Genomic DNA, 48,065 nt, shown 5'->3' with positions numbered 1-48,065 from the left:
ATCTTCAACGCAGCCTGGCCCGCCAGCCACGCGAGGCTGGTATAGTCGTCTCGTTCGCCATAGGGGCGCGTCGACACGTTGGTGCCGGGGGCATAGGCATCGTCCACCTGCCGCGCGATGTCATAGGCGGTCTGCCACTGATTGTCCGCCGCCGCGCCACGCGCGTTGACCAGCAACGCTTCGTAGAATTTCTCGACATTGCCGGGGAGTGCCATGCCGTTGCGGCTTCGCGCCAGCCAGCCGCGCGCGCTGGGGGAGGCGCCGCTGGCGCGCAGCCACAACGCCTTGTCGGCGATATAGCCGGGATCGCGCGCGCCGATCGCGTCCATCGCCGCCGCCCGCGCCGACGCATCGGGCGCGTTGCTGCGAAACGCCAGTCGCGCGGCGAACAACTGCTGCGCCGCCGGGCTGGTTATCGGCAGCAATCGTGCCGCCGCGGCGGTTGCCCCCTGCCACAGCAGCGCATCCATCCGGCGGTCATGATCGGCCGACGACAGCGCGCCCGCAAACTGGCCGAGGATCGTCGCCTCATCCTGTGGCGCCAGCGTGCCCAGCCGCCACGCGGCGCGCGCGGCATTGTCCGCCTCGGCGCGTGCGCCCGTCGCGGCGAAGGCGCGCGCGCAGGCGACCCGCCCGGCGCTCGTCAATGGCGTCCAGCGACGGCAGAAGGCGGCGACGCTGGCGGGCGCGATCGTGGGATCGGTCGCCGCCTTCCGTTCCGCGGTGCGGCGGATCGCCGCCTCTCCGGGCCAGCCGGGATGCGTGGTGATGAACGAGGCATAGCTGTCGAACGGCAGCGCGTCGGTCTGTTGCAGCACTTTCCATTGCGCGATCGGCTGCGCCAGATCGGTCAGCGGGGCGGTATAGGCCGGCGCGGAGCTGGGCGCTGGCACCGGGTTCGAAGGCGGGGCGACCGGGGCGCCATATTGCGATGCGACGAGGGCGATCGCGCCGGATGCTGCAACGAAAAGGATCAACGCACCTGCCTTCACTGACATACCTGTGGTGGACAGACTAGCGATGCTAGCCGTATCTGCGCTGAACGACAGCCCGCGCATACGGGTCCAGGGAGCGACACGCCTATCATGTTTTCCGGTTCCATTCCCGCGCTGGTGACTCCGTTCGACCCCGATGGTCGGTTCGTCGAGGCGGCCTATCGCGATCTGATCGAATGGCAGATCGCGGAGGGATCGTCCGCACTGGTACCGTGCGGCACGACGGGCGAGGCGGCGACGCTGACGAAGGATGAGCAATTCGCGATCGTGCGGGTGTGCGTCGATCAGGCGCGCGGTCGCGTGCCGGTGATCGCCGGCGCTGGATCGAACGATACGCGGGTCGCCGCCGCCAACCTGATCGCCGCGAAAGAGGCCGGGGCGGATGCCGCGCTGATGGTTCCGCCATACTATAACCGCCCGTCGCAGGAGGGGATTTTCCGCCATTTCGCGGCGCTCGCTCCTGATGCGCCGCTGCCGATCGTCCTGTACAACGTTCCCGCGCGCACCGTTACCGACATCCAGCCCGATACGCTGGTACGGATCGTCAAGGCGTTCCCGGAGGTATTCGTCGCGGTGAAGGATGCGTCGGGGGTATTGCAGCGCGTGTCGCAGCATCGCGCCGCACTGGGCGCGGAATTCTGTCAATTGTCGGGCAACGACGATCTGGCGCTGGGTTATAATGCGATGGGCGGGGTGGGGTGCATTTCGGTGTCCGCCAACGTCGCCCCACGGCTGTGCGCCGATTTCCAGGCGGCCTGCGCGGCTGGGGATCAGGCGACCGCGCTGGCACTGCACGACCGGCTCTTCGCGCTGCATGTCGCGCTTTTCACCGATGCGTCACCCGGCCCGGTAAAATATGCGATGACGAAGGTACGGCCCGGCTTCCCCGATGGCCTGCGCCTGCCGATGACCTGGCCGTCCGAGGCGAGCCGGGCGGCGGTGGACGCGGGGCTGGCGGCGGCAGGACTGATCTGAGGCGCCACGTCTCCGCGCGTCGTGAAAGGCATTCGCCACGACGCGCCGTCCTCGACCGTGTGTCGAAAGCCCCTTTGCCCCGCGCTCATCCTGCGCCTACATCGCATCGGTATGCCGCGTCCCAAACCCGCCACCTTCGACAAGAAAAAGATCGTCGCCGAAAATCGCCGTGCGCGGTTCGATTATGCGATCGATACCACCTATGAAGCCGGCATCGTGCTCACCGGCACCGAGGTGAAGAGCCTCCGCTTCGGCGAGGGGTCGATCGCGGAAAGCTATGCCGAAGTGTCCGGCGACGAGGTGTGGCTGGTCAATTCGAACATTCCGGAATTCAGCCACGGCAATCGCTTCAACCACGAACCGAAGCGTCCGCGTAAACTGCTGCTTCACGAGCGCGAGATAAACAAGCTGCACGGGGCGGTGGCGCGCGAGGGCATGACGCTGGTCCCGCTGACGGTCTATTTCAACGGGCAGGGGCGCGCGAAGGTTGAGCTGGCATTGGCCAAGGGGCGCAAGGCGCACGACAAACGCGAGCATATCAAGGAGCGCGACTGGAAACGCGAGGCTGGTCGCGTCCTGCGCGACCACGGGTGACATGGCGTCGCGACCGATGACCGGCTGGGAACGGATCGCGGCGTGGAGCCGCCGCAATCTGCCGACCCGCGAGTCGATGGAGAACAGCCGGCTGTTGCGCCCGGTGGCGCATCGCGTGCTCGCCCCCGAATTATGGCGTTTCACGCGCCGCTCGGTGCCGCGCGGCGTCGCGCTGGGGATGGTCGCGGGGATCCTGTTTCCGGTCGCGCAGATCGCGATCGCTGCGCTGATCGCGCTGCCGTTTCGCGCCAACGTGCCGGTCGCCGCACTGGTGACGTTCATCACCAATCCGTTCACGACGCCGTTCATTCTCTTCGCCGCCTATCAGATCGGGGCATGGCTGCTTCGCTCGAACGCGCCCGCGGTGGCGCAGCCGGTGACGGAGGCGGCGACCGGGTGGTTGCAGTGGATCTGGGACGCGGGACCGCCGCTGGTGCTGGGCCTGCTGATCCTGACCGCGGTGGCCTCCGCGCTGGGCTATGCCGCGGCGGCGCTGGGTTGGCGGCTGTGGATTGGCCGCAAGTGGCGGCATCGTCACCAGCGGTGACGACCACGATGCGCGTTCCGTTGGACGGGTTCCCTCCCCCGTCGCCGCGTTCTAGGATGCTCGCTTTCGGGCGAGGGGCTTATGGAAGTGATGGGTTTTATGCGTCCCCACCGTCCTGCCCCACGGCCGATCGGCTGACATGCCGTTCAGCGTGATCCGCGGCAGCGAAGGGCTGCGCAACGGCCGGCGGCTCGCCTGGGCGGCGGCGATCGTCGCGGGGGCCGCGACCGGCGGCCTGATCCTGTGGTTGCTGGCCGACGTCGCGATCGCGGCGGGGTTTGCCGGAGCCACCGTCATATTGCTGGCGGTGCTAATCATCGCTTTGTCGATCCGTCGGCCCGTGGCGATCGATACGACAGGCGATCATGACTGGGAGTTGATCCGCGCCACCGCGGAGGCGAGCGGCGACGGTGTCGCGGTGACCGACCGTACCGGGCGGCTGGTGTGCGCGAACGACCGCTATGAACAATTGTTCGCCGGCTTTCCGACGCCGCCGTCGTTGCCGCTGGCGGGGGACGGCGCGGGGCAGTTGGCGGTGGCCGGGCGGTCGGCGTGGCGCGACGGCAAGGCGCGTGCGACATTGCGCGGCGCGGCGGGGCCGATCGAGGCGATCATCAGCCGCGCCGGGCAGCAACAGGATATCCTGATCTGGCGCTTCGCCAGCGGTGCGGTGCCCGGCGGGCAGCCGACCCGGCTGGCGGACGCGATCGACGGCACGCTCGGTGTTCAGCTTGGCGCGGCGGGGGTGATGGCCGCGCTGGTGACCAATGACGGGCATGTGCTGGCGGCGAACGCGGTGTTGCGCACACGCGCCACCGGGATGACCGACGGGATGCTGGCGGGCGAGGATCTGGCGCGTTTCCTGGTCGAGGATCAGGGCGGCACGGTCCGTTTCGTCGCGGAAGGCAATGGCGCCAATCCGATGCGGCTGTTGCAGATCCCGCTGGGCGACGAACTCGATTCGCCGATCCTGATCGCGATGGTCGATACCGATCCGGGAATGAGCGGCGGCAACGAGATCGACGGCTTGCTGATGCTGATGCCGTTTGGGGTCGCGCTGGTCGATCGGGAAGGGCGATTCGTGCAGATGAATCAGGCCTTCGCGCGCGCCGCCGGGGTGGAGCTGGGTTCGCCGCCGGTCTATCCCGGTGACCTGGTCGTGCGGGAAGACAAAGCGGCGGTGGCGGATGCGGTGCGGCGGTTCGCCGGGGGTGCCGCGCGCTCGACCGACCTCGCGGTGCGGCTGAAGGATCACCCGGACGAGCCTGTCGCGCTGACCATAGCCGGCGCGCGCGGGCTGGGCGATGCGGCGGTATTGCTCAGCCTGAAGGACAATAACGAGGAGAACCGGCTGAAGCGCGAGGTGGCACAGGCGACCAAGATGCAGGCGGTCGGCCAGTTGGCGGGCGGCGTCGCGCATGATTTCAACAATATCCTGACGGCGATCATCGGCCATTGCGACCTGATGCTGATGCGCCACTCGCCGGGCGACAGCGACTATGACGATATTCAGCAGATCCGCGCCAATTCGAACCGTGCCGCCAGCCTGACCCGGCAGTTGCTCGCCTTCTCGCGGCAGCAGACGTTGCGCCCGCAGGTGCTGCAACTGCCCGATATCGTCTCGGAGGTGTCGAACCTGCTGCGCCGACTGATGGGTGAGACGGTGACGCTGGAGGTGAAGCATGGCCGCGATCTGGGGCCGGTACGCGCCGATCCGGGCCAGTTGGAGCAGGTCGTCGTCAATCTCGCGGTGAATGCGCGCGATGCGATGCTGGCGAAGGGCAATGGCACCAGCGCGGGCGGCGGCAAGCTGATCATCCAGACCCGCAGCGTCCCGATCGCGGAACTGCGCCGGCGCGGCAGCGACATCATGCCGCCGGGCGATTACACCGCGCTGGAGATCACCGACACGGGCACCGGCATCCCGCCCGACGTGCTGCCCAAGATCTTCGAGCCGTTCTTTACCACCAAGGAAGTCGGCAAGGGCACCGGGCTGGGCCTGTCGACCGTCTATGGCATCGTCAAACAGTCGGGCGGCTATATCTTTGCCGACTCCAAGCCGGGGCAGGGCGCCACGTTCACCATCTATCTGCCGGTCCATACAGCGGGCGCCGCCGATGTGATGCCGGCCGCCGCCCGCCCGGCACCGCGCCAGCGCGGCAGCGACCTGTGGGGCACCGGGACGATCCTGCTGGTGGAGGACGAGGATATGGTCCGGGCGGTGGCGGAGCGCGCCCTGACGCGACAGGGCTATACCGTCCTTGCGGCGGAGAATGGCGAGGTCGCGCTCGACCTGCTGGCCGGGGTGGAGCGCCCGACGCTGGTGATCTCCGACGTGATGATGCCGGTGATGGACGGCCCGTCGCTCGCGCGGCAGGTGCGTCGCGTGCATCCGGATATCCCGATCCTGTTCATGTCGGGCTATGCCGAGGAGCAACTGCGCAAGTCGATCGATCTCGACAATGTTGCCTTCCTGCCCAAACCCTTCTCGGTCCAGCAACTGGCGGAGGCGACGCGGGACGTGCTGGCGGCACAAGCGCATGAGGCCGCTTCGGTACGATCCTGATCATTTGCGCGCACCGTATTGCACGCTATGGCGGACGGATGACGATGCGTGTGCTTCTCGTCGAGGACGAGCCCCTGATCGCGATGATGCTGGAGGATTTCCTCGACGCGCTCGACAAACGGCACGCCGGCACGGCCGACAGCGTCGCCGCCGCGCTGCCGATGATCGCGGCGGGCGGGATCGACGCGGCGATCCTCGACGTCAACCTTCGCGCCGGTGAGAAGAGTTTCGCCGTCGCCGACGCGCTGGCGGCGAAGGGAATCCCGTTCGTCTTCGCCACCGGCGGAGGGGGGGACGAGATCGCCGCCGAGTATCGCGATCGTCCGCGCCTGAGCAAGCCGTTCACGATGGACGGAGTGGAAAAGGCGCTGGCCGACCTGACGTGAAGTGGGTGCCATCCGCTCGGCCGTCCCTACGCGGCGGCGGAGCGAAGTGGCGTTTGTTCGTCCACTGATCGCTAATATCCTTGCGCCACCCCGCCTCTTCGCGACATAGGCGTGCGCGTTATGACCCAGACCTTCGACAAGAACCGCCTGCCGAGCCGTCACGTGTCGGTGGGCCCCGAGCGCGCCCCGCATCGCAGCTATTATTATGCGATGGGGCTGACCGAGGAAGAGATTGCGCGGCCCTTCGTCGCGCTCGCCTCGGCGGGCAATGACAGCGCACCGTGCAACACGACGCTCGACGCACAGGCCGATGCCGCGCGGCGGGGGGTGGAGCAGGGCGGCGGCATGCCGCGGCGCTTCAACACGATCACCGTCACCGACGGGATCGCGATGGGGCATCAGGGCATGAAGGCCAGCCTCGTCAGCCGCGAGGTGATCGCGGATTCGGTCGAGCTGAGCGTGCGGGGGCATTGCTACGACGCGCTGGTCGGCTTCGCCGGCTGCGACAAGTCGCTGCCCGGCATGATGATGGCGATGCTGCGCCTGAACATCCCGTCGATCTTCGTCTATGGCGGGTCGATCCTGCCGGGGCGGTTCGAGGGGCGGGACGTGACCGTCAAGGATGTGTTCGAGGTGGTCGGGCGCTACGCCGCCGGCACCTGTCCGATCGATGAGGTGCATGCGCTGGAGCGTGTCGCCTGCCCCGGTCATGGTGCGTGCGGCGGGCAATATACCGCCAATACCATGGCCTGCGTCGGGGAGGCGATCGGCCTCAGCCTGCCGAACAGCAATATGGTGCCGGCGCCCTATACGACGCGCGAGCAGATCGCGGTCGCGGCCGGTGCGCAGGTGATGGAATTGCTGGCGAAGAACATCCGCCCGCGCGATATCTGCACGCGCGAGGCGTTCGAGAATGCTGCCCGAATCGTCGCGGCGACGGGCGGCTCGACCAATGGCGCGCTGCACCTGCCGGCCATGGCGAACGAGGCGGGGATCGCGTTTGATCTCTTCGATGTCGCCGACATCTTCAAGTCGACGCCGTATTGCGCCGATCTTCAGCCGGGCGGTCGATATGTCGCGAAGGACATGTACGAGGCGGGGGGCACGTACATGCTGATGAAGACGCTGCTGACCGAGGGCTTCCTGCACGGCAATTGCCTGACGGTGACCGGCAAGACGCTCGGCGAGAACATCGAGCAGGTCACCTGGAACCCCGATCAGAAGGTGATCTACGACGCGAAGACGCCGATCACGTCGACGGGCGGGGTGGTCGGCCTGCGCGGGTCGCTGGCGCCCGATGGGGCGATCGTCAAGGTCGCCGGCATGCATCGCCTGCAATTCGAAGGGCCGGCGCGATGCTTTGATTGCGAGGAGGATACGTTCGCGGCGGTGGAGGCACGCCAGATCCGCGAAGGCGAGGTGATCGTGATCCGCTATGAAGGGCCGAAGGGTGGCCCCGGCATGCGCGAGATGCTGTCCACCACCGCCGCGCTCTATGGCCTTGGCATGGGCGAAAAGGTCGCGCTGCTGACCGACGGGCGCTTCTCGGGCGCGACGCGCGGTTTCTGCATCGGCCATGTCGGCCCGGAGGCGGCCGATGGCGGGCCGATCGCGCTGGTCGAGGACGGCGATACGATCCGCATCGACGCGGAGGCCGGCACGATCGATCTGTTGGTTGACGAGGCGGTGCTGGCCGCGCGTCGCGCGCGCTGGCAGGCGCGACAAAACAATTATGGATCAGGCGCCTTGTGGCGCTATGCGCAGAATGTCGGACCGGCCTATCAGGGGGCGGTCACCCATCCTGGCGCATCAGCGGAGCGGCATGTCTACGCGGATATCTAACCTTCTGCTGCTGCTCGCGCTCGGCGCGTGTCAGGAACCGCGTACCGATACCAAGGTGCTGGCGAAGGTGGAGGCGGCGCAGGACGATGCCGCCGTCGAGGATGGGCGCGTCAAGTGCGCGCTCGCCGGGGCGGCGGCGTTCCGTCGGGTCTGCACCGTCGATCGCGAACAGGGGCCTGAGGGGCTGATCCTGACGATCCACCATCCCGACGGCGGCTTCCGCCGCTTGCTGGTCACCCGCGATGGCCGCGGGGTGGTCGCTGCCGATGGTGCGCAGTCGGCGACGGTGGCGATCGTCGACGCCAACGAAATCGAGGTGGCGGTGGGTAGCGACATCTATCGCCTGCCCGCCACGATACGCGGGGCGACCGGGGCATGATCGCGCTCGACGGCACGCCTGTGTTGACCGTCGCGCAGATGCGCGCGGCGGAGGAAACCGCCTTTGCTGCTGGCACGCGCCCGATGGCGCTGATGCGGCAGGCCGGCGCGGCGGTCGCGGTCGCGGTGGGGCGGCTCGCGGGTGCGAATGAGATCCTGGTGTTGTGCGGGCCGGGCAACAACGGTGGTGTTGGCTATGTCGCGGCCGCTCGGCTGGCGGCGATGGGCAAGAAGGTGCGCGTCGCGGCTTTGGCGGATCCCGACAGCGAGCAGGCGTTGGAAGCGCGAGCGGGCTGGGCCGGGCCGATCGAACCGCTGGCGGACGCACGGCCCGCGCCGGTGGTGGTCGACGCGCTGTTCGGCATCGGCCTGTCGCGTCCGCTGGCAGATGAGCATCTTGCCGCGCTGCGTCGCCTCGTGGCGGCGGCGATGCTGTCGATCGCGGTCGACGTGCCGAGTGGTGTCGGAACGGACGACGGCACGGTGCCGGGCGATCTGCCCCGCTTCGACGTGACGCTGGCGCTGGGCGCGGCCAAGCCCGCGCACGTCCTGCAACCCGCCGCTGCTTATGCCGGGGAGGTGCGATTGTTGCCGCTGGCGATCGATGTCGGGTCGGATGTCTCGATCCTGTCGGCCCCGCAGCTGTCGCCGCCCGCCGTCGATGCGCACAAATTCTCGCGCGGGATGGTGGCGGTGGTGCGCGGACGGATGACGGGTGCCGCGCAGCTGGCGGCGGAAGCCGCGATGCATGCAGGGGCGGGCTATGTCGCGCTGCTCGGCGCGACGATTCCTGAAGCGCCGCATGCGCTGGTCCGGCGGCGCTTCGATCCGGCGGCGCTGTCGGATTCGAGGATCGGCGCGCTGGTGGTCGGGCCGGGCCTTGGGCGTGATGATGCGATACGCGAGGTGCTGGCCGCCACGCTGGCGACCGATTGGCCGCTGGTGGTGGATGGCGATGCATTGCATCTGGTCAGCGCGGAGACGATCGCGGCGCGGCGCGCGATGACGATCCTAACCCCGCACGCCGGGGAGTTCGCCGCGATGTTCGGCGCGGTCGAAGGATCGAAGCTGGCCGCCACCCGGGCGGCGGCGCGGCGCAGCGGCGCCGTCGTCGTCCACAAGGGGCCCGATACGGTGATAGCCGCGCCTGACGGTCGGATCATCTGCGCGATGGCGGCGAGCAGCTGGTTGTCGACCGCTGGTTCCGGTGATGTGCTGGCTGGCGCGATCGCCGCGATGCTGGCGGGCGGCCGTGATGCGATCGACGCGGCCGCGGCGGGCGTATGGTTGCACGCGGCGGCGGCGCAATATCTGCGCGGGCCGTTCATCGCGGACGATCTCGCGCGGGCGCTGGCGGCGGTGCGGGCATGAGCGAGGTGATCCGCCTTGCCGCGCGAGGTGACGGCGTCACCGCGGATGAACGCCATATCGCGCTGTCCGCGCCGGGGGATCGCGTCGCGGACGATGGCACGATCACGCCGGGCCCGCATCACCGCACCCCGCCGTGCCGCCACTTCCCGGCCTGTGGCGGCTGCCAGTTGCAGCATCTCGACGATCCGAGCTGGGCGGATTTCATCGTCGAGCGCATCCGTTCCGGGCTGGAGGCGCAGGGTCTGGCGAGCACGATCCGCCCCCCGGCGCTGTCACCACCACGCACGCGGCGCCGCGCGACGCTGCATTTCGATCCCTCCGGGCGGCTCGGCTTCGCGGTGGAGAAAAGCCATCAGCTGATCGATGTGCAGGAATGCCATGTTCTCGCCCCCGAATTGTTTGCGCTGATACGGCCGCTGAAGCGCCTGTTGCTGGGGCTGCGTGCCAAGCGGCGGCTGGACGTGGCGATGACGCTGGCGGACCAGGGGGTCGATCTGCTGATCACCGGGGCCGCGCCGGAGGGGCTGGCCGCGCATGAGGCGCTGACCGCTTTCGCTCAGGAGCACCGCCTCGCGCGGATCGCATTCGATGCCGGCATGGGCGCGGAGACGCAATGGGAGCCCGACGCACTGACCATCACGCTGGGCGGTGTCGCGGTGCCGTTGCCGCCTGCCTCGTTCCTGCAAGCCACCCGCGAGGGGGAGGCCGCACTAGTGGCGGCGGTGCGTGAAGCGGTCGGCGAGGCGCCGACCGTGGCCGATCTGTTCGCCGGGCTGGGCACGTTCGCCCTGTCGCTGTCGTCGCGAGTCTATGCCGCCGAGGGCGCACGCGACGCGATTTTCGCGCTGAAGGCGGCGGCGGGGCGGGCGCAACGCCTCGTCTTCACCGAGCATCGCGATCTGTACCGGCGCCCGCTGACCACCGCCGAACTGGATCGGTTCGCGGCGATCGTCCTCGATCCACCACGCGCGGGCGCGCGGGAGCAAGCGGCGCAGCTGGCCGCGTCACGCACGCCGGTGATCGCTTATGTATCCTGCAATCCCAGCAGCTTCGCACGGGATGCGAAGATGTTGTGCGAGGGTGGCTATCGGCTCGATTGGGTTCAGCCGGTCGGGCAATTCCGCTGGTCGACGCATGTCGAGCTGGCCGGGCGGTTCGTGCGATAGGCCGGCGCGCGGGCACACGGACCGCGAATGTCCTCCCGTCCAGGGGAGAAGTGTCGCGGGCCGCTGAACGGCGCGCCGCCGTCAATATCGAGCGTCGGTGAAGTAGAGCCCGTCGGGCGGCGCGTTGAGCGCCAGCCGCTGGCGATCCGCCGCGTGCAAGGCGTCCGCCAGATCGTCGCTTGTCCAGCGACCGAGCCCGACCATCGCGAGGCATCCCACCATCGACCGCACCTGATGATGCAGGAACGAGCGCGCCGCGGTGGAGACGATCACCCGGTCCCCGTCGCGCTGCACATCGAGACGATCCAGCGTCTTCACCGGGCTGGCCGATTGGCAGTGGACCGAGCGGAAGGTGGTGAAATCATGCCGTCCGACGAGCAACTGCGCCGCTGCGTGCATCGCGTCCGCATCCAGCGGCTGCGGCACCTGCCACGCCAGCCCCCTCGCCAGGGTGAGCGGTGCCCGGCGGTTGACGATGCGATATTCATACGCCCGGCCAAGGCACGAAAAGCGCGCATGCCAGTCATCCGCCACCACCTCGCACGCCAGGATCGCCACCGGGGCGGGGCGCAGACGGGCGTTGAGCGCCTCCATCAGGCGGAAGGGCGCGATCGGGCGCGCGATGTCGAGATGCGCGCGCATCGCCAGCGCATGCACCCCCGCGTCGGTTCGCCCCGCGGCTTGGCACGAAACCTCCTCCTGCACGATCGATGCGGCGGCTTCTTCGATTGCCTGCTGTACGCTGGGGCCATGCGACTGCCGCTGCCAGCCCATGAAGGGGCGGCCGTCGAATTCCACCGTCAGCGCGAAGCGCGTCACAGGCGCGTGCCCGGCGCCACCGGCATGCCGCGCAGCAATTCGTCGGTGGTCACCACCCCCCGACCGGCGCGTTGTACCAGCGTCGGGCGGATCGCCGCGGCGTCGCCGCAGGCGATCGTCAGGTGGGTGTCGATCACCGTGCCGGGGGCACCGCCACCCTCCACCACCTCGGCGGCGAGGATGCGGCAGCGCTCGCCGCCGATCTCGATCCATGCTCCGGGTGCCGGATTGAAGGCACGGATCGCGCGTTCCAGCTGAGCGGCATCGTGCCGGAAATCGAGCCGCGCCTCCGCCTTGTCGATCTTCGCGGCATAGGTGACGCCGTCCTCCGGCTGCGGCACCGCCGGATGTGCGCTCAGATCGGCCAGCACCCGCACCATCGCTTGCGCCCCCAACTCGGCCAGTTCGCTCGTCAGTTCGCCCGCCGTCTTGTGGGCGATCGGAATACGCTCCTCGCGGCGTACCGGCCCGGTATCGAGCCCGCGTTCCATCTGCATGATGCCCACCCCGGTGTCGGCATCGCCGGCGAGGATGGCGCGCTGGATCGGTGCCGCCCCGCGCCAGCGCGGCAGCAGCGAGCCGTGGACGTTCAGGCAGCCGTGCCGCGGCGCATCCAGAATCGTCTGCGGCAGGATCAGGCCATAGGCCGCGACCACCGCCACGTCCGCCTCCAGCGCGGCGAAATCGCTTCGTGCCTCGTCCGCGCGAAACGACACCGGGGTATGGACGGGGATGCCGAACGCCTCGGCACGGCGATGGACGGGCGTGGCCACCAGATCGCGGCCACGCCGTCCGCCCGGCCGCGCCGGTTGGGTAAAGGCCGCCACCACCTCGTGCCCGGCCGCGACCAGCGCCTCGAGCGTGGGAACAGCGAAATCGGGCGTGCCCATGAAAATGATCCGCATGCCTGCGCTTCAACGCGCTGGCGGGCGGCGGCGCAACCCCCTATCTGTTCCTGATGGCATCCCCCGAAATCGAGGCGCTGACCAGCGCGCTGGCGCGGCTTCCCGGCTTCGGTCCGCGATCCGCACGCCGCGCGGTGCTGCACCTCGTCAAGAAGCGCGAGGCGGCGCTCGCCCCGTTGCGTTCGGCGCTGATGGCGGTGGAGGAGCGGCTGTCGACCTGCTCGATCTGCGGCAATGTCGACACCAGCGATCCCTGCGCGATCTGCGCCGACCCCCGGCGCGATGCGCGCGCATTGTGCGTGGTGGAGGATGTCAGCGATCTGTGGGCGCTCGAACGGTCGCGGCTGTTTCCGGGCCGTTTCCACGTCCTCGGCGGCCGCTTGTCGGCGCTGGAGGGCGTGCGACCGGACGATCTGGCGATCGATTCGCTGATCCGGCGGATCGACCAGGGCGGCATCGATGAGGTCGTTCTGGCGATGAACGCGACGCTGGAGGGGCAAACCACCGCGCATTATCTGGCGGAACGGCTGGAGCGCTTCCCGATCCGGCTGACGCAACTGGCGCATGGCCTGCCGGTCGGGGGCGAGCTGGATTATCTTGACGAGGGCACGCTGGCGCAGGCGCTGCGCGCGCGCCGTCCGGTGGGGTGAGGCGCGGTCCGCTTGCTTGACGGGCAGCGTCACGACACTTAGCTCGCGCCGATGGCCATTCTTCCAATCGTCGAAGTTCCCGACGCGCGATTGCGCGAAACCTGTGCGCCCGTTGATGCGATCACCGACGAGGTGCGCGGCATCGTCGCCGACATGTTCGAGACGATGTACGATGCGCGCGGGATCGGGCTTGCGGCGATCCAGGTCGGCATCATGCAACGGATCGTCGTCATCGACCTGCAGGATCGTGAGACCGAGGAGGAGGATCCCGCCCCGGAGGCGGTGCGTGCGCCGCACGCCTATATCAATCCGGCGATCACCTGGGTCAGCGACGAGCTGTCGACCTATAGCGAAGGCTGCCTCTCGATCCCCGAGCAATATGCCGAGGTGACACGCCCCGCACGGTGCCGCGTGACATGGCTCGATCTGGCGGGGGAGCGTCATGAAGCCGAATATGACGGCTTGATGGCGACGTGCATGCAGCATGAGATCGACCATCTCAACGGGGTGCTGTTCATCGACCATATCTCGCGGTTGAAGCGCGGCATGCTGATGAAGAAACTCGACAAGCTGCGCCGCGGGGGGTGAGCGCGACGCGCGGACCATCGGCCTGACGCATATTGCATGCGATGCCCCGTTCGATCTATGTTCCGGTGATGGCCGACATTTTCCTCTTTGCGTTGCTGGCGCTTGCCGCCGGACTGATCCTGGGCTGGTTGTTCGGTCGTCGGGAAGCGACGGGGTTCCGCGCGGAGCGTGATGCCCATGCCGAGCAGTTCAAGCGCGCGATCACCGACCTTGCCGCCGCCGAGGAGCGGGTGCGTCACGGCGACGCGCTTCGGCAGGAAGTGGCGGAGTTGCGGCAAGAGCGGGATGCGGCGCGGCTGGATGTCTCGCGGCTGATGGCCGAGGGGCGCGCCGCGGAACAGCGTATCGCCGATCTCAAAGCCGCCTCAGACGAGATGACGCTACGCTTTCGCGAGGTCGCGCATCAGACGCTGTCGGATGCGCAAAAGGCGTTTCTGGAGCGCGCCGATGCACGGCTGCGCCAGTCCGAGGAAAAGGCGGGGCAGGGCCTGAAGGCGCTGTTGCAGCCCGTCAATGATCGTCTGCAACGCTATGAGGAAGGCGTGGCGAAGATCGAGGCGGAGCGGCGCGACGCCTTCGGTCAGCTGCACGGCCAGATCGAAGCGATGCGCGTCGGGCAGGAGCGCGTCTCGGGGGAGGCCGCCAAACTGGTCAATGCGTTGCGCAATGCGCCCAAGGCGCGCGGGCGCTGGGGTGAACAGCAACTGCGCAACGTGCTCGAAAGCTGCGGTCTTGCCGAGCATACCGATTTTCGCATGGAAGTGTCGGTCGCGGCGGAGGATGGGGGGCGGTTGCGCCCCGATGCGATCGTCCATGTACCGGGTGGCAAGTCGCTGATCATCGATGCGAAGGTATCGCTCAACGCCTATCAGGACGCGTTCGGGGCGGTGGACGAAGGAGAGCGGCAGATCGGCCTGGCGGCGCATGCCCAATCGATGCGTAGCCATGTCAATGCGCTGGGCAATAAAGCCTATTGGACGCAATTTGACGATGCGCCTGAATATGTGGTGATGTTCGTGCCCGGCGAGCATTTCCTGTCCGCCGCGCTGGAGCATGATCCGTCGCTATGGGATTATGCCTTCGATCGCCGTGTCCTGCTGGCGACGCCGACCAATCTGATCGCGATCGCGCGCACCGTTTCGGCGGTGTGGCGGCAGGAGAAGCTGGCCCGTGAGGCGCAGGAGATCGGCGCGCTGGGCAAGGAATTGTATCAGCGACTGGCGGTGATGGGTGGGCATGTCGCCAGGCTGGGCAAGAATCTCGATACCGCGATGGGGGCCTATAACGCCTTCGTCGGCAGCCTCGAAAGCCAGGTGCTGACCAGCGCGCGCCGGTTCGAGACGCTCAATATCGATACGGGCAACAAGTCGATCGACACGCTGCCGGTCGGCGAACAGGCGGTGCGGCCGTTGACCAAGCTGTCAGTCGTGGAGGATGCGGCGGAATAGCGCGATGGTGGGTCGCCTGTAACCGACAGCGGCGAGCGGATCGATACACACACGCGCCCACACATATTCTGGCGACAACCGCTGAAGGCCGGGGGCGTTGGTGGTACTCCAGCGATGGCCTTTCGGGCGGTCGGTCCCCAGCCGCCACTGGGGTTCGATGGGATTACCCCTTGTGGCGTGCCAGCACCTCATAGGCCATCACCGCGGTCGCGACGGCGGCGTTAAGGCTGTCGGCCTTGCCGCGCATCGGCAATTTCACCAGCAGGTCGCACGCCGCCTCATAATGTTCGGGCAGGCCCTGCGCCTCGTTGCCGGTCAACAGGAAGGTCGGCGCGGTGTAAGGCGCGTCGCGATAGCCCTCCTCGGTCTGCAGGCTCAACCCGACCAATTGCCCCGGCCCCGAGCGCAGCCACGTGATGAACGGGTCCCATGGCGTGCGCACGATCGGCACCGTGAACAGCGCGCCCATGCTGGCGCGCACCGCCTCGGTGGAAAAGGGATCGACGCACTCATCGACCAGGATCAGCGCGCCGGCACCGACCGCGTCGCCGGTGCGCAGGATCGTGCCGAGATTGCCCGGATCGCGCAGCCGCTCGGCTACCAGCCACAAGGACGCACGGCGGCGATCGAGGTCGGCCAATTGCGCCTCGAAGGTGGCGAACACACCGACGACCGCCTGCGAATTGTCCTTCCCCGATAGTTTGGAGAGGATGTCGGGGGTGGTCTCGATCGCCTCGCCGCCATGATCCTCCACCGCGGTGACGAGCGCGCGTACCAGGGGATGCGCGGCGCTGGCGGCGGCGAAGAACAGAAAGCGCGGGATGCGGCCAGTCTCCCGCGCCTCGGTGAGGATCCGCAACCCCTCGGCAAGGAACAGCCCTTCCTCGCGACGATGGCGCTTGTCGCGCAGCGCCTGCACCCGTTTGACGAGCGGATTCGAATAAGCGGTGATCGTGCGGGGCATAGTCGAGCGTCGGGCGGATCACTCCTCCCCGAACTTGCCCTCCACCAGCGCACACATTGTCGCCACCACATCCTCGGCGGCGTCGCCCCGCGCGCTGATCGTGATCAAGTCGCCCTTGGCGGCGCCCAGCATCATCAGGCCCATGATCGACGTGCCCGTCACCTCCGACGCGCCCTTCGCCACCTGTACCGGGATCGGCTGGCTGGCGGCCAGCGTCACGAACTTGGCGCTCGCGCGCGCGTGCAATCCGCGACGGTTGGTTACCTCGACGGTCCGCGAGACGGTCAAGCCGCGGCCTCGCCGAGCACCTCGGACGCGACCGAGATATATTTGCGTCCCGCCTCGCGGGCGGCGGCCACCGCGGCGACGACGGTCATCGCCTTGCGTGCCGATTCAAGCCGGATCAGCATCGGCAGGTTGATCCCCGCAATCACCTCGACACGGCCACGTTCCATCAGCGAGATCGCGAGATTGGAGGGCGTCCCCCCGAACAGATCGGTCAGCACGATCACGCCGCGCCCGTCGTCCACCTCGGCGATCGCGCCGGCGATATCGGCGCGCCGCGCCTCCATATCGTCGTCAGGGCCGATCGCGACCGTCCGCACCTGCTTCTGCGGGCCGACGACATGCTCCATCGCGGTCACGAACTCGTCCGCAAGACGGCCGTGGGTGACAAGCACCAGACCGATCATGGGTCCGATCATAGCGTTAGAATTTCCGTTCATTGACCCTGCGGCCGTTCCTCGATCGCATCCTGCGCATGGCCCGGCAGGTCGCGGTGCGTAATGGTGGGGGAAAATCCGGCGTTACGCAACCGAAGACCGACACGTTCGGCGACATGAACCGAGTGGTGTTTCCCTCCGGTACAGCCGAAGGCGATCGTCACATAGGGTTTGCCCTCAGCATGATAGCGCGGCAGCAGCAACAGAAGCAGATCCTCGATCCGCGTCAGCGCCTCGTCATAGGCGGGGTCCGACGCGATATAGTCCGCCACCACGGCTTCCTTGCCGGTGCGCGCGCGCAAACCGGGTTCCCAATGCGGATTGCGCAGGAACCGCATGTCGAACACGAGGTCGACCGCGGTCGGCACCCCGCGCGAGAAGCCGAACGATTCGACGATCAGCGTCGTCGTGCCGCCGCTGTCGCGCTCGAAAGCGCGGCGAATGTCCTGCGCCAGCGCATTCGCCTTCAGCCGCGTGGTGTCGATCAGCCGGTCGGACCAGGAGCGCAGCGGCGCCAGCAAGGTGCGCTCCTGCGCGATTCCTTCACTCGCAGGCCGGTCCTCCGCCAGCGGGTGACGGCGCCGCGTTTCGGCATAACGCCGCGCCAGTTCGCGCCCCGAACAATCGAGAAACAGCACCTCGACGCTGACGCCGTCGATCGTGCGCAACTGCTCCACGCGGCGGATCAGCGCCTCCGGGTCGAAATCGCGCGTGCGCGCACCGACCCCAAAGGCGATCGGCCGCATCGCGTGCTGCGACGGCTGTGCGTCGGGCCCGAGAACCACCCGCGACAGCAGGGACAATGGGATATTGTCGACGGTTTCCCACCCCAGGTCCTCGAGCGTCTTGAGCACGGTGGTCTTCCCCGCACCCGCCATCCCGGTCACGAGCAGCACTTCGGTCATGCGTGCGGTTCCTTCAGGTGGGTCAGCGCCCATTCCACCTTGATCGGGGCGCTGGGCCAGCGTGGGTCGATGGTGATCTCGGGCACATCGATCCCCACCAGCGTCAGTATGCGCGCATCGGGCATGCGTTCGTTCTCGACGCCGAGCACCACCGACAGCGCGACGGGGGCGATCACGCGATAGGGCCAGTCGACGATGCCGACGCCGCGCACCTCCATCCGGCCGGCGATCGTCGCCGGTGCCCCGGCGGCGAGTTGTGCGCCGTCGCGGGTGATGATCGTATAATCGTCAGCCACCAGTTCCGCGCCGCGATCGATCAGCCGCAACGCGAGATCGGATTTGCCCGCCCCCGATTCGCCACGCAGCAGCACCGCGCATCCACGGATCGCCACCGTCGTCGCATGGATCGTCACCGCGTCGTTCATACCGCATCCTGCACCGCCAGCGGTAAACGGACCACGAAGCGCGCGCCGCTCAAACGATCCTCGCGCGCCTCGACCACGATCTCGCCCTGATGCGCCTCGACGATCGTCCGCGCGATCGCAAGGCCGAGCCCGGAATGCTGCCCGAACTGCTCCTCCGTGGGACGAACCGAATGAAACCGGCGAAAGATCGCTTCATGCGCCTCAAGCGGTACGCCGGGCCCTTCATCCTCCACCCGCACCTCCAGAGAGCCAGATACGCGGCGCGCGGCGATCGTCACCAGCCCCCCGTCGGGCGAGAAGGAGATCGCATTATCGAGCAGATTGGCGAACACGCGCTCCAGCCGAGAACCTTCGCCGAGCGCCCATAAACGGTGGGGATCGCTGGCATCGAAATGCAGGCGAACCCCGTTCGGCAGGCCGCGCTCATGGCGTTCGTCGACCATCGCCCCGATCATCGCCTCGACATCGACCGGCTCGAACGTCGCGCGGCTAAGTTGCGCGTCGAGCCGCGATGCATCGGAAATGTCGCTGATCAGCCGGTCAAGGCGGTGGACGTCATCCTTGACGATCGCGAACAGCCGCTGCCGCAGGTCGGGGTCCGCCACCCGTTCCAGCCCGTCCACCGCGGAGCGAAGCGAGGCGAGGGGGTTCTTCAGTTCGTGGGTCACGTCGGCGGCGAATGCCTCGGTCGCGTCGATGCGCGCGCGCAATGCGAGACTCATGTCGGACAGCGCGCGGGCGAGCATGCCGATCTCGTCGCGGCGCGCTGGCAGGCGCGGCACCACCACCTCGCGCGCGCGGCCGAGGCGCACCCGCACGGCGGCACGCGCCAGTCGCCGTAGTGGCCCCACGATCGTCCGGGCGAGGAACAGCGACAAGGCGATCGAAATCACCGCCGCCACCAGCACGACGACGCTCAGGCGGAACCGCTCCTGCCGCACCCGCTCCGTGACGTCGCGCGCGTTGACCGTCGACATCAGCGCCAGGCCGGGGGCGAGTGGCGCGGCGGCGGTGATCACCGGGGTCCGATCGGGCGCGCGCCAGACCGTCACCGACGTGGCGCCGCGCCGCTGGGCCTGCGCGACATCGGGCCAGTCGCGGCCATCGCGTCGCTCGCGATAACCGGGGGCAAGCGGGGCGCGCACGATCGTGTCGATCGCGGCGTCCAGCCAACGCGCACTTCGTCGGCTCAGCCCGTCGTTATCGGGATAGCGCAGCCGGAAATTGGCGACGCCCAGCGATCGGCTGTCCGCCAGCAGCGCGCCCGCGCGATCGTAAAGGCGCAGCCGCGTGCCGGTATCGCGCGCCATTCGCGCGATCAGCGCCGCGCGCTGGCTGGCATCCGCCGCCGCCAGCGCCTCCGCCATCAGCCGCGCCTCGCGTTGGGCCTGGTCGGCGCGCGTGTCGAGGATACGGGTACGAAACGAATCGAGGTAGAAGAATCCTCCCGCCAGCAGCAACAGCGCCATAATATTGACGGCCAGGATCCGCGGCGTGAGCGAGACCCGGCCCGACCATCGGATCGCCGGCTCGACCGCGTCACTCCTCGGAGAAGCGATAACCGGCGCCATACAGGGTCTCGATCGAGTCGAAGGACGGGTCGACCTCTCGGAATTTGCGTCGCACGCGCTTGATATGAGAGTCGATGGTGCGATCGTCGACGTAGATGTCGTCCTGATAGGCCGCGTCCATCAACTGATTGCGCGTCTTGACGATGCCGGGGCGCTGCGCGAGCGTTTCGAGGATCAGGAATTCGGTGACGGTCAGCGTCACCGCTTCGCCGCCCCAGGTGACGCGATGGCGCGCCGGATCCATCACCAGCCGCCCGCGTTCGATCGGCCCCTGGGTTTCGATCTCCCCGGCGTCGCTGGCGCTCGCGATGTCCGTCCGGCGCAGGATCGCGCGGATCCGGGCGATCAGCAGCCGTGGGCTGAACGGCTTGGCGATATAATCGTCCGCGCCCATCGCCAGCCCGAGCGCCTCGTCCAGCTCGTCGTCCTTGCTGGTCAGGAAGATGACCGGCATCTGGCTTTTCTCGCGGACGCGGCGCAGCAGTTCCAGCCCGTCCATCTTGGGCATCTTGATATCGAAGATCGCCAGATCCGGCGGATTGTCGGTCAGCGCCTTCAGCGCGGTTTCGCCATCCGAATAGACGCGCGTCAGGAACCCTTCGGCCTGTAACTGGATCGATACCGAGGTGAGGATGTTGCGATCGTCGTCGACCAGCGCGATCGTGGCAGTCATCGTTGCTTCCGTCGGATCATGGCGACCCTTGCGGTAGTCCAAAGCTGGCACATGCTCAATGGCGCGCCTGCGTCACGCCGTGTTTAACATGTTTGACGGCAGGTTTACCGCCCTGTAATCCCGAAAAACGGATGCCGCCCGGCAGGGCGAAGGACAGAGGAAGAGGACGGACCATTGAGCGATCGAATTCCGCACGCCGGTCTCGCGGCGATGGGCATCGAAACCCGCGCTACGCTGCACTGGAATCTGGTGACCGCCCGGCTGGTCGAAGCCGCCGTCGCGCGTGGCGAGGGGAAGCTGTCGGCGGATGGCCCGCTGGTCGTCGAGACCGGCGACCACACCGGCCGGTCGGCGCAGGACAAGTTTACCGTCCGTGATGCCGAAACCGAATCGACGGTATGGTGGGGCAAGTCCAACAAGCCGATGGACCCGGCACATTTCGCCACGTTGAAGGCGGATTTCATGACCGCGCTGCACGACAAGGCGGACCTTTATGTGCAGGATCTCTTCGGCGGCTCGCAGCCGGAGCATCGCGTCCGCGTCCGCGTAATCAACGAACTGGCGTGGCACAATCTGTTCATCCGCACGATGCTGGTGCGGCCGGAAGAGCATGAGCTGAAGGGCTTTGCTCCCGATTATACGATCATCGACCTGCCCAGCTTCCGCGCCGATCCCGCGCGCCACGGCTGCCGCAGCCAGACCGTGATCGCGGTGAATTTGACCGAGAAGCTGATCCTGATCGGCGGCACCCGTTATGCCGGCGAGATGAAGAAGTCGGTGTTCGGTATCCTCAACTATCTGCTGCCGACCACGGGCGTGATGCCGATGCACTGTTCCGCCAACATGGGCGAAGACGGGCGCACCGCGGTGTTCTTCGGCCTGTCTGGCACAGGCAAGACGACGCTCTCGGCCGATCCGAAGCGCACGTTGATCGGCGACGACGAACATGGTTGGTCGGACGATGCGGTGTTCAACTTCGAGGGCGGCTGCTACGCCAAGATGATCCGCCTGTCGGCGGACGCCGAGCCGGAGATCTTCGCTACCACCAAGCGTTTCGGGACCGTGCTGGAAAACGTCGTCATGGACGAAGTGACCCGCCAGCTCGACCTCGACGACAACAGCCTCGCGGAGAATAGCCGCGGCGCCTATCCGATCGACTTCATCCCCAACACGTCCGACGAGAATATGGGCGGTACGCCCAGCAACATCGTGATGCTGACCGCCGACGCCTATGGCGTGCTGCCGCCGATCGCGAAGCTGACGCCGGATCAGGCGATGTACCACTTCCTGTCGGGCTATACCGCGCGCGTTGCCGGCACCGAAATCGGCGTGACCGACCCGGATGCGACCTTCTCGACCTGCTTCGGCGCGCCGTTCATGCCGCGTCATCCGTCGGTCTATGGCAATCTGCTCAAGGAGCGGATCGCCAAGGGTGGCGTCGATTGCTGGCTGGTCAACACCGGCTGGACCGGCGGCAAATATGGCGTCGGCCATCGTATGCCGATCAAGGCGACCCGCGCGCTGCTCGACGCCGCGCTCGACGGCAGCCTGAACAATGTCGACTTCCGCACCGATCCCAATTTCGGCTGCAAGGTGCCGGTGGCGGTGCCGGGTGTCGACGGTGCGATCCTCGATCCGCGCGAAACCTGGGCGAACAAGGCCGATTACGACGCCACTGCGGCGCGCCTCGTCGACCTGTTCAATGACAATTTCGCGCAATTCGCGGATCACGTCGATCCCGGCGTGCGCGACGCCGCCCCCAAGGCGGCGGCCGTCGCATAACGTTCAGGGTGCGGGGCGGCTTATCCGGCCGCCCCCACCTCGTTTATCAGTCCGCCACGCGGAACCGGGGGCCGTGGGCAAGTCCGGCGTGACGGCTAATGCTAGGCTGGCGTCACCGTCACCACGCCGTCTGCCACCGCGACGATCGTGACGATCGTGCCTGCGGGCAGTTCGGGTCCTCGCGCTGGCCAGCTGCCGTCGCCAATGGTCACCCGCCCGACGCCATGTTCGATGGCGGTTGCCAATCGCGCCGTCGTGCCGATCATGGCGCTTGCGCGGTCGTTGAGCCGATGGTCATCGCCGGTGACGGGAAAGTCGCGATACCAGCGCCGCCCGATCGCGACGACCACCGCGCTCCAGATCGCGAAGCCGAGGAACTGGAGTGGCACGGGTAGATCGCCGATCGCCACGGTCATCGCGGCGACGATTCCCGCCGCGATCGCAAGGAAGATCAGGAAGACGCCCGGCACCAGCAATTCCGCGATCGCCAGTGCCAGCGCGGCGATCAGCCATGCGCCTGCGGCGCCACCGATCAGATCGAGCGTCACCGGTCCTCCCGCGGCGGGGTATCGAGTTCGAACGGCCCGCGTCGTTCGCGGGGCGCGGGGGGCACGGGCGGGCTGGGGGCGTCAGACTTGCCGATCACGTCCCGGGCCAGCTCGCCGATGCCGCCCAGCGTGCCCATCAACTGGGTCGCCTCGACGGGGAACAGGATCGTCTTGGCATTGGGGCTGGTCGCGAACTTGCCGATCGCCTCGACGTATTTTTGCGCGACGAAATAGTTGATCGCCTTCGTTCCGCCGCGTGCGATCGCCTCGCTGACGACCTGCGTGGCCTTCGCTTCCGCCTCGGCGGCGCGCTCGCGTGCCTCGGCATCACGATAGGCCGATTCGCGGCGCCCCTCCGCCTCCAGGATGCGTGCCTGCTTCTGCCCTTCGGCGCGCAGGATCTCCGACGCGCGCGATCCCTCTGCGTCAAGGATATTGGCACGCTTCTCGCGCTCCGCCTTCATCTGCCGCGCCATCGCATTGACGATGTCCTGTGGCGGGCGGATGTCCTTGATCTCGACGCGGGTGATCTTGACGCCCCATGGCGTGGTCGCGTGATCGACGACGTTGAGCAGCCGGGCATTGATCTCGTCGCGCTTCGACAGCGTCTCGTCGAGGTCCATCGACCCCATCACGGTGCGCAGATTCGTGGTCACCAGATTGAGCAGCGCGACATACAGGTCGCTGACCTCATAGGCCGCCTTGGGCGCGTCGAGCACCTGGAAAAACACCACCCCGTCGGTGGAGATCATCGCATTATCCTTGGTGATGATCTCCTGTCCGGGGATGTCGATCACCTGCTCCATCATGTTCACGCGACGCCCGACGCGGTAGAAGAAGGCCGGGTAGAAATTGAAGCCCGGCGACGCGGTCCCGGTGTAACGACCGAAATGTTCGATCGTATATTGATAGCCTTGGCGGACGATCTTGATGCTGGACATCAGGTAGAAGATCACCAGCAGCAGAAACAGCCCAGCGATGATGGTCAGGCCCATTGCGCAATCCCCCTTCTCTCGGCGCAGCGATCCACCGCCCCTCGCTCCCGCGCGCACTATAGCGGTGTCGCACGCCGGGGCCTAGCGATCCGGGGCGGTTGCGGTTACATGGCGCGCCACTCCTCGCCCTCAAGGATTCGGCACCCTATGGATATCCGCCTCGGCCTCACCTTCGACGACGTTCTGCTGGTGCCGGCGGAATCGAACGTGCTTCCCGGCGAAGCCGATACGCGCACCCAGCTGACGCGCGGGATCGCGCTCAACATCCCCGTCGTCTCGTCCGCGATGGATACCGTGACGGAAGCGGACATGGCGATCGTCATGGCGCAATTGGGCGGCCTGGGGGTGCTCCACCGCAATCTCACCGTCGAGGAACAGGTTGCCGCGGTGCGCCAGGTGAAGCGCTTCGAAAGCGGCATGGTGGTCAATCCGATCACGATCGCGCCGGAGGCGACGCTCGCGCAGGCGCAGGCGCTGATGGCGGCGCATCGCATCAGCGGCATCCCGGTGGTGGAGCGCGACGGCAAGCTGGTCGGCATCCTGACCAACCGCGACGTGCGCTTCGCCGAAAACCCGCAGCAGCCGGTATCGGAGCTGATGACCCGCGACGATCTCGCCACCGTCTCGGTCGGCGTCGGGCAGGAAGAGGCTCGGCGCCTGCTGCACCAGCGGCGCATCGAGAAGCTGCTGGTGGTCGACGAGGCCTATCGCTGCGTCGGGCTGATCACCGTGAAGGATATCGAAAAGGCGGTGATGTATCCCGAAGCGACCAAGGACGCTGCCGGCCGCCTGCGCGTCGCTGCGGCGACGACGGTGGGCGACAAGGGGTTCGATCGTACCGAAGCGCTGGTCGATGCGGAGTGTGACCTGATCGTCATCGATACCGCGCACGGCCATAACCGTGACGTCGCGCGCGCGGTCGAGCGGGTCAAGAAGCTGTCCAATTCGGTGCAGGTGGTGGCGGGCAATGTCGCCACCGCCGCCGCCACGCGCGCGCTGATCGATGCAGGCGCGGACGGGATCAAGGTGGGTATCGGGCCGGGTTCGATCTGCACCACCCGCGTCGTCGCCGGGGTTGGCGTGCCACAGCTCACCGCGGTGATGGATTGCGCCGAGGAGGCCGCCAAGTCCGGCGTGCCGGTGATCGCCGACGGCGGCCTGCGCACCTCGGGCGATCTCGCCAAGGCGCTGGCGGGTGGCGCATCGACCTGCATGGTCGGTTCGCTGCTGGCCGGCACCGAGGAGGCGCCGGGCGAAACGTTCCTGTATCAGGGGCGGGCGTACAAATCCTATCGCGGCATGGGATCGGTCGGCGCGATGGGCCGTGGCTCGGCGGATCGTTATTTCCAGGGCGAGGTGCGCGATCAGCTCAAGCTCGTGCCGGAGGGGATCGAGGGACAGGTGCCGTTCAAGGGCCCGGCGCGCGATGTCATCCACCAGCTGGTCGGCGGTATCAAGGCGGCGATGGGCTATACCGGCTCCGCCACCATTGCGGACCTGCAACAGCGCGCCAGCTTCGTTCGCATCACCGGCGCCGGATTGAAGGAAAGCCACGTCCATGATGTCACGATCACGCGCGAGGCGCCCAATTACCCGACCCGCTGACCGGTCATGACGCCCGCCGCGCGCACCCAGGCCGCGATCGAGCTGCTCGATGCGATCATCATCGCCGCGCGCGAGGGCGGGGCGGCGGCGGATACGCTGATCGCGCGCTATTTCGCGACGCGGCGTTACGCCGGATCGAAGGACCGGCGGGCGGTGCGCGAGCTGGTCTATGCCGCGATCCGGCGACTGGGCGAGCGCCCGGCCAACGGGCGCGCAGCGATGCTGACGCTCGCCGACGAGGATCCCATCCTGGCGACGACCTTCGACGGCTCCCCGCACGGACCGGCACCGATCGGGGATGAACCTCGCGCGGCGCCTGGCCTGCATCCGGCGTGGCTGGAGGCGGCGCTGGCCGCGTCGGGGCTGGACGCGGTGGAACAGGCGGCGTTGATCGAGCGCGCGCCGCTCGATGTGCGTATCAACCGGCTGCGCGCGGATCCGCCCGCTCTGCCCGATGCGCAGCCGGTCCCCGGCCTGCCCGATGCATGGCGCCTGCCGGCTGGTGCGGACGTGTCGCGCTGGGCGGGCGTGGTCGAGGTGCAGGATGCGGGCAGCCAGGCGGTGACGCTCGCGGCGCGTGTCGAACCGGGCATGACCGTGCTCGATCTGTGCGCCGGCGCGGGCGGCAAGACGCTCGCGCTGGCGGCGATGATGCGCAACGAGGGACGGATCGTCGCGAGCGACGTCGATCGCGCCCGTCTGTCGCGACTGCTGCCGCGGGCGGCGCAGGCAGAGGTGGGTATCGTCGAAACGCGCCTGCTCGATCCGCGCCGGGAAGCGGCGGCGCTTGGCGATGTCCAGGCGGACGTCGTGCTGGTCGACGCGCCGTGTTCGGGAACGGGCACGTGGCGACGCAATCCCGAAGCGCGCTGGCGGCTCGATCCGGCGCGGCTGGAGCGCTTCGCGGCGACCCAGCGCGATGTGCTGACGATCGGCGCCGGCTGCGTTCGCCCCGGTGGGGCGTTGGTGTATATCGTCTGTTCGCTGCTCGATGCCGAGGGCCCCGCCCAGGTCGATGCGTTCCTCACTGCCCATCCCGGCTGGCGTGTCGAGATGCCGGCGCTGCCCCTTGGCCGGGCGCGCGGGCAGGGAATGCGGCTGACCCCGGCGCACGACGCGACGGACGGCTTTTTTGTCGCACGCCTGATCGCCGCGTGCTAATCCATGACGATCGTGTCGAAGTTGGAGCCGTTCATGCGTTTCACCCCGGTCGCCATCGCCGCCTCGCTTGCGCTGGTGTCGATATCGACCTCGCTTCACGGCCAGCGCCCCGACGATCAGATCGACGCGCGTAGTCTCGCGCTGCTGCAGCAAGGCAAGGCTGCCCAGGCGGCGGGCAATCTCGACGGTGCGACCGATTTGCTCGAAACAGCGGTGACGGTCGACCCGCGCAACCGCCAGGCGTTTATCGCGCTCGCCAGTGTCGCGGAAGCGCGCGGCCTGCCCGGCAAGGCGATCCGGCTGTATCGTGAGGCGCTGTTGCTGGAGCCCAATGATATCGATGCGCTGACCGGGCAGGGGGAGGCGATGGTCGCGAAAGGCGCGGTGGAGCGCGCGCGCCAGAACCTCACGCGCGTGAAGACCCTGTGCAAGGGCGCCTGTCCGCAGGCGACGACGCTGGCGACGGTGATCGCCAAGGGGCCGCCGGTGACGACCGCGCAGGTGGGGGTAAATACGACCACCGTCGGGGTTGCCGCGAAGGACTGACGCTCCGGCGCGAGCGCGACGTCAGGCGCTCAAACGACGCGCTACCTCGACGAATTCCGCGACCGAGAGCGTCTCGGCGCGGCGTGTCGCTTCCACGCCTTCCGCCTCCAGCGCCGCCAATGCCCCCGGCAAGCCGCGCAGGCTTTGGCGCAGCATCTTGCGGCGCTGGCCGAACGCCGCCGCGGTCAGCCGTTCCAGTGCCGGCAGCGCCACGCCCGCGGGAGCGGGCAGGGGGGTGATATGCACCACCGCCGACATCACCTTCGGCGGTGGGGTGAACGCCGAGCGATGCACCGGCATCGCGATCCGCGCCGCGCTGCGCCACTGCGACAGCACCGCGAGCCGGCCATAGGCATCGGTGCCGGGGGTGGCGACGATACGATCCGCCACCTCCCGCTGGAACATCAGCGTCAGCGACTGCCACCAGGGCAGCCATTCCGACGACAGCCAGCCGATCAGCAACGCCGTGCCGACATTATAGGGAAGGTTCGACACGATATGCGGCGCCCCTTCGAACAGGCTGCTCGCGTCGATCTCGGTGGCATCGCCCTCGATCACACGCAAGCGATCGGGATAGGCCGCCGCGAGTTCCGCGAGGGCGGGGATACAGCGCCGGTCGCGCTCGATCGCGGTGACGCGGGCGCCTTGGGCCAGCAGCGCGCGGGTGAGGCCGCCCGGCCCCGGTCCGACCTCCAGCACCTCCGCGCCAGCGATATCACCGGGGATGCGCGCGATCCGGCCGAGCAACTGGGCATCGAACAGGAAGTTCTGTCCCAGCGCTTTCGATGCGGACAGCCCGTGGCGCGCGATCACTTCGCGCAGCGGGGGCAGTGCGGCGGGATCGATCACAATGGAACGGCGCACCGCGCACGATGCGCCGCCGCCGCATCCGCCATCAGGATCGCGGCGATCATCGCGCCGGGATGCGCGCAATTCTGGCCCGCCAGCGCGAAGGCGGTACCATGGTCGGGCGAGGTGCGTACGATCGGCAGACCCAACGTCATGTTGACGCCTTCATCAAAATACAGCGTCTTCAGCGGCACCAGCGCCTGATCATGATAGCAGCACAGCGCCGCGTCATAGCGTTCCCGCGCTCGCGGGTGAAACATCGTATCGGCCGCATAGGGGCCGGTCGCGTCCAGCCCCTCGGCCACAAGCTGCTCGATCGCGGGCGCGATCACCTCGATCTCCTCTCGCCCGATCGCGCCATTCTCTCCGGCGTGCGGATTGAAGCCGGCGAAGGCGAGGCGGGGACGGTCGACTCCGAAATTGCGTTTCAGCCCACGTGCGGTCGCACGTGCCTTCGCGACGATCAGATCGACCGACAACAGCGACGAGACGCGCGCCAGCGGCACGTGCGTGGTGATCGGCACGACGCGCAGGCCTGGTCCGGCGAGCATCATCACCGCATTGTCGGGGGCGATGCCGCATCGTTCGGCGACGAATTCGGTCTGACCGGGGTGCGTGAAGCCGATGTCGTAGAGTTGTGCCTTGGATACCGGCCCCGTCACCAGCGCACGGCCGGCCCCCGAACGCACCAGACCGGTGGCGATCTCCAGCGCCCTCAGCGCGCAGCGCGCGCCGTCGCCATCGGGATGGCCCGGCACGATATCGCCGCCATCGGCGACGGTCAGCAGTGGCAGCGCGTCGGGGAAGATCGTCGATACGCTCGCCAGATCGGTGATCGGCGTGACCGGGCCGGACCAAACCTCGCGGATCGCCCGACGATCGCCGACCGCGACGAACGGGGGGAGCGCGCGATCGCCGCGCGCTTCCCACGCCTTCGCGATGATCTCCGGGCCGATCCCGGCCGGATCGCCCATCGAGATGACGATCGGCGCGGCGGGCGGGGCGGGCGGCGTCGGCATCGCGGCGGGATCAGCGATATTCGATCACCGCATCACGCCGCAGGTCGCGTAGCGCCTGTTGCGCGCGCAGGTTGACGCGCTGCTGTTCAAGCTGGCTCTGGATCTGCGCCGCGCCCGGCAACTGGCCGTTCGACGCTTCGTCGCGACCGCACAGCACCAGCGTGCGCACGCCCTCGGTCGGCGAGCCGAACGGCGGGGTCGCCTGACCCACCTGCAGTTTCAGCATGATCGCCTGCAGCGGTGGCGGAAGATCACGAATGCGGATCGAATCGTTATCGACCACCTCGGCATTCAGGCCGGCGGCCACCTTCTGCACCGAACCGCAGCCCTGCAGCTTCTGGATCGCCGCCGCGAAGGCGGAGGTGCGCGCGGTCGCCTGCGTCTGCGTCGTCCCCTGCGGGAATTTGATCGTCAGCTGCTTCAGGCTCAGCCGCGCGTCGCGGGGGTCGGCGGTCAACACCTGACGCTTGTCGACCAGATAGAGAATCGAGAAGCCGCCCGGTGTCGGCACCGGCCCGGCGACCTGGCCGACCTGCATGCTCAACGCCACTTTCGACAGTGATTCGGGCAATTGCGCCGCGCGCACCCAGCCGAGATCGCCGCCGACGCCGCGCGTTGAGGCTTCGGAGAAGTTGCGCGCGAAATAGGCGAACGGTGCCTGCCCCTTGCCGAGTTCCGCGATAATCTGCCGCGCATTGGCGAACACCTGCTGCTCGCGGTCCGGGGTGGCGGCCAGATAGATTTCGTTGAGGTGATATTCCTCGGTGCCCTTCGCCTGCTCCAGTCGATCGAGGATCGCTTTCACTTCCTCGTCACCGACATTCACGAACGGCTCGACGCGGCGGCGCAGGTAACGGCTCCACGCCAGCTCGCCCTCGATCTGGCGACGGATCGAACGTTCCGACGATCCGCTATCGCGCAGATAGGCGGCGAACTGTTCCGGCGTGCGATTAAAATTCTTGGCGACGCGGGCGTAGCTCTGGTCGAGCTCCTCCTTCGACACCGTGATATCGGCGGTCTTGGCCTGCTGGATCTGCAACGTCTCGTCGATCAACTGGCGCAGCACCTGGAAGCGCAGCCGTTCGCGATCCTCGTCGCTGAGCTTCACCGCGTTCGCCGCAGCGATCAGCGCAACGCGCTGGTCGACGTCGGTTTGCGTGATGACGGTGTCGTTGACGATCGCGGTGGCCTTGCGGATGTTCGGATCAAGCTTGCCGAAAATCTGCAGGTTGGCGGGAATGTTCAGCCCGGTATTGTCGGGCAGCGATTGATCGCTGACCGTCTGCGCGATGCCGGAGCCGACGATCCCCAGGGCCAGCGCCGTCGCCAGCGCCGCTTGTGCGAGGGGGCGGGTCAGCGACGCGCCTTTCCAATATGTCATCACGATTGTCTCGAAATCCCGTTGCCCGCGCTCGTCTCACGAGCGGAAGATGACTGGTCTACGACAGCTGAACCGAGGCTTAGCGACCGAGGTTCTTGAAGGAAAGTGTCAACAGATAGCTGTTGCCCGCCCGCGCGTCACCCGTCGTCTGATAATCGCGGCGCCACGTGATGCCCAAATCGACGCAATCGTCCTGATAAGCGACGCCGATGCGATGCCGGATCGGGGTGAAGCCGTCCGCCGCGGATAGCAACGGATCCTCCTCACGGTCGGTCAGGTCGATCAGCGCCGAGCCCCATATGGACCAGAAGCGACCGATGCCCACGCGGCCGCCGGCGCGCAGTTCCTCACGGTCCTGCAAGTCCTGGATATCGATATTCCGGTTCAGCCGCAGATAACCGATCTGCGCGTAGGTGCGCCGTGAGCCGATGGTCGCGTCGATCTCGTTGCGGCGCACCGCCAGATTGTTCTTGTCGAGGCGATAGCGGTGGGTGAACGTGACCAGATCACCGATACGGACGTTGGTGCGCCCGACGATATCCGACAGCCGGTCCGACAGTCCGGTGCCGTCGGGCAGGATCGACGGGCGTGCATTGAGGCGATAGCTCTGCCCGACATTGGTGGAGATCGATACGCCCGGCAGGTCGAGCGCCCAATCCGCGCCATAGGTGATCCGGCTCGAATCCTCCCAACGATCATAGCCGGGGAAGCGATTGAGCGCGAAGAGGTTCGAATCCTCCAGGTCGACCGCCCGGGCATCCTCGTTGGGAATGGCGAGATTGCGGGTCGGCGGGGTGACGACCAGCTGGACGCGCGGCGAGAAGCGCTGGAAACCACCGAACATCTCGCCGATGAACGGCCAGCGCACGTCCGCCGCCAGCGCCGCGATGCCGCGCGTCTGAAACCCTTCGAGCCCGCGATAGCTCGCTACCGTCGTCGCCGCGATATTGGTAGTGTTGTAGGCATCACCGCGGGCATAGGCGGTCAGCGTCACTTCCTGCCCCGCGACGGTGATCCCGCGCCAGTCCCAGCGCGCGCTGGCAAAGGCGCGTTGCGTGTCCTGTCCGGACTTGCGCCCGATCGACAGTGTGTTGAGCTGCAGTTGCAGCGTTCCGCCCAGCAGCGCATCGGGCACGCGGCGGCGATAATCGATCTCGGGCAGGGCGACGGGCTGCAAATCCTGACGATCGCCGACGCGCAACGTCTGCACCGCCCAGCCGCTGATCGCGAAATAGCTGTTGGTGTCGATCCGTTCGAGCGAGACCGTGCTGCGCAGCCGGTCTTCCCAGGAGATATCGTAGCGACGCAGGAAGGTGCGATCGGTGACGAGCCGCAACGATCCGGACAGGCTCCAGTTTTCGTCAAACTGGAACCGCCCGACGCCATCGAGATAGCCACGGAAGGCGCGCTCGGTCTCGGACGTGAAGCCTCCGCTCAGATCACGGCTGCGCCGGCTTGATGTCGCGTAGCCGGTGATCGAGAAGGCCCCGAGCTCGGTGAGCTGGCGATAGCGCGCCTCGATCATCGGCAGTTCGGACGTGAAGATATGCGGCGCCACCACCAGCGACTTGTCGGGGCCGAGCGCGAAGTTGACCGGCAGCACCACTTCCACCCCGTTGAGGCGGGTGATGTTGAAGCCGGGGGTCAACAGCCCGGTATCGCCGCGCCCGCCGATCGGCACGCTGAATCGCGGCAGCGGCGGGGTCGACACACCGAAGAGGTGGATGCGGGCGCCATCAAAATAGACACGCTCGCGTTGGGGACGATAGACGACGCGGATCGCGGTGATCTTCCACGTCGGTTCCTTCGGGCAACCGTCGCTGTGGGAGACCGCGCACGGGGAATAGACCGCGCGCTCGAGGAACAGCGTACCGTCCTGATTGCGGGTGCCGCGCACCGCCGCCATGCGTCCGCCCTGTTCGAGGACGACGAGCATGTTGTCGACGACGCCGTCCTTGAGCGAATCGGTCAGTTCGATCGAATCACCATAAGCGACATCGCCCTCGGGGTTGGTGACCGCGACATTGCCGTTCGCCACCACCTTGCCGGTCTTGCGGTTCCAGACGACCCGATCGGCCCGCAGCCGATCGCCCTCCCGCGTCATGCGCACCGCCCCGGTGGCGGTGACGATGTCGGCGTCGAAATCATATTCGAGCGTATCGGAACTGAACTGTACCTGGTCCTCGCCCGCTCCCTCGGCTGTGGGCGCGGTGGCAGGCGTGACGACCGGCACGGCGGGCGCCGGGGACGCCGGATCGACCGGGGCCGGATCAACGGGCGCGAGCAAGCCGGGATCGCGATCCTGAAGCGACTGTGCCGCCGCCGGGGTGGCCAGGAGAAGCGGCAGCGCGCATCCGGCAAGAAATTCGATACGCCTCACGTCGCTCTTGTCGCATCCCTTTTCGAGCGCGCTTCCGGCGGTCGCGCGCCGTGGCCCTATCGCATCGGTCGCACGCGGCTGCAACGCTTTGCCAGTCCACGCGTCGAGGTCTAGGGGAACGGACGACAAGACTAAGGAACGATCATGAAGATTGCGTTTGCCGCCTCCCGCCCTGCCGATGCCGCCGTCGTCGCGATCGCCGTCCGCAAGGATGCGCCGACCGCGGGGATCGTCGCCGGTGCCGACGATGTGATCGCCGCCGCCGTGGCCGGACAGCGTTTCGAGGGCGAGCCAGGCAGCGTCGCGGAAGCGTTCGTCGCGAGCGACGGTGCGGTCCGCCGCTTCCTGCTGCTGGGCGTCGGCACGGGTGACGATGCCGGGTTCGAGCGGGCGGGCGGTGCGCTGGTCGCGCGATTGCTGACGTCTGGCGTGACGCAGGCGGTCGCCGATCTCGGCGGTGCGGAGCCGATCGCGGTAGCGCGCTTCGCGGCGGGCGCGGCGCAGCGCGCCTGGCGGTTCGACGAATATCGTACCAAACTGTCCGACAAGCAGAAGCCGACGCTGGCGACGCTGACGGTGGTCGGCGACGATAGTGCCTGGGCGCCGCGTGAGGCGGTAACGGCGGGTGTCGCACTCGCTCGCCTGCTCGCGACGCTGCCGCCGAACATCCTCTATCCCGAGTCGTTCGTCGAGCGTGTCGTCGCCGCGACGGACGGCCTCGGGCTGGAGGTGACCGTGCTCACCGAGCGTGAGATGGGCGAACTGGGCATGGGCGCGCTACTGGGCGTCAATCAGGGATCGGCGCGCGCGCCGCGTATCCTGGCGCTGAAGTGGAGCGGGGGTGGTGACGCGCCGTTGACCGCGCTGGTAGGGAAGGGCGTGACGTTCGACACGGGCGGCATCTCGATCAAGCCCGCCGCTGGCATGGAAGACATGAAGTGGGACATGGGCGGCGCCGGTGCGGTCGCGGGGGCGATGCTGTCGCTGGCGAAGCGCAAGGCGAAGGCCAATGTGATCGGCGTCATGGGGCTGGTGGAAAACATGCCCGACGGCAATGCGCAGCGGCCCGGCGACGTCGTCACCAGCATGTCGGGCCAGACCGTCGAAGTCATCAACACCGATGCCGAGGGGCGGCTGGTGCTGTGCGACTGCCTCACCTGGGTGCAGCGCACCCACCAGCCGAAGACGATCGTCGATCTGGCGACGCTGACCGGCGCGATGATCGTCAGCCTGGGCAATGAGTTCGGCGGGCTGTTCGCCAACGACGACGCGCTCGCGGACAAATTGCTGGCGGCGGGGCGAGCCTCGGGTGACCAATTGTGGCGCTTCCCGCTGTCGCCCGCCTACGACAAGCTGATCGACTCGCCGATCGCCGATATGAAGAACGTCGGTCCGCGCGGCGCCGGCTCGATCACCGCCGCGCAATTCCTCCAGCGCTTCGTGGAGGAGGGCGTCGCCTGGGCGCATCTCGATATCGCGGGCATGGTCTGGTCGGACAAGGATGGCGCGACCTGGGCGAAGGGGGCGACCGGATACGGCGTCCGCGTGCTCGACCGCTTCATCGCCGACACCTGCGAAGCCTGAGGGTCGGGCGGGCAGCGCGGAGAGCGGGATGAAGGTCGATTTCTATCATCTGACCCGCATGCCGCTCGAACGCGCGCTGCCGCAGATCGCGGAGAAGGTCGTCGCATCGGGCGCGCGACTGCTGGTCGTGGCGGCGTCTGCGGAACAGCAGGCGGCGCTCGATCGGCTGCTGTGGACCTACGCGCCCGACAGTTTCCTGCCGCACGGCCGCGCGGAGGCGGATGGCGACGACAACGGCGCCGTTCTCGCGGCGCATCAGCCGATCCTGATCGCGGGGGCGATCACACCAGCGAATGGCGCGCGCCATATCGCGCTGGTCGATGGCGAATGGCGAGACGAAGCTTTGGCATTCGATCGCGCGTTTCACTTCTTCGACGAGGATCATATCGTCGCGGCGCGTGCCGCGTGGAGGGCGCTCGCCACGCGCGACGGTGTCGAGCGGCGTTACTGGAAGCAGAACGATGCCGGCCGCTGGGAGCAGGCGGCGGGATCGTGACGCAGCTTGCATCGCTCCCCGCCCGCGCCTAGGGGAGCGCCACTTCCGCAATCCCTTATCAGGAGCCCGTGACCGTCATGGCCGCGAACCGTACCTTTTCGATCATCAAGCCCGATGCGACGCGCCGCAACCTGACCGGCGCGGTCACCAAGATGCTGGAGGAAGCGGGCCTGCGCGTCGTCGCCTCGAAGCGTATCCAGATGACCAAGGAGCAGGCCGAGGGCTTCTACGCGGTCCACAAGGAGCGTCCCTTCTTCAACGACCTGGTCTCGTTCATGATATCCGGCCCGGTGGTCGTGCAGGTGCTGGAAGGCGAGAACGCCGTGCAGCGCAATCGTGACATCATGGGCGCGACCAATCCCGAGAATGCCGCGCCGGGCACAATCCGCAAGGAGCTGGCCGAGTCGATCGAGGCGAATTCGGTGCACGGTTCGGACTCCGACGAGAATGCCGCGATCGAGATCGCGTACTTCTTCCGGCCAGACGAGATCGTCGGCTAATGACGATCTCGCGACTGCGGCGTGCATCGGCGGACGATGCCGCCGCGGTCGCGCTGGTCGCGCAGGCCAGCTTCCTCGAAACGTTCGCCGGGGTGCTGGCCGGCGCGGATATCCTCGCGCATCTGGCCGCGAAGAGTCGTCCGGAGCATTTCGCGGCGTGGAGCGCCGATCCGCGCTGCATACTTACGCTGGCCGAACATCCGGTCGGCGGGGCGCCGGTCGGCTACAGCTTGCTGACCCCGCCGGAGGAGGTTGGCGACACCCGCGACGGCGATATCGAGCTGCGCCGTATCTACACTCTGTCGACGGCGCGCGGCACCGGGCTGGGCGCGGCGCTGATGACCCAGGCGCTGGCGGATGCACGCGCCGCCGGTGCGCGGCGCATGTTGCTGGGCGTGTTCGCAGATAACGTCCGCGCACGGGCCTTTTACGAGCGCCAGGGCTTCGCCGTCGTGGCGGAGCGGCGATTCAAGGTGGGGGCGACCTGGTGCGACGATCGCGTCTACGCGCGGGACGTGTAGCGCGATCCCTACGCAAACGAATGTCGTTTACGGCTTCAGTCGCGCCCATAGCGCGTCGAGGGCCGCCTGATCGCCGCAGCGCTCGCGCAATCGCAGCCCTTCAAGCTTCACCTCACGACCGCGCAGCATGCGCCCGTCGATCCGCCATATGATGTCATAGATCGCAGTCGCGTTCCGGGGCGTATCGCCATCGATGAAATGCACCGTGATCAGCACCGGCAATCGCCCGGTCCGGGTATCCGGGCCGCCGTCGGTCATCGTCAGCAGTTCATGCGCGAACCACGCCGCCTGGATGACCGGGTCGCCCGACGGATGTTGCGCTGGTATGCCGACAGGGCGTGGAAAGACGATCGTCGCCTCGCTGAGATCGTGCCGTTCGTCTCGCAGCGTCAGCGTTCGGCCGTCGTCCTGCGCGCTGCCGACCAAGTCGACGCGCGTGCGCTCGCTCCGGGAAGCCTCGCGCGCGGCGGCGGCAGCGGCCCGCTCGTCGCGCTTGTCGGACCAGTTCAGCCAAAGCGTCAGCGCCCCGATCAGCAGGCCAGCGACCGCGATCGCCTCCGCCAGCGTCACCCAGCGGCGGCGGGTGGCCGCCTCGCTGGTCTCGCTCATCGCCCGCCGGCTTCCAGCAAGCGCCGCGGGGCGGCCAGTTCCCAGCTGCGCGCGATGCGATCCTCGACCAGCGCCCAGTCGACATCCTCCCCGGCCAGGTTGACGCTGACCCAGCCCTGCGGGCCGAGATAGGCGGGTCTGCGATAGGTATCGGGGGCCGCTTCCAGCAGCATCGCCTGTTCGTCTTCGCCGCTGGTGCGGACGCACACGACGATCAGGCCATCGCCGTGATGATTGTCACGCAATTGCGCGAACTGCCGACCGGCGACGAAGAACGTGGGCTGGCCGTGGCTCACCCGCTCCTCCGCTTCGGGGAGCAGCAGCGCGATCGCGCGTATCCGTTCGAGTTGATCGGTCATCGTCTCACCACCTCCGCCAAAACGGCGGGATAGAGGCGGTGTTCCTCAGCCAACACGCGGGCGGCCAGCGTGTCGGCGGTGTCGTCGGGAAGGATCGGCACTTCCGCCTGTCCCAGAACCTCGCCGCCATCAAGCTCCTCGGTGACCAGATGCACCGAGCAGCCCGCCGACGCATCGCCGGCCGCGATCGCGCGGGCATGGGTGTCGAGACCCTTGTAGCGGGGCAGCAGCGAGGGATGGATGTTGACGATACGCCCGCGCCATTGCGCGACGAATTCGTCCGACAGCAACCGCATATAGCCCGCGAGCGCGATCCACTCCGCACCAGCGTCGCGCAGCGCCGCGTCGATCGCGGCCTCATAGGCGGGTTTTCCGATCCCGCGCGGCGACAGCGCGAAGGTGGTGAGCCCCTGATCGCGCGCCCAGGCCAGCCCCGCCGCTTCGGGCTTGTCGGAGGCGACCAGCACGATGCGATAGGCATCGCCCTGCCGAGCGACGAGCGACTGCATGTTCGATCCACGGCCGGAAATCAGCACCGCGACCCGTGCTGGCGCGGCGCTCATGCGGTATGCGTCGCGGTCCAGCCGCCGCGCGCGCTCCATGTCTCGTCGCCGCCGGTTACGGTGCAACCGCGTGCGCCAGCGTAGACACGACCGATCCGGTGAACCGTCTCGCCAGCGTCGGTCAGGGCCGCCGCGACCGCCTCGGCCTCGTCCGCCGCGACCACCACCGCCATGCCGATGCCGCAGTTGAAGGTGCGCGCCATCTCCTCCGGCTCGATCCCGCCCTGCGCCTGGAGGAAGGCCATCAATCGCGGTTGCGGCCATGCGTCCGCGTCGATGACCGCATGCGCGCCAGCCGGTAGCACGCGCGGAATATTCTCCAGCAATCCGCCCCCGGTGATATGCGCCAGGCCCTTGATGCGATGCGCCTTCAGCAACGGCAACAGCGCCGCGACATAGATGCGGGTCGGCGCCATCAGATGATCGATCAGCAGCGTATCAGGATCGAACAGCGCCGGGCGATCGAGCTTCCAGCCCTTGTCGGCGGCGAGCCGACGCACGAGCGAGAAGCCGTTGGAGTGGACGCCCGACGACGCCAGACCCAGGATCACATCCCCCGCCGCGATCGTGGCGCCCGTCAGCACGTCGCCGCGCTCGACCGCGCCGACGCAGAAGCCCGCGAGATCGTAGTCGCCGTCGGCGTACATGCCCGGCATCTCCGCGGTCTCGCCACCGATCAACGCACAACCGGCGGCGCGACAGCCTTCCGCGATCGAGGCGACGACGCTCTCCGCGATCGCGTTGTCGAGCTTCCCGGTCGCGTAATAATCGAGGAAGAACAGCGGTTCGGCGCCTTGCACGATCAGATCGTTGGCGCACATCGCGACCAGATCGATGCCCACCCCGGCATGACGATCCCATTCGATCGCCAGCTTCAGCTTGGTGCCCACGCCGTCGTTCGCCGCCACCAGCAACGGATCGGAGAAGCCCGCCGCCTTCAGATCGAAAAAGCCGCCGAACCCGCCCAGATCGGCATCGGCGCCCGCGCGACGGGTTGCCCGCGCCAGCGGCGCGATCGCGCGGACGAGCGCATTGCCCGCCGCGATCGACACGCCGGCGCTCTCATAGGTGTAGGGTTCGTTGCGTCCATCGGTGCTCATCAGCGCCGGTTAGCCATATCGTGCTTGGATTTCCACGTCTGGTTCGTCAAAAGACGCGCGACATGCGTCGCCGTCTTCCGATCCTTCCGTTCGCCGGGGCCATGGCCGCCGTACTGGTCGCCGCGCTCGGCACCGCCGCCGTGATCGCGCAGATCGAGGGTGGTGACCGGGGCGTCGCCGCGGTCGACAGCTCGAACGATTTCGAGGTTGCCGGAATCAGTGTCGATACCATCGGCGCCAATGCCGATGCGGCGCGGCTGGCGGGCTGGCGCGAGGCGCAGCGCAAGGCGTTCGTCCAGCTGTCTCAGCGGCTTGGCGCGGGCGGGGCGGGGGTTTCGGACGGAACGCTGGATTCGATCGTGTCGTCGATCGTGATCGAAGGGGAACAGATCGGGCCGACCCGCTATGTCGCTCGGCTGGGCGTGTTGTTCGATCGCGCGCGCACCTCGGCGTTGCTCGGTGTGTCCAGCTTCGTGTCGCGTTCGCCGCCGTTCGTGGTGCTGCCGGTGCAATATTCCACCGGGGTCGGCACCGTGTTCGAACAGCGTACCCTGTGGCAGGAGGCGTGGGCGCGCTACCGTACCGGCAACAGCACGATCGATTATATCCGTCCGAGTGGCACCGGTCCCGACTCGCTGCTGCTCAACGTCGGCCAGACCCAGCGCCCCGATCGGGCATGGTGGCGTGCGATCATCGATCAATATGGCGGCAGCGACGTTCTGACGCCGACGGTGCGACTCCACCGGCAATGGCCCGGCGGCCCGGTGATCGGCGTGTTCGAGGCGCGCTATGGCCCCGACAATCGCCTGCTGCGCAGCTTCACGCTACGCGTCAGCAACGCATCTGGCATTCCCGCGCTGTTCGACGAGGCGGTCAAGCGGATCGATGCCGCCTATCAGGACGGGCTGCGTGGCGGGTATCTGGTCGCCGATACGGGGCTCAATCCGATCATGCCGATCGCCGAGCCCGTGCCCACCGACGATGTCGGCGATCTGATCGATGATCTGTCGGCCACGCCGGTGATCGGCAGTACGATCACGGTGCAATATGACACGCCTGACGTGGGCGCGGTGACCAGTATTGAGGGTGCATTGCGTGGCGTGCCGGGGGTAAGCAATGCGACGACGACCAGTCTGGCGCTGGGCGGCGTATCATTGATGAGCGTGGGCTATGCCGGCCCGCCCGAGGCGTTCCGCGCCGCGCTGGAAGCGCGCGGCTGGCAGGTGTTCGGTGACGGCACGACGATCCGCATCCGTCGCGCACCCGTTGCCGAGCCGCGTCCGGCAGGAGTGCCGACGGGATGACCCAGATCGCGCTGCCGCTGGCGTGGGCCGCCGACGCGCGCGACGCCGAATTCCTCGTCACCCCGTCGAACAGCGCGGCGGTGGCGATGCTCGATCGCTGGGCCACCTGGCCGGTGCGTACCGCCATCCTCGCCGGACCAGCCCGTTCGGGGCGCAGTCTGCTGGGGCGCATTTTCGCGACTCGCGCGCAGGCGACGGTGATCGACGATGCCGCGACGTTGCCCGAGGCGACGCTGTTTCACGCATGGAACGCCGCGCAGGAGCGCGCTGCGCCGCTGCTGCTGATCGCGGACGAGGTTCCGCCCGCCTGGGCGGTGACACTGCCCGACCTGCGCTCGCGGCTGATGGCGAGCCCATCGGCGCGGATCGGACCACCCGACGATGCGTTGATGACCGCGCTGTTCGAGCATGGCTTCGCACGCCGGGGTCTTGACGCCCGGCCGGAATTGATCGCCTGGCTGGTCGCGCGGGCGGAGCGGAGTCATGCCGCTGTCATCGCGACGATCGATAGACTTGACCAGGCGGCGTTGGCTGGCCGGCGCCGCCTGTCGATCCCGCTGGCGCGGGAGACCTTGACGGGCGAAACTCCTGATGATCACGCGACGTTGATCGACCAACGCGAAAGGAACCCATGACCCGAACGCCGAAGATGGCGCGCCTCGACGCCGACGACGCGCTGGATCCCTTCCAGGATCGCGACGGCGGTCGCTATTTCAACCGCGAGCTGTCGTGGCTGGCGTTCAACCGCCGCGTGCTGGAGGAGGCGTGCAATCCCGCGCATCCGTTGCTGGAGCGGTTGCGCTTCCTCGCGATCTCGGGCGGCAACCTCGACGAATTCTTCATGGTGCGCGTCGCCGGCCTGAAGGGGCAGCAGACGCTCGACGTCGACGCGCGCTCGGCCGACGGATTGACGCCGGGGCAGCAGCTTGCCGGCATCGTCGCCGAGGCGGACGCACTGATGGACAGCCAGCAGTCGGTATGGCGCGATATCCGGCATGAGCTGGCGGAGGCGGGCATTTCGGTGTTGAGCCACCGTGCGATCGACGCGGCGCTGGATACGGAGCAGCGCCGGTGGCTGGAAACGCATTTCCACGAACAGCTTTTCCCGGTCCTGACGCCACAGGCGCTCGATCCCGCGCATCCGTTCCCGTTCATGCCGAACAAGGGCATGGCGGTGATGTTCGATCTGATCCGCCGGTCAGACCAGGAGCCGATTCGCGAGCTTGTGATGCTGCCCGCGGCGATCCCCAGGTTCGTGCGCCTGCCGGGCGACCCCGCACGTTACATCGCGATCGAATCGATCCTGAAGCGTTTTTCTGGCGCGCTGTTCCCCGGTTATGACGTGGTCGGCGCGGCCGAATTCCGCGTGCTGCGCGATAGCGATATCGAGATCGAGGAAGAGGCGGAGGACCTCGTCCGCTACTTCGCCAATGCGATCAAGCGGCGGCGGCGCGGGCGCGTGATCCGGCTGGAACTCGAAACCGGCATGGCGGAGACGCTGGCATCGGTGCTGCGCGGCGAACTGGGTGGGGCGGATGCGATCGTCACCGAAAGCGGCTCCTTCCTCGGCATCGGCGATCTGGCGCTGCTGGCCGATGAGGATCGGCCGGACCTGAAATTCGTCCCCTTCACGCCGCGTTTCCCGGAACGGATTCGCGAATTTGGTGGCGATTGCTTTGCGGCGATCCGATCCAAGGACATCGTCGTCCACCATCCCTATGAGACGTTCGATGTGGTGCTCGCTTTCCTGAAACAGGCGGCGAACGATCCCGATGTCGTCGCGATCAAGCAGACGCTGTATCGCGCGGGCAAGCAATCGGCGGTCATCAGCGCGCTGATCGCCGCGGCCGAAAACGGCAAGGCGGTGACCGCCGTCGTGGAGCTGAAGGCGCGCTTCGACGAGGAGCAGAACCTGCAATGGGCGAGCGCGCTGGAGCGCGCCGGGGTGCAGGTGGTGTACGGCTTCATCGACTGGAAGACGCATGCCAAGGTGGCGATGGTGGTGCGGCGCGAGGGCGGCGGGTTCCGCACCTATTGCCACTTCGGCACCGGCAATTATCACCCGGTGACCGCCCGGATCTATACCGATCTCAGCTTCTTCACCGCCAATCCGGCGGTCGGGCGCGATGCCGCGCGGATGTTCAACTATATCACCGGCTATGTGGAGCCTGCGGATATGGAGCAGGTCGTGCTCAGCCCGCGCTCGCTGCGCAAGAAGCTGATGGCGTGCATCGATGACGAGATCGCCCATGCGCGCGCCGGGCACCCCGCCGCGATCTGGGCGAAGATGAATTCGCTTGTCGATCCCATGATCATCGAGAAATTGTACGATGCCAGCAACGCCGGGGTGGAAATCGATCTGATCGTGCGTGGCATCTGCTGCCTGAAACCGCGCGTGCCGGGCCTGTCGGATAATATCCGCGTCAAATCGGTGGTCGGGCGTTTCCTGGAGCACAGCCGGATCGCGGTGTTCGGCAATGGCGCGGCGCTGCCGAACGACGACGCGATCGTCTATATCTCCTCGGCGGACTGGATGCCGCGCAATTTCGACCGGCGGGTCGAATATATGCTGCCGATCACGAACGAGACCGTTCACGACCAGATCCTCGATCAGGTGATGGTCGCCAACCTGATCGACAATGAGCAGAGCTGGGAGCTGGAACCCGACGGAAGCTATGTCCGCACCACGCCCGGCGATAGCAAAGGCTTCAACCTGCACCGCTATTTCATGGTCAATCCCTCGCTGTCGGGGCGTGGGGCCGCGTTGGAGGCCGGCGGCGAAGTGCCGGTCCTGTCGCTGCGCCGTAGCCAGCAGTGACGTTGTTGCCGCTGCGCCGTGCCCGAGCGGTGGATATGCCCGTGACCGATCCGCGCACCGCGATCATCGACATCGGATCGAACTCGATCCGGCTGGTCGTGTATCAGGGACCACGGCGGCTGCCCGCGATCCTGTTCAACGAAAAGGTGCTGGCCGGGCTGGGCAGCAGCCTGGCCGCGTCGGGGACGATCGACGACGCCGCGATGGCGATGGCGCGCACCGCGCTCGTCCGCTTCGCCACGCTGGCGCGCGAGATGGAGGTGGACGATCTGCGTACCGTCGCCACCGCCGCGGTGCGCGATGCCAGCAACGGCGCGGAACTGATCGCGATCGCGGAGCGGGCCGGCCTGCGGGTCGAGATCCTGCCCGGTGAGCAGGAAGCGATCGCCGCCGGCATGGGGGTGCTGTCCGGTATTCCCGATGCGGACGGAATCGTCGGCGATCTGGGCGGCGGATCGCTGGAACTGGTGCGGGTGAAGGACGGGGCGGTGCATGCGTGCGCGTCTTTCCCGTTCGGGGTGCTGCGCATCGCCGCGCTGCGGGATGCGGGACGCCTCGACCGGGCGGTGGAGCAAGCGCTTGCGGCGACCGGCTGGATCGGGGCGGGGCGCGGATTGCCGCTGTATCTGGTCGGCGGCTCGTGGCGCGGGCTGGCGCGGCTCGATATGGACGTGACGCGCTACCCGCTGCCGGTGATCCACCAATATGCGATGTCGCCCGCCACGATCGCGCGGCTGCGGCGGACATTGTCGCACGTGGGCAAGGCGCGGCTGAAGGCGGTCGTTGGCCTGTCGAGCGGTCGTATCCCGACTTTGGGTGACGCGGCGGCGCTGCTTTCGGTGCTGCTGAAGCACCTTCGCAGTACGGGCACGATCGTCTCCGCCTTCGGGTTGCGCGAGGGGCTGCTGTTCGGCGCGCTGTCACCGGAGGAACGTGCACAGGATCCGCTGATCGCCGCCGCGCGCGACGAGGGGCGGCGTAGCGGCCGGTTCCCGGAACATGGCGACCTGCTCGATCGCTGGATCGCGCCGCTTTTCGCGGATCGGGCTGGTGACGCGCGGGTGCGCGTCGCGGCGTGCCTGCTGGCCGATGTGGGCTGGCGCGCCAATCCCGAGTTCCGCGCCGAGCGCGGGCTGGAGGTGGCGCTGCACGGCAATTGGGTCGGCATCGACGGGCGCGGTCGCGCATTGCTGGCGCAGGCTCTGTGGACCAGCCTTGGCGGCGCGCTCAGCAGCCCGCCGCCGTTGACCGGACTGGCGGGTGAGGCGGCGCTGCGGCGTGCGATGCAATGGGGTCTGGCGATCCGGCTGGGGCAGCGGTTGAGCGGTGGGATCGCCGGGCCGCTGCAACGCTCTTCGCTGGCGATCGACGGCGAGGCGCTGCGTCTTCACCTCGCGCCCGGTGACGCGGGCCTGTATGGTGAAGCGGTACAGAAGCGGCATCGATTACTGGCGATGCAGATGGGATTGAGCGCTGCGCTGGGGTGAGGCGGCGTGTTCGCCCCGGCCAGCGCTTCAACCGCAGCTCAGCTTGACGATCATCCCTCTGGCGTCGGTTTCGATATTCAGCCGGTCCGCGCGATAGTCCATCGTCACCGGCGAGCCCGTCACATATTGCCGGATGGTCGCCGCGCGGCTCAGGCGCTTCGCCTCGCCGCTGTTGTTGCTCGCGGGTTGCCCGACCAGTGATTGCGCGCGATCGGCATCGCATCGCGCTGCCGATGATGTTCCGGCAGGTCCAGCGGCGATCGGCGCACAAGCGGCGCCCAGCAACGCCAGCAACGGCGCGACACGCATCACGCGGCGTTTTCCTCGGCGCGGGTCATCTTCAGCCGGCCGTTCTGCACCGCGAAGCCGAGCCGACCCTCGACGAGGTCGAGCGCATCATGCCCAAACTGATCGAAACGCCAGCCTTCCAGGATCTGCAACCCCTGTCGCTGGCCCGCCGCGAGCAACTCCAGCTCGTCGCCGCGTGCCAGCAGGCGTGGCGCGACATCGATGTCGCGCGCGCGGATCTTGAGCAGCAATTTCAGCAGATCGGCGACCAGTGCGCCTTCCTTGCCCAGTCCCGGCTTGCGATCGTCGCGCGGCGGCAGTTCCTCGTCCGGCAACGGCTTCGCCGCCTCGATCGCCGCCATCAGCCGCGCGCCGATGTCGTTCCCCGCCCAGGTTTGGGACAGGCCGCGGACCTTGGCGAGATCGGCCTGCTTGCGCGGCGGATGCCCGGCGAGATCCGCGATCGTTTCGTCCTTGACGATCCGTCCGCGCGGCAGATCCTTCGCCTGCGCCTCCAGTTCACGCCAGCGCGCGATCGCCTTCAGTCGCCCGAGAACGTCCGCCTTCCGGCTGGCGATGCGCACGCGCTTCCACGCGCTATCGGGATCATTGGCGTAATTGGCGGGATCGCCCAGCCGCTCCATTTCCTGGTCGAGCCACGCGCCGCGCCCGGTTTTTTTCAGCCTTTCGAGCATCTTGGGGAAAATGCGCGACAGATGGGTGACGTCGCCGATCGCATAATCGACCTGTCGCTGGTCCAGCGGCCGGCGCGACCAGTCGGTGAAGCGCGCGCCCTTGTCGATCTGGATGCCCAGCCAGCTGTCGACCAGATTGGAGTAACCGATCTGCTCGCCCTGTCCGAGCGCCATCGCCGCCACCTGCGTATCGAACAGCGGGTGGGGGGTCTTGCCAGTCAGATTGTAGATGATCTCTAGATCCTGCCCGCCGGCATGAAAGACCTTCAGCACATCCTCATTGTCGACCAGCAGCGACAGCAACGGAGACAGGTCCAGATCGGGAGCCATGGGATCGATCGCCGCGGCTTCCTCGGTGTCGGCGATCTGGATCAGGCAAAGCTCCGGATAATAGGTGCTTTCGCGCATGAATTCGGTGTCGACCGTCACAAAGGGCGCGTCGGCGAGGCGCGCACACAGATTGGCGAGGGTGGCGCTGTCGGTGATGAGGGGGTGAACGTGCATAAGGTTCCGCCCTTATACCGGCGCGGGCGGGTTGACAAAGAGGGTTCGGACAGGGGAGGGCGCGCTATCGCCCCCGGGGCCGTCACCCCACCGAAAACAGGGGTCACAAATACCCAGCGGGCGCGTTACCCCCCAGACCCCAGCCTTCGCCGGGGTGACGAAACACAGAGAAGATCCATGCACGCCTATCGCACCCATCATTGCGCCGCGCTCACCGCCTCCGACGCGGGTACTGGCGTCCGCCTGTCGGGCTGGGTGCATCGCAAGCGCGATCACGGCGGTGTGCTGTTCGTGGACCTGCGCGATCATTACGGGATCACGCAGATCGTCGCCGATAGCGATTCGCCGGCGCTGGCGTTGCTGGACGGGCTGCGCGTGGAATCGGTGGTGACGATCGATGGCGAGGTGAAGCGTCGCTCGGAAGCGACGATCAACCCGAACCTGCCGACCGGCGAGATCGAGGTCTATGCCCGCGCCGCGACGGTGCAGAGCGTTGCCGCCGAACTGCCGATGCCGGTGTTTGGTGATGCCGAATATCCCGAGGAGATTCGCCTGCGGAACCGCTTCCTCGATTTGCGGCGCGAGAAGCTGCACGCCAATATCATGCTGCGCTCGGCGGTGATCGCGTCGATCCGTCGCCGCATGGTCGACCAGGGCTTCACCGAATTCCAGACGCCGATCCTGACCGCTTCCTCGCCCGAGGGCGCGCGTGACTATCTGGTCCCCAGCCGTGTCCATCCGGGGAAGTTCTATGCGCTGCCGCAGGCGCCGCAGATGTTCAAACAGCTGCTGATGGTCGCCGGCTTCGACCGTTATTTTCAGATCGCGCCCTGTTTCCGCGACGAGGACGCGCGCGCCGACCGTTCGCCGGGTGAATTCTACCAGCTCGATTTCGAGATGAGTTTCGTCACGCAGGACGACGTTTTCGCCGCGATCGAGCCGGTGCTGCACGGCGTGTTCGAGGAATTCGCCGACTGGCAGGGCAAGGGCAGGACCGTGTCCCCGTTGCCCTTCAAGCGCATTCCGTACCGCGAATCGATGCTGAAATACGGCAACGACAAGCCTGACCTGCGCAACCCGATCCTGATCAGCGACGTCAGCGAGCATTTCATCGGCTCGGGGTTTGGCCGGTTCGCGTCGATCGTCGAGGCGGGCGACGTGGTGCGCGCGATCCCCGCACCGGGCACCGCGGACAAGAGCCGCAAGTTCTTCGACGATATGAACGCCTGGGCGCAGTCGGAGGGCTTTGCGGGGCTGGGCTACGCCACGCGCAAGGGCGGCGAATGGGGCGGTCCGATCGCGAAGAATCACGGCGAGGCCAAGATGTCGGCGATGGCCGATGCGCTCGGCCTTGGGCCTGACGACGGGCTGTTCTTTGCCGCGGGCAAGGAGGCACAGGCCGCCAAGCTCGCCGGGCTGGCGCGTACCCGCGTTGCCGAGCAACTCGGGCTGATCGACGAGAGCCGCTTCGAATTCTGCTGGATCGTCGATTTCCCGATGTTCGAATATGACGAGGAGTCGAAGAAGATCGACTTCAGCCACAATCCGTTCAGCATGCCGCAGGGCGAACTGACGGCGCTGGAGAACCAGGACCCGCTCGACATTCTGGCCTATCAATATGACATCGTCTGCAACGGTGTGGAGCTGTCATCGGGCGCCATCCGGAATCACCGTCCGGAGATCATGTACAAGGCGTTCGAGATCGCGGGCTATAGCCAGCAGGACGTCGACACGAATTTCGCCGGGATGATCAACGCCTTCAAATATGGCGCACCGCCGCACGGCGGCTCCGCGCCGGGGATCGACCGTATCGTCATGCTGCTGGCCGATCAGCCGAACATCCGCGAGGTGATCGTCTTCCCGATGACGCAGAAGGCGGAAGATCTGATGATGGGTGCGCCCAGCTTCGTCAGCGCGAAGCAGTTGCGGGAATTGAACATTCGGGTGACCGCAGAGACGCCCAAGGACGCCGGCTGATCGTATCGCCGTCGCCCCTGTAAAGGCAGGGCGGGCCGGCGCGTGCGCCGGTCCGCCCTTCTTTCATCACGCCGGCTCGAACGTGCCATTCTCCTGCAACACGCGCAGCTTGCCGTCGGCGATCGCGAACACCGCGCCGTGCAGCGTGAGCGACCCGTCTTCGACGCGATCCTTCACGAACGGGAACGTCATCAGGTTGGCAAGCGACGTGCGCACGCCTTCCTGCTCGAGGGCGGACTGGCCTTCCTCGCCCTTGCCATGTTCGGCAACGACCTTTTCGCGCGCGTCGTCGAGCAGTTTGATCCAGTTGGCGACGAAGCCGCCATGGCCAGGCTCCGCGCCTTTCAGGTCGCCCGACAGCGCGGCCTTGATGCCGCCACACGCGCCGTGGCCGAGCACCAGGATCTCATCGATCTTGAGCACCGTGACCGCGAATTCCAGTGCGGCGGATACGCCGTGCAACCCGCCGCCGGTCTCGAACGGCGGCACCAGATTGGCGACGTT

The 48,065-nt window shown here is 67.5% G+C and carries 47 protein-coding genes and 1 pseudogene; 25 read left to right on the top strand and 23 right to left on the bottom strand.

Annotated features, from left to right (window positions below; translation table 11 throughout):
• Positions 1–977, bottom strand: a pseudogene (locus ACFDSW_RS01000) (lytic transglycosylase domain-containing protein); the annotation flags it as partial.
• Between the two features lie 108 nt (positions 978–1,085).
• On the opposite strand from ACFDSW_RS01000, the gene dapA reads away from it, so the two are divergent.
• The 9 genes from dapA (at position 1,086) to ACFDSW_RS00955 (ending at position 10,820) form a co-directional block, all read left to right on the top strand.
• Positions 1,086–1,970: a 4-hydroxy-tetrahydrodipicolinate synthase gene (gene dapA, locus ACFDSW_RS00995; protein WP_375248401.1), complete on the top strand. Its 885-nt coding sequence runs from the start codon at positions 1,086–1,088 to the stop codon at positions 1,968–1,970.
• A gap of 111 nt (positions 1,971–2,081) precedes the next feature.
• On the top strand, positions 2,082–2,564 hold the full coding sequence (smpB, locus tag ACFDSW_RS00990) for an SsrA-binding protein SmpB (protein WP_375248400.1): 483 nt from the start codon (positions 2,082–2,084) through the stop codon (positions 2,562–2,564).
• 16 nt (positions 2,565–2,580) lie between these two features.
• Positions 2,581–3,111 (top strand): DUF2062 domain-containing protein, encoded by a 531-nt coding sequence (locus tag ACFDSW_RS00985; protein WP_375248399.1) that lies wholly within the window; start codon positions 2,581–2,583, stop codon positions 3,109–3,111.
• 139 nt (positions 3,112–3,250) lie between these two features.
• Positions 3,251–5,677 (top strand): ATP-binding protein, encoded by a 2,427-nt coding sequence (locus tag ACFDSW_RS00980; protein ID WP_375248398.1) that lies wholly within the window; start codon positions 3,251–3,253, stop codon positions 5,675–5,677.
• A 38-nt stretch (positions 5,678–5,715) separates the two neighbouring features.
• On the top strand, positions 5,716–6,063 hold the full coding sequence (locus ACFDSW_RS00975; protein WP_375248397.1) for a response regulator: 348 nt from the start codon (positions 5,716–5,718) through the stop codon (positions 6,061–6,063).
• Positions 6,064–6,183: 120 nt separating this feature from the next.
• Complete coding sequence (gene ilvD, locus ACFDSW_RS00970; protein WP_375248396.1) at positions 6,184–7,905, top strand: dihydroxy-acid dehydratase; 1,722 nt, start codon at positions 6,184–6,186, stop codon at positions 7,903–7,905.
• Positions 7,886–8,284: a hypothetical protein gene (locus ACFDSW_RS00965; protein WP_375248395.1), complete on the top strand. Its 399-nt coding sequence runs from the start codon at positions 7,886–7,888 to the stop codon at positions 8,282–8,284. Before ilvD ends, ACFDSW_RS00965 begins: the two co-directional genes overlap by 20 nt.
• Positions 8,281–9,654 (top strand): NAD(P)H-hydrate dehydratase, encoded by a 1,374-nt coding sequence (locus tag ACFDSW_RS00960; RefSeq protein WP_375248394.1) that lies wholly within the window; start codon positions 8,281–8,283, stop codon positions 9,652–9,654. The genes ACFDSW_RS00965 and ACFDSW_RS00960 overlap by 4 nt, the downstream gene beginning before the upstream one ends.
• Positions 9,651–10,820, top strand: coding sequence for a class I SAM-dependent RNA methyltransferase (locus tag ACFDSW_RS00955; RefSeq protein ID WP_375248393.1), 1,170 nt, complete (start codon positions 9,651–9,653; stop codon positions 10,818–10,820). Before ACFDSW_RS00960 ends, ACFDSW_RS00955 begins: the two co-directional genes overlap by 4 nt.
• Before the next feature lie 81 nt (positions 10,821–10,901).
• Here the strand turns inward: ACFDSW_RS00955 and truA are convergent, their stop codons facing one another.
• Both truA and fmt read right to left on the bottom strand, forming a co-directional pair.
• Positions 10,902–11,639 (bottom strand): tRNA pseudouridine(38-40) synthase TruA, encoded by a 738-nt coding sequence (gene truA, locus ACFDSW_RS00950; protein ID WP_375248392.1) that lies wholly within the window; start codon positions 11,637–11,639, stop codon positions 10,902–10,904.
• The gene (gene fmt, locus ACFDSW_RS00945; RefSeq protein ID WP_375248391.1) at positions 11,636–12,544 is read right to left on the bottom strand and encodes a methionyl-tRNA formyltransferase; all 909 of its coding nucleotides are present in this window, start codon (positions 12,542–12,544) and stop codon (positions 11,636–11,638) included. The genes truA and fmt overlap by 4 nt, the downstream gene beginning before the upstream one ends.
• Positions 12,545–12,597: 53 nt before the next feature.
• On the opposite strand from fmt, the gene recR reads away from it, so the two are divergent.
• The 3 genes from recR (at position 12,598) to ACFDSW_RS00930 (ending at position 15,230) form a co-directional block, all read left to right on the top strand.
• A complete protein-coding gene (gene recR / locus ACFDSW_RS00940) occupies positions 12,598–13,194 on the top strand; it encodes a recombination mediator RecR (protein ID WP_375248390.1) in 597 nt (198 codons plus the stop codon).
• A 51-nt stretch (positions 13,195–13,245) separates the two neighbouring features.
• Positions 13,246–13,782, top strand: coding sequence for a peptide deformylase (gene def, locus ACFDSW_RS00935; RefSeq protein WP_375248389.1), 537 nt, complete (start codon positions 13,246–13,248; stop codon positions 13,780–13,782).
• A 68-nt stretch (positions 13,783–13,850) separates the two neighbouring features.
• Positions 13,851–15,230 carry a DNA recombination protein RmuC gene (locus ACFDSW_RS00930; protein ID WP_375248388.1) on the top strand — a complete coding sequence of 460 codons (1,380 nt, stop codon included), beginning with the start codon at positions 13,851–13,853 and terminating at the stop codon, positions 15,228–15,230.
• Positions 15,231–15,393: 163 nt separating this feature from the next.
• On the opposite strand, the gene ACFDSW_RS00925 is transcribed toward ACFDSW_RS00930, so the two are convergent.
• The 7 genes from ACFDSW_RS00925 to ACFDSW_RS00895 are packed head-to-tail and all read right to left on the bottom strand — an operon-like array spanning position 15,394 to position 20,490.
• The gene (locus tag ACFDSW_RS00925; RefSeq protein WP_375248387.1) at positions 15,394–16,194 is read right to left on the bottom strand and encodes a TrmH family RNA methyltransferase; all 801 of its coding nucleotides are present in this window, start codon (positions 16,192–16,194) and stop codon (positions 15,394–15,396) included.
• Between the two features lie 18 nt (positions 16,195–16,212).
• Positions 16,213–16,482 (bottom strand): HPr family phosphocarrier protein, encoded by a 270-nt coding sequence (locus ACFDSW_RS00920; protein WP_375248386.1) that lies wholly within the window; start codon positions 16,480–16,482, stop codon positions 16,213–16,215.
• Positions 16,479–16,886: a PTS sugar transporter subunit IIA gene (locus tag ACFDSW_RS00915; protein WP_066488783.1), complete on the bottom strand. Its 408-nt coding sequence runs from the start codon at positions 16,884–16,886 to the stop codon at positions 16,479–16,481. Before ACFDSW_RS00915 ends, ACFDSW_RS00920 begins: the two co-directional genes overlap by 4 nt.
• A 29-nt stretch (positions 16,887–16,915) precedes the next feature.
• Positions 16,916–17,821: an RNase adapter RapZ gene (gene rapZ / locus ACFDSW_RS00910; RefSeq protein WP_375248385.1), complete on the bottom strand. Its 906-nt coding sequence runs from the start codon at positions 17,819–17,821 to the stop codon at positions 16,916–16,918.
• Positions 17,818–18,246, bottom strand: coding sequence for an HPr kinase/phosphorylase (locus ACFDSW_RS00905; protein WP_375248384.1), 429 nt, complete (start codon positions 18,244–18,246; stop codon positions 17,818–17,820). The genes rapZ and ACFDSW_RS00905 overlap by 4 nt, the downstream gene beginning before the upstream one ends.
• On the bottom strand, positions 18,243–19,817 hold the full coding sequence (locus ACFDSW_RS00900; RefSeq protein ID WP_375248383.1) for a stimulus-sensing domain-containing protein: 1,575 nt from the start codon (positions 19,815–19,817) through the stop codon (positions 18,243–18,245). Before ACFDSW_RS00900 ends, ACFDSW_RS00905 begins: the two co-directional genes overlap by 4 nt.
• Complete coding sequence (locus ACFDSW_RS00895) at positions 19,786–20,490, bottom strand: response regulator transcription factor (protein WP_375248382.1); 705 nt, start codon at positions 20,488–20,490, stop codon at positions 19,786–19,788. The genes ACFDSW_RS00900 and ACFDSW_RS00895 overlap by 32 nt, the downstream gene beginning before the upstream one ends.
• A gap of 174 nt (positions 20,491–20,664) precedes the next feature.
• Here ACFDSW_RS00895 and ACFDSW_RS00890 point away from each other — a divergent pair, with 174 nt between their 5' ends.
• Complete coding sequence (locus ACFDSW_RS00890) at positions 20,665–22,272, top strand: phosphoenolpyruvate carboxykinase (protein WP_375248381.1); 1,608 nt, start codon at positions 20,665–20,667, stop codon at positions 22,270–22,272.
• 101 nt (positions 22,273–22,373) lie between these two features.
• Here ACFDSW_RS00890 and ACFDSW_RS00885 read toward each other — a convergent pair whose 3' ends face one another.
• On the bottom strand, positions 22,374–22,820 hold the full coding sequence (locus ACFDSW_RS00885; RefSeq protein WP_375248380.1) for an NfeD family protein: 447 nt from the start codon (positions 22,818–22,820) through the stop codon (positions 22,374–22,376).
• Entirely contained in the window at positions 22,817–23,815 is a 999-nt protein-coding gene (locus ACFDSW_RS00880; RefSeq protein WP_375248379.1) for an SPFH domain-containing protein, read from the bottom strand. Before ACFDSW_RS00880 ends, ACFDSW_RS00885 begins: the two co-directional genes overlap by 4 nt.
• A gap of 147 nt (positions 23,816–23,962) precedes the next feature.
• On the opposite strand from ACFDSW_RS00880, the gene guaB reads away from it, so the two are divergent.
• From guaB to ACFDSW_RS00865, 3 genes are read left to right on the top strand one after another with little or no spacing between them, the layout of a single operon-like run.
• Positions 23,963–25,420, top strand: coding sequence for an IMP dehydrogenase (gene guaB, locus ACFDSW_RS00875; protein WP_375248378.1), 1,458 nt, complete (start codon positions 23,963–23,965; stop codon positions 25,418–25,420).
• Positions 25,421–25,426: 6 nt separating this feature from the next.
• Positions 25,427–26,581, top strand: coding sequence for an RsmB/NOP family class I SAM-dependent RNA methyltransferase (locus ACFDSW_RS00870; protein WP_375248377.1), 1,155 nt, complete (start codon positions 25,427–25,429; stop codon positions 26,579–26,581).
• A gap of 33 nt (positions 26,582–26,614) precedes the next feature.
• Positions 26,615–27,127 carry a tetratricopeptide repeat protein gene (locus ACFDSW_RS00865; protein WP_375248405.1) on the top strand — a complete coding sequence of 171 codons (513 nt, stop codon included), beginning with the start codon at positions 26,615–26,617 and terminating at the stop codon, positions 27,125–27,127.
• 21 nt (positions 27,128–27,148) lie between these two features.
• On the opposite strand, the gene rsmA is transcribed toward ACFDSW_RS00865, so the two are convergent.
• The 4 genes from rsmA to ACFDSW_RS00845 form a co-directional block, all read right to left on the bottom strand.
• Positions 27,149–27,991, bottom strand: a complete 843-nt coding sequence (rsmA, locus tag ACFDSW_RS00860) for a 16S rRNA (adenine(1518)-N(6)/adenine(1519)-N(6))-dimethyltransferase RsmA (RefSeq protein WP_375248376.1) — start codon at positions 27,989–27,991, stop codon at positions 27,149–27,151.
• Complete coding sequence (gene pdxA, locus ACFDSW_RS00855) at positions 27,973–28,995, bottom strand: 4-hydroxythreonine-4-phosphate dehydrogenase PdxA (protein WP_375248375.1); 1,023 nt, start codon at positions 28,993–28,995, stop codon at positions 27,973–27,975. The genes rsmA and pdxA overlap by 19 nt, the downstream gene beginning before the upstream one ends.
• Positions 28,996–29,005: 10 nt before the next feature.
• Entirely contained in the window at positions 29,006–30,376 is a 1,371-nt protein-coding gene (locus tag ACFDSW_RS00850) for a peptidylprolyl isomerase (RefSeq protein WP_375248374.1), read from the bottom strand.
• 79 nt (positions 30,377–30,455) lie between these two features.
• Positions 30,456–32,756, bottom strand: a complete 2,301-nt coding sequence (locus ACFDSW_RS00845; protein WP_375248373.1) for an LPS-assembly protein LptD — start codon at positions 32,754–32,756, stop codon at positions 30,456–30,458.
• A 144-nt stretch (positions 32,757–32,900) separates the two neighbouring features.
• Here ACFDSW_RS00845 and ACFDSW_RS00840 point away from each other — a divergent pair, with 144 nt between their 5' ends.
• The 4 genes from ACFDSW_RS00840 to ACFDSW_RS00825 all read left to right on the top strand — a co-directional run bounded on the left by ACFDSW_RS00840 (position 32,901) and on the right by ACFDSW_RS00825 (position 35,857).
• Positions 32,901–34,340 (top strand): leucyl aminopeptidase, encoded by a 1,440-nt coding sequence (locus ACFDSW_RS00840; RefSeq protein WP_375248372.1) that lies wholly within the window; start codon positions 32,901–32,903, stop codon positions 34,338–34,340.
• 28 nt (positions 34,341–34,368) lie between these two features.
• Entirely contained in the window at positions 34,369–34,836 is a 468-nt protein-coding gene (locus tag ACFDSW_RS00835; protein ID WP_375248371.1) for a DNA polymerase III subunit chi, read from the top strand.
• 77 nt (positions 34,837–34,913) lie between these two features.
• Positions 34,914–35,336: a nucleoside-diphosphate kinase gene (gene ndk / locus ACFDSW_RS00830; RefSeq protein WP_375248404.1), complete on the top strand. Its 423-nt coding sequence runs from the start codon at positions 34,914–34,916 to the stop codon at positions 35,334–35,336.
• A complete protein-coding gene (locus tag ACFDSW_RS00825) occupies positions 35,336–35,857 on the top strand; it encodes a GNAT family N-acetyltransferase (RefSeq protein ID WP_375248370.1) in 522 nt (173 codons plus the stop codon). Before ndk ends, ACFDSW_RS00825 begins: the two co-directional genes overlap by 1 nt.
• 27 nt (positions 35,858–35,884) lie before the next feature.
• Here the strand turns inward: ACFDSW_RS00825 and ACFDSW_RS00820 are convergent, their stop codons facing one another.
• Genes ACFDSW_RS00820 through purM form a run of 4 tightly spaced genes read right to left on the bottom strand, consistent with a single transcriptional unit; the run spans position 35,885 to position 38,488 of the window.
• Positions 35,885–36,466, bottom strand: coding sequence for a hypothetical protein (locus ACFDSW_RS00820; RefSeq protein WP_375248369.1), 582 nt, complete (start codon positions 36,464–36,466; stop codon positions 35,885–35,887).
• A complete protein-coding gene (locus ACFDSW_RS00815) occupies positions 36,463–36,825 on the bottom strand; it encodes an MmcQ/YjbR family DNA-binding protein (protein WP_375248368.1) in 363 nt (120 codons plus the stop codon). The genes ACFDSW_RS00820 and ACFDSW_RS00815 overlap by 4 nt, the downstream gene beginning before the upstream one ends.
• Positions 36,822–37,388, bottom strand: coding sequence for a phosphoribosylglycinamide formyltransferase (gene purN / locus ACFDSW_RS00810; protein WP_375248367.1), 567 nt, complete (start codon positions 37,386–37,388; stop codon positions 36,822–36,824). The genes ACFDSW_RS00815 and purN overlap by 4 nt, the downstream gene beginning before the upstream one ends.
• Positions 37,385–38,488, bottom strand: a complete 1,104-nt coding sequence (purM, locus tag ACFDSW_RS00805) for a phosphoribosylformylglycinamidine cyclo-ligase (protein ID WP_375248366.1) — start codon at positions 38,486–38,488, stop codon at positions 37,385–37,387. Before purM ends, purN begins: the two co-directional genes overlap by 4 nt.
• A gap of 62 nt (positions 38,489–38,550) precedes the next feature.
• On the opposite strand from purM, the gene ACFDSW_RS00800 reads away from it, so the two are divergent.
• From ACFDSW_RS00800 to ACFDSW_RS00785, 4 genes are read left to right on the top strand one after another with little or no spacing between them, the layout of a single operon-like run.
• Positions 38,551–39,792, top strand: a complete 1,242-nt coding sequence (locus tag ACFDSW_RS00800) for a heavy-metal-associated domain-containing protein (protein WP_375248365.1) — start codon at positions 38,551–38,553, stop codon at positions 39,790–39,792.
• The gene (locus ACFDSW_RS00795; protein ID WP_375248364.1) at positions 39,789–40,427 is read left to right on the top strand and encodes a chromosomal replication initiator DnaA; all 639 of its coding nucleotides are present in this window, start codon (positions 39,789–39,791) and stop codon (positions 40,425–40,427) included. Before ACFDSW_RS00800 ends, ACFDSW_RS00795 begins: the two co-directional genes overlap by 4 nt.
• A gap of 14 nt (positions 40,428–40,441) precedes the next feature.
• Positions 40,442–42,610 carry an RNA degradosome polyphosphate kinase gene (locus ACFDSW_RS00790; RefSeq protein ID WP_375248403.1) on the top strand — a complete coding sequence of 723 codons (2,169 nt, stop codon included), beginning with the start codon at positions 40,442–40,444 and terminating at the stop codon, positions 42,608–42,610.
• Positions 42,611–42,651: 41 nt separating this feature from the next.
• Complete coding sequence (locus ACFDSW_RS00785) at positions 42,652–44,097, top strand: Ppx/GppA family phosphatase (RefSeq protein WP_375248363.1); 1,446 nt, start codon at positions 42,652–42,654, stop codon at positions 44,095–44,097.
• 27 nt (positions 44,098–44,124) lie between these two features.
• Here ACFDSW_RS00785 and ACFDSW_RS00780 read toward each other — a convergent pair whose 3' ends face one another.
• Together ACFDSW_RS00780 and rnd are read right to left on the bottom strand one after the other, a co-directional pair.
• Positions 44,125–44,406: an I78 family peptidase inhibitor gene (locus ACFDSW_RS00780; RefSeq protein ID WP_375248402.1), complete on the bottom strand. Its 282-nt coding sequence runs from the start codon at positions 44,404–44,406 to the stop codon at positions 44,125–44,127.
• Positions 44,406–45,584, bottom strand: a complete 1,179-nt coding sequence (rnd, locus tag ACFDSW_RS00775; protein ID WP_375248362.1) for a ribonuclease D — start codon at positions 45,582–45,584, stop codon at positions 44,406–44,408. Before rnd ends, ACFDSW_RS00780 begins: the two co-directional genes overlap by 1 nt.
• Before the next feature lie 177 nt (positions 45,585–45,761).
• Between rnd and aspS the strand changes: the two genes are divergently transcribed.
• Positions 45,762–47,561 carry an aspartate--tRNA ligase gene (aspS, locus tag ACFDSW_RS00770; RefSeq protein ID WP_375248361.1) on the top strand — a complete coding sequence of 600 codons (1,800 nt, stop codon included), beginning with the start codon at positions 45,762–45,764 and terminating at the stop codon, positions 47,559–47,561.
• Positions 47,562–47,627: 66 nt separating this feature from the next.
• On the opposite strand, the gene ACFDSW_RS00765 is transcribed toward aspS, so the two are convergent.
• A partial coding sequence (locus tag ACFDSW_RS00765) for a carbonic anhydrase (protein ID WP_375248360.1) occupies positions 47,628–48,065 on the bottom strand: 438 nt, incomplete at its 5' end.

This window comes from Sphingomonas sp., from assembly GCF_042091075.1.
Taxonomy (GTDB): domain Bacteria; phylum Pseudomonadota; class Alphaproteobacteria; order Sphingomonadales; family Sphingomonadaceae; genus Sphingomonas.
The sequence above is the reverse complement of the archived record's forward strand: the minus strand, read 5'-3'. Positions and strand labels throughout refer to the sequence as shown.

Excerpts from the sequence above, each read along its gene's own strand:
- ACFDSW_RS00835 (WP_375248371.1), top strand. The coding sequence starts at position 34,369 with ATGAAGGTCGATTTCTATCATCTGACCCGCATGCCGCTCGAACGCGCG.
- ACFDSW_RS00895 (WP_375248382.1), bottom strand. The coding sequence starts at position 20,490 with ATGACTGCCACGATCGCGCTGGTCGACGACGATCGCAACATCCTCACC.
- ACFDSW_RS00900 (WP_375248383.1), bottom strand. The coding sequence starts at position 19,817 with ATGGCGCCGGTTATCGCTTCTCCGAGGAGTGACGCGGTCGAGCCGGCG.
- aspS (WP_375248361.1), top strand. The coding sequence starts at position 45,762 with ATGCACGCCTATCGCACCCATCATTGCGCCGCGCTCACCGCCTCCGAC.
- guaB (WP_375248378.1), top strand. The coding sequence starts at position 23,963 with ATGGATATCCGCCTCGGCCTCACCTTCGACGACGTTCTGCTGGTGCCG.
- purM (WP_375248366.1), bottom strand. The coding sequence starts at position 38,488 with ATGAGCACCGATGGACGCAACGAACCCTACACCTATGAGAGCGCCGGC.
- def (WP_375248389.1), top strand. The coding sequence starts at position 13,246 with ATGGCCATTCTTCCAATCGTCGAAGTTCCCGACGCGCGATTGCGCGAA.
- ACFDSW_RS00880 (WP_375248379.1), bottom strand. The coding sequence starts at position 23,815 with ATGGGCCTGACCATCATCGCTGGGCTGTTTCTGCTGCTGGTGATCTTC.
- dapA (WP_375248401.1), top strand. The coding sequence starts at position 1,086 with ATGTTTTCCGGTTCCATTCCCGCGCTGGTGACTCCGTTCGACCCCGAT.
- ACFDSW_RS00865 (WP_375248405.1), top strand. The coding sequence starts at position 26,615 with ATGCGTTTCACCCCGGTCGCCATCGCCGCCTCGCTTGCGCTGGTGTCG.
- ACFDSW_RS00795 (WP_375248364.1), top strand. The coding sequence starts at position 39,789 with ATGACCCAGATCGCGCTGCCGCTGGCGTGGGCCGCCGACGCGCGCGAC.
- ACFDSW_RS00815 (WP_375248368.1), bottom strand. The coding sequence starts at position 36,825 with ATGACCGATCAACTCGAACGGATACGCGCGATCGCGCTGCTGCTCCCC.
- ACFDSW_RS00780 (WP_375248402.1), bottom strand. The coding sequence starts at position 44,406 with ATGCGTGTCGCGCCGTTGCTGGCGTTGCTGGGCGCCGCTTGTGCGCCG.
- ilvD (WP_375248396.1), top strand. The coding sequence starts at position 6,184 with ATGACCCAGACCTTCGACAAGAACCGCCTGCCGAGCCGTCACGTGTCG.
- ACFDSW_RS00915 (WP_066488783.1), bottom strand. The coding sequence starts at position 16,886 with ATGATCGGTCTGGTGCTTGTCACCCACGGCCGTCTTGCGGACGAGTTC.
- ACFDSW_RS00825 (WP_375248370.1), top strand. The coding sequence starts at position 35,336 with ATGACGATCTCGCGACTGCGGCGTGCATCGGCGGACGATGCCGCCGCG.
- ACFDSW_RS00850 (WP_375248374.1), bottom strand. The coding sequence starts at position 30,376 with ATGACATATTGGAAAGGCGCGTCGCTGACCCGCCCCCTCGCACAAGCG.
- ACFDSW_RS00975 (WP_375248397.1), top strand. The coding sequence starts at position 5,716 with ATGACGATGCGTGTGCTTCTCGTCGAGGACGAGCCCCTGATCGCGATG.
- fmt (WP_375248391.1), bottom strand. The coding sequence starts at position 12,544 with ATGCGGATCATTTTCATGGGCACGCCCGATTTCGCTGTTCCCACGCTC.
- rnd (WP_375248362.1), bottom strand. The coding sequence starts at position 45,584 with ATGCACGTTCACCCCCTCATCACCGACAGCGCCACCCTCGCCAATCTG.
- rapZ (WP_375248385.1), bottom strand. The coding sequence starts at position 17,821 with ATGACCGAAGTGCTGCTCGTGACCGGGATGGCGGGTGCGGGGAAGACC.
- ndk (WP_375248404.1), top strand. The coding sequence starts at position 34,914 with ATGGCCGCGAACCGTACCTTTTCGATCATCAAGCCCGATGCGACGCGC.
- ACFDSW_RS00840 (WP_375248372.1), top strand. The coding sequence starts at position 32,901 with ATGAAGATTGCGTTTGCCGCCTCCCGCCCTGCCGATGCCGCCGTCGTC.
- ACFDSW_RS00960 (WP_375248394.1), top strand. The coding sequence starts at position 8,281 with ATGATCGCGCTCGACGGCACGCCTGTGTTGACCGTCGCGCAGATGCGC.
- ACFDSW_RS00790 (WP_375248403.1), top strand. The coding sequence starts at position 40,442 with ATGGCGCGCCTCGACGCCGACGACGCGCTGGATCCCTTCCAGGATCGC.
- ACFDSW_RS00870 (WP_375248377.1), top strand. The coding sequence starts at position 25,427 with ATGACGCCCGCCGCGCGCACCCAGGCCGCGATCGAGCTGCTCGATGCG.
- ACFDSW_RS00925 (WP_375248387.1), bottom strand. The coding sequence starts at position 16,194 with ATGCCCCGCACGATCACCGCTTATTCGAATCCGCTCGTCAAACGGGTG.
- pdxA (WP_375248375.1), bottom strand. The coding sequence starts at position 28,995 with ATGCCGACGCCGCCCGCCCCGCCCGCCGCGCCGATCGTCATCTCGATG.
- ACFDSW_RS00965 (WP_375248395.1), top strand. The coding sequence starts at position 7,886 with ATGTCTACGCGGATATCTAACCTTCTGCTGCTGCTCGCGCTCGGCGCG.
- recR (WP_375248390.1), top strand. The coding sequence starts at position 12,598 with ATGGCATCCCCCGAAATCGAGGCGCTGACCAGCGCGCTGGCGCGGCTT.
- ACFDSW_RS00985 (WP_375248399.1), top strand. The coding sequence starts at position 2,581 with ATGACCGGCTGGGAACGGATCGCGGCGTGGAGCCGCCGCAATCTGCCG.
- ACFDSW_RS00930 (WP_375248388.1), top strand. The coding sequence starts at position 13,851 with ATGGCCGACATTTTCCTCTTTGCGTTGCTGGCGCTTGCCGCCGGACTG.
- ACFDSW_RS00980 (WP_375248398.1), top strand. The coding sequence starts at position 3,251 with ATGCCGTTCAGCGTGATCCGCGGCAGCGAAGGGCTGCGCAACGGCCGG.
- ACFDSW_RS00905 (WP_375248384.1), bottom strand. The coding sequence starts at position 18,246 with ATGAACGACGCGGTGACGATCCATGCGACGACGGTGGCGATCCGTGGA.
- ACFDSW_RS00800 (WP_375248365.1), top strand. The coding sequence starts at position 38,551 with ATGCGTCGCCGTCTTCCGATCCTTCCGTTCGCCGGGGCCATGGCCGCC.
- smpB (WP_375248400.1), top strand. The coding sequence starts at position 2,082 with ATGCCGCGTCCCAAACCCGCCACCTTCGACAAGAAAAAGATCGTCGCC.
- ACFDSW_RS00820 (WP_375248369.1), bottom strand. The coding sequence starts at position 36,466 with ATGAGCGAGACCAGCGAGGCGGCCACCCGCCGCCGCTGGGTGACGCTG.
- purN (WP_375248367.1), bottom strand. The coding sequence starts at position 37,388 with ATGAGCGCCGCGCCAGCACGGGTCGCGGTGCTGATTTCCGGCCGTGGA.
- ACFDSW_RS00955 (WP_375248393.1), top strand. The coding sequence starts at position 9,651 with ATGAGCGAGGTGATCCGCCTTGCCGCGCGAGGTGACGGCGTCACCGCG.